Annotated in this window: 47 protein-coding genes and 3 pseudogenes (1 of these 50 running past the window's edge); 29 read left to right on the top strand and 21 right to left on the bottom strand. The window is 67.4% G+C overall.

The features are described 5' to 3' along the window. From RE027_RS00255 to RE027_RS00215, 9 genes are all read left to right on the top strand, one after another. Positions 1-54, top strand: the final stretch of a protein-coding gene (locus tag RE027_RS00255; RefSeq protein WP_368806237.1) for a TnsB C-terminal domain-containing protein. 1,515 nt of this gene lie to the left of the window's left edge; the window shows 54 of its 1,569 coding nt (coding positions 1,516-1,569); its start codon lies beyond the left edge, outside the window; the stop codon is at positions 52-54. Further along, on the top strand, positions 54-1,160 hold the full coding sequence (locus RE027_RS00250; protein ID WP_368806236.1) for a TniB family NTP-binding protein: 1,107 nt from the start codon (positions 54-56) through the stop codon (positions 1,158-1,160). The genes RE027_RS00255 and RE027_RS00250 overlap by 1 nt, the downstream gene beginning before the upstream one ends. Beyond that, positions 1,069-3,117 (top strand): zinc-ribbon domain-containing protein, encoded by a 2,049-nt coding sequence (locus RE027_RS00245; RefSeq protein ID WP_368806235.1) that lies wholly within the window; start codon positions 1,069-1,071, stop codon positions 3,115-3,117. Before RE027_RS00250 ends, RE027_RS00245 begins: the two co-directional genes overlap by 92 nt. 322 nt (positions 3,118-3,439) lie before the next feature. Then, entirely contained in the window at positions 3,440-3,898 is a 459-nt protein-coding gene (locus tag RE027_RS00240) for a hypothetical protein (protein ID WP_368806234.1), read from the top strand. Positions 3,899-3,914: 16 nt separating this feature from the next. Further along, positions 3,915-4,487, top strand: a complete 573-nt coding sequence (locus RE027_RS00235; protein ID WP_368806233.1) for a hypothetical protein — start codon at positions 3,915-3,917, stop codon at positions 4,485-4,487. A gap of 94 nt (positions 4,488-4,581) precedes the next feature. Beyond that, positions 4,582-5,157, top strand: a complete 576-nt coding sequence (locus RE027_RS00230; protein ID WP_368806232.1) for a hypothetical protein — start codon at positions 4,582-4,584, stop codon at positions 5,155-5,157. 119 nt (positions 5,158-5,276) lie between these two features. Then, positions 5,277-5,471, top strand: coding sequence for a hypothetical protein (locus RE027_RS00225; protein WP_368806231.1), 195 nt, complete (start codon positions 5,277-5,279; stop codon positions 5,469-5,471). Continuing rightward, on the top strand, positions 5,464-5,871 hold the full coding sequence (locus RE027_RS00220) for a hypothetical protein (RefSeq protein WP_368806230.1): 408 nt from the start codon (positions 5,464-5,466) through the stop codon (positions 5,869-5,871). The genes RE027_RS00225 and RE027_RS00220 overlap by 8 nt, the downstream gene beginning before the upstream one ends. Beyond that, positions 5,868-5,999: a hypothetical protein gene (locus RE027_RS00215; RefSeq protein WP_368806229.1), complete on the top strand. Its 132-nt coding sequence runs from the start codon at positions 5,868-5,870 to the stop codon at positions 5,997-5,999. The genes RE027_RS00220 and RE027_RS00215 overlap by 4 nt, the downstream gene beginning before the upstream one ends. Positions 6,000-6,013: 14 nt before the next feature. Here the strand turns inward: RE027_RS00215 and RE027_RS00210 are convergent, their stop codons facing one another. Continuing rightward, on the bottom strand, positions 6,014-6,190 hold the full coding sequence (locus RE027_RS00210; RefSeq protein WP_368806228.1) for a hypothetical protein: 177 nt from the start codon (positions 6,188-6,190) through the stop codon (positions 6,014-6,016). 658 nt (positions 6,191-6,848) lie between these two features. Between RE027_RS00210 and RE027_RS00205 the strand changes: the two genes are divergently transcribed. The 4 genes from RE027_RS00205 (at position 6,849) to RE027_RS00190 (ending at position 15,748) form a co-directional block, all read left to right on the top strand. Further along, positions 6,849-9,392, top strand: a complete 2,544-nt coding sequence (locus RE027_RS00205; RefSeq protein ID WP_368806227.1) for a hypothetical protein — start codon at positions 6,849-6,851, stop codon at positions 9,390-9,392. A 220-nt stretch (positions 9,393-9,612) separates the two neighbouring features. Then, positions 9,613-10,131, top strand: coding sequence for a hypothetical protein (locus tag RE027_RS00200; RefSeq protein ID WP_368806226.1), 519 nt, complete (start codon positions 9,613-9,615; stop codon positions 10,129-10,131). Between the two features lie 504 nt (positions 10,132-10,635). Further along, the gene (locus tag RE027_RS00195; protein WP_368806225.1) at positions 10,636-14,376 is read left to right on the top strand and encodes an AAA family ATPase; all 3,741 of its coding nucleotides are present in this window, start codon (positions 10,636-10,638) and stop codon (positions 14,374-14,376) included. A gap of 610 nt (positions 14,377-14,986) precedes the next feature. Next, on the top strand, positions 14,987-15,748 hold the full coding sequence (locus RE027_RS00190; RefSeq protein ID WP_368806224.1) for a DUF2971 domain-containing protein: 762 nt from the start codon (positions 14,987-14,989) through the stop codon (positions 15,746-15,748). 1,009 nt (positions 15,749-16,757) lie between these two features. Here the strand turns inward: RE027_RS00190 and RE027_RS00185 are convergent. Then, complete coding sequence (locus RE027_RS00185; protein ID WP_368806223.1) at positions 16,758-17,519, bottom strand: DUF6994 family protein; 762 nt, start codon at positions 17,517-17,519, stop codon at positions 16,758-16,760. Between the two features lie 257 nt (positions 17,520-17,776). Here RE027_RS00185 and RE027_RS00180 point away from each other — a divergent pair, with 257 nt between their 5' ends. Then, on the top strand, positions 17,777-18,109 hold the full coding sequence (locus tag RE027_RS00180; RefSeq protein WP_368806222.1) for a histone-like nucleoid-structuring protein Lsr2: 333 nt from the start codon (positions 17,777-17,779) through the stop codon (positions 18,107-18,109). A gap of 247 nt (positions 18,110-18,356) precedes the next feature. Here RE027_RS00180 and RE027_RS00175 read toward each other — a convergent pair whose 3' ends face one another. Together RE027_RS00175 and RE027_RS00170 are read right to left on the bottom strand one after the other, a co-directional pair. Then, positions 18,357-18,659: a hypothetical protein gene (locus RE027_RS00175; RefSeq protein ID WP_368806221.1), complete on the bottom strand. Its 303-nt coding sequence runs from the start codon at positions 18,657-18,659 to the stop codon at positions 18,357-18,359. 333 nt (positions 18,660-18,992) lie between these two features. Next, complete coding sequence (locus RE027_RS00170) at positions 18,993-19,304, bottom strand: 4a-hydroxytetrahydrobiopterin dehydratase (RefSeq protein WP_368806220.1); 312 nt, start codon at positions 19,302-19,304, stop codon at positions 18,993-18,995. A 208-nt stretch (positions 19,305-19,512) separates the two neighbouring features. Here RE027_RS00170 and RE027_RS00165 point away from each other — a divergent pair. After that, positions 19,513-19,859, top strand: a pseudogene (locus RE027_RS00165) (transposase); the annotation flags it as partial. 85 nt (positions 19,860-19,944) lie between these two features. Then, positions 19,945-20,865 carry a GIY-YIG nuclease family protein gene (locus RE027_RS00160; RefSeq protein WP_438612403.1) on the top strand — a complete coding sequence of 307 codons (921 nt, stop codon included), beginning with the start codon at positions 19,945-19,947 and terminating at the stop codon, positions 20,863-20,865. A gap of 921 nt (positions 20,866-21,786) precedes the next feature. On the opposite strand, the pseudogene RE027_RS00155 reads toward RE027_RS00160, so the two are convergent. Continuing rightward, positions 21,787-22,134, bottom strand: a pseudogene (locus tag RE027_RS00155) (DDE-type integrase/transposase/recombinase); the annotation flags it as partial. 54 nt (positions 22,135-22,188) lie between these two features. Between RE027_RS00155 and RE027_RS00150 the strand changes: the two are divergent. From RE027_RS00150 to RE027_RS00135, 4 genes are all read left to right on the top strand, one after another. Continuing rightward, positions 22,189-22,506 carry an IS3 family transposase gene (locus tag RE027_RS00150; RefSeq protein WP_368806218.1) on the top strand — a complete coding sequence of 106 codons (318 nt, stop codon included), beginning with the start codon at positions 22,189-22,191 and terminating at the stop codon, positions 22,504-22,506. 160 nt (positions 22,507-22,666) lie between these two features. Then, positions 22,667-24,067: an L-lactate permease gene (locus RE027_RS00145; RefSeq protein WP_368806217.1), complete on the top strand. Its 1,401-nt coding sequence runs from the start codon at positions 22,667-22,669 to the stop codon at positions 24,065-24,067. Positions 24,068-24,531: 464 nt separating this feature from the next. Continuing rightward, complete coding sequence (locus tag RE027_RS00140; protein ID WP_368806216.1) at positions 24,532-25,581, top strand: homocysteine S-methyltransferase family protein; 1,050 nt, start codon at positions 24,532-24,534, stop codon at positions 25,579-25,581. Positions 25,582-25,815: 234 nt separating this feature from the next. Further along, positions 25,816-26,436: a class I SAM-dependent methyltransferase gene (locus RE027_RS00135; protein WP_387918843.1), complete on the top strand. Its 621-nt coding sequence runs from the start codon at positions 25,816-25,818 to the stop codon at positions 26,434-26,436. Positions 26,437-26,589: 153 nt separating this feature from the next. On the opposite strand, the gene RE027_RS00130 is transcribed toward RE027_RS00135, so the two are convergent. Continuing rightward, positions 26,590-27,354 carry a class I SAM-dependent methyltransferase gene (locus RE027_RS00130; RefSeq protein WP_368806215.1) on the bottom strand — a complete coding sequence of 255 codons (765 nt, stop codon included), beginning with the start codon at positions 27,352-27,354 and terminating at the stop codon, positions 26,590-26,592. Then, on the bottom strand, positions 27,329-27,535 hold the full coding sequence (locus RE027_RS00125) for a hypothetical protein (protein WP_368806214.1): 207 nt from the start codon (positions 27,533-27,535) through the stop codon (positions 27,329-27,331). Before RE027_RS00125 ends, RE027_RS00130 begins: the two co-directional genes overlap by 26 nt. 259 nt (positions 27,536-27,794) lie before the next feature. Here RE027_RS00125 and RE027_RS00120 point away from each other — a divergent pair, with 259 nt between their 5' ends. The 3 genes from RE027_RS00120 to RE027_RS00110 are packed head-to-tail and all read left to right on the top strand — an operon-like array spanning position 27,795 to position 30,072. Continuing rightward, positions 27,795-28,958: an LLM class flavin-dependent oxidoreductase gene (locus tag RE027_RS00120; RefSeq protein ID WP_368806213.1), complete on the top strand. Its 1,164-nt coding sequence runs from the start codon at positions 27,795-27,797 to the stop codon at positions 28,956-28,958. After that, a complete protein-coding gene (locus RE027_RS00115; protein WP_368806212.1) occupies positions 28,955-29,629 on the top strand; it encodes a CE1759 family FMN reductase in 675 nt (224 codons plus the stop codon). Before RE027_RS00120 ends, RE027_RS00115 begins: the two co-directional genes overlap by 4 nt. Further along, positions 29,626-30,072 (top strand): MarR family winged helix-turn-helix transcriptional regulator, encoded by a 447-nt coding sequence (locus RE027_RS00110; protein WP_368806211.1) that lies wholly within the window; start codon positions 29,626-29,628, stop codon positions 30,070-30,072. The genes RE027_RS00115 and RE027_RS00110 overlap by 4 nt, the downstream gene beginning before the upstream one ends. A 61-nt stretch (positions 30,073-30,133) precedes the next feature. Here the strand turns inward: RE027_RS00110 and RE027_RS00105 are convergent, their stop codons facing one another. The 6 genes from RE027_RS00105 to RE027_RS00080 all read right to left on the bottom strand — a co-directional run bounded on the left by RE027_RS00105 (position 30,134) and on the right by RE027_RS00080 (position 36,743). Then, positions 30,134-30,955 (bottom strand): HpcH/HpaI aldolase family protein, encoded by an 822-nt coding sequence (locus RE027_RS00105; protein ID WP_368806210.1) that lies wholly within the window; start codon positions 30,953-30,955, stop codon positions 30,134-30,136. Next, positions 30,940-31,725, bottom strand: a complete 786-nt coding sequence (gene hpaH, locus RE027_RS00100) for a 2-oxo-hept-4-ene-1,7-dioate hydratase (RefSeq protein WP_368806209.1) — start codon at positions 31,723-31,725, stop codon at positions 30,940-30,942. The genes RE027_RS00105 and hpaH overlap by 16 nt, the downstream gene beginning before the upstream one ends. Positions 31,726-31,767: 42 nt before the next feature. Beyond that, on the bottom strand, positions 31,768-32,892 hold the full coding sequence (gene hpaD / locus RE027_RS00095; protein WP_368806600.1) for a 3,4-dihydroxyphenylacetate 2,3-dioxygenase: 1,125 nt from the start codon (positions 32,890-32,892) through the stop codon (positions 31,768-31,770). Between the two features lie 73 nt (positions 32,893-32,965). Beyond that, positions 32,966-34,534 (bottom strand): 5-carboxymethyl-2-hydroxymuconate semialdehyde dehydrogenase, encoded by a 1,569-nt coding sequence (hpaE, locus tag RE027_RS00090; RefSeq protein WP_368806208.1) that lies wholly within the window; start codon positions 34,532-34,534, stop codon positions 32,966-32,968. Beyond that, entirely contained in the window at positions 34,531-35,241 is a 711-nt protein-coding gene (locus tag RE027_RS00085) for a GntR family transcriptional regulator (RefSeq protein ID WP_368806599.1), read from the bottom strand. Before RE027_RS00085 ends, hpaE begins: the two co-directional genes overlap by 4 nt. Beyond that, the gene (locus RE027_RS00080) at positions 35,241-36,743 is read right to left on the bottom strand and encodes a fumarylacetoacetate hydrolase family protein (RefSeq protein WP_368806207.1); all 1,503 of its coding nucleotides are present in this window, start codon (positions 36,741-36,743) and stop codon (positions 35,241-35,243) included. The genes RE027_RS00085 and RE027_RS00080 overlap by 1 nt, the downstream gene beginning before the upstream one ends. Before the next feature lie 311 nt (positions 36,744-37,054). Between RE027_RS00080 and RE027_RS00075 the strand changes: the two genes are divergently transcribed. Then, the gene (locus tag RE027_RS00075) at positions 37,055-38,962 is read left to right on the top strand and encodes an FAD-binding monooxygenase (RefSeq protein WP_368806206.1); all 1,908 of its coding nucleotides are present in this window, start codon (positions 37,055-37,057) and stop codon (positions 38,960-38,962) included. A 307-nt stretch (positions 38,963-39,269) separates the two neighbouring features. On the opposite strand, the gene RE027_RS00070 is transcribed toward RE027_RS00075, so the two are convergent. Continuing rightward, positions 39,270-40,952 (bottom strand): amidohydrolase, encoded by a 1,683-nt coding sequence (locus RE027_RS00070; RefSeq protein ID WP_368806205.1) that lies wholly within the window; start codon positions 40,950-40,952, stop codon positions 39,270-39,272. A gap of 329 nt (positions 40,953-41,281) precedes the next feature. Between RE027_RS00070 and RE027_RS00065 the strand changes: the two genes are divergently transcribed. The 4 genes from RE027_RS00065 (at position 41,282) to RE027_RS00050 (ending at position 46,443) form a co-directional block, all read left to right on the top strand. Then, positions 41,282-43,345 carry a primary-amine oxidase gene (locus RE027_RS00065; RefSeq protein WP_368806204.1) on the top strand — a complete coding sequence of 688 codons (2,064 nt, stop codon included), beginning with the start codon at positions 41,282-41,284 and terminating at the stop codon, positions 43,343-43,345. A 3-nt stretch (positions 43,346-43,348) separates the two neighbouring features. After that, the gene (locus tag RE027_RS00060; RefSeq protein ID WP_368806203.1) at positions 43,349-44,917 is read left to right on the top strand and encodes an APC family permease; all 1,569 of its coding nucleotides are present in this window, start codon (positions 43,349-43,351) and stop codon (positions 44,915-44,917) included. Next, positions 44,904-45,416, top strand: a complete 513-nt coding sequence (locus tag RE027_RS00055; protein ID WP_368806202.1) for a hypothetical protein — start codon at positions 44,904-44,906, stop codon at positions 45,414-45,416. Before RE027_RS00060 ends, RE027_RS00055 begins: the two co-directional genes overlap by 14 nt. A 67-nt stretch (positions 45,417-45,483) precedes the next feature. After that, positions 45,484-46,443: an AraC-like ligand-binding domain-containing protein gene (locus tag RE027_RS00050; protein ID WP_368806201.1), complete on the top strand. Its 960-nt coding sequence runs from the start codon at positions 45,484-45,486 to the stop codon at positions 46,441-46,443. A gap of 231 nt (positions 46,444-46,674) precedes the next feature. Here the strand turns inward: RE027_RS00050 and RE027_RS00040 are convergent, their stop codons facing one another. From RE027_RS00040 to RE027_RS00010, 7 genes are all read right to left on the bottom strand, one after another. Beyond that, the gene (locus tag RE027_RS00040; RefSeq protein WP_368806200.1) at positions 46,675-47,529 is read right to left on the bottom strand and encodes a hypothetical protein; all 855 of its coding nucleotides are present in this window, start codon (positions 47,527-47,529) and stop codon (positions 46,675-46,677) included. A gap of 214 nt (positions 47,530-47,743) precedes the next feature. Further along, positions 47,744-48,622, bottom strand: coding sequence for a cytochrome P450 (locus tag RE027_RS00035; protein ID WP_368806199.1), 879 nt, complete (start codon positions 48,620-48,622; stop codon positions 47,744-47,746). Between the two features lie 245 nt (positions 48,623-48,867). Beyond that, positions 48,868-50,112 (bottom strand): MFS transporter, encoded by a 1,245-nt coding sequence (locus RE027_RS00030; RefSeq protein WP_368806198.1) that lies wholly within the window; start codon positions 50,110-50,112, stop codon positions 48,868-48,870. A gap of 31 nt (positions 50,113-50,143) precedes the next feature. Beyond that, positions 50,144-51,010: a respiratory nitrate reductase subunit gamma gene (gene narI, locus RE027_RS00025; protein WP_368806197.1), complete on the bottom strand. Its 867-nt coding sequence runs from the start codon at positions 51,008-51,010 to the stop codon at positions 50,144-50,146. Further along, positions 51,007-51,705: a nitrate reductase molybdenum cofactor assembly chaperone gene (narJ, locus tag RE027_RS00020; protein ID WP_368806196.1), complete on the bottom strand. Its 699-nt coding sequence runs from the start codon at positions 51,703-51,705 to the stop codon at positions 51,007-51,009. The genes narI and narJ overlap by 4 nt, the downstream gene beginning before the upstream one ends. After that, positions 51,705-53,375 carry a nitrate reductase subunit beta gene (gene narH, locus RE027_RS00015; RefSeq protein WP_368806195.1) on the bottom strand — a complete coding sequence of 557 codons (1,671 nt, stop codon included), beginning with the start codon at positions 53,373-53,375 and terminating at the stop codon, positions 51,705-51,707. The genes narJ and narH overlap by 1 nt, the downstream gene beginning before the upstream one ends. Next, positions 53,375-57,100 (bottom strand): nitrate reductase subunit alpha, encoded by a 3,726-nt coding sequence (locus RE027_RS00010; RefSeq protein WP_368806194.1) that lies wholly within the window; start codon positions 57,098-57,100, stop codon positions 53,375-53,377. The genes narH and RE027_RS00010 overlap by 1 nt, the downstream gene beginning before the upstream one ends. A 421-nt stretch (positions 57,101-57,521) precedes the next feature. Here RE027_RS00010 and RE027_RS00005 point away from each other — a divergent pair. Beyond that, positions 57,522-57,671: pseudogene (locus tag RE027_RS00005) on the top strand (GTP 3',8-cyclase MoaA); the annotation flags it as partial.

The following is a 57,671-nucleotide window of genomic DNA, read 5'->3' as shown; positions in this document are numbered from 1 at the left end:
TGGGGCGACGTCGAGTGGGAGGCCGATGATGCCATCGGCTTCGAGGAGGACTGATGAGCCGCTACAGGCGCCGTGATCGCAGCGGACGAGACCGCCACCATTACTCCGGCTACCTCGCTTGGCTTCGAGACCACCACGAGGCCTTCAAGCCCCTTCCCCTGGACCAAGTGACGGCCATGGGCAGCCAGGAGCGCTTGAACTACGACGAGCAACGCCACGCATACCTGAGCCGCGGCATCACCGTCAGGAGCCGCACCGTCAGAAACCTCGATGACACCGTTGATCAGCTCATGGACCAAAATCACGCCCGTCGCGGCGGAGGGTGCGGTGCCTTCCTTTCAGCGCCATCCGGCTACGGGAAAACCACGGCCATACATACCGTGCTGGGCAGCGTCTTGGGCGTGATCCTCCAAGAGGAGCCGACGTGCATGCAGAGCGGGCAAATACCCGTCGCCTACATCGCTATCCCAGCCAGCGGTACCCAAAAAAGCATCTACCAGGCCATAGCCGACTACCTCGGCATCCCCTACACCGCTGGGACCTACGAACCAGAACTGGCGACTATGGTGCGCAACGGCATCAACAGATCCCAGATCGATCTGCTTGCCATCGATGAGGTCCAGAACTTGGACAACGCGGACCGGGCCGAATCGGCTGCCGATGCCTTACGGCGCCTCGGCGATGAAGTAGACGCGACACTGATCCTCGCCGGCATCGACCTCGAACACTCCACGATCACACTGGGATCTCGTGGAGCTCAGATCGCGAATCGCTATACGCGTGCCGCGGTCTTCGACTACTCGGACGAAGAAGTCACTGACTATCAAAGCGCCTGGATGTCGTTGGTGGGGGGAATGATCGAAGCCCTGCCGCTCTACGCCACCGGCTCGAAGGACGTCCAAGTTCTGGCTCCGTACCTGAGGAAGATGACAGGCGGCAGCGTCGGCATGCTGAACTCCGCTCTCACCCAAGTTGCCCGAACTCTGATCAAGAACGGGAACTTGCCGGCCGAAAGAATCACCGTCGAGCATCTACGTGGAGTCTCGCGCACCCTGCAGGCCGAGAGACATGAGCTGTCCCAACGCGACGTGGTTAACGACACAACGAGCGACAAAGGCCGCGGTCACCGCCAGAAGACCACGGGAGGAAAGGATGACTAATCCACGTCTGCCACTGGCTCCTCGGTTGGTGCCGCCTGCTGTCACTGGCGAAACCGTCGTCAGCTATGCCGCACGGATCGAGGAACTGCTGGAGGCTCCCGCGGGGTTGCTGACCAATAAAGCTCGCTGCGAGCTTCGCGCACGCGGTCAAAAGTCTTTCACCGTCGAAATTCTCCTCGCGCACCTGGCTGACCTTCTTGAAGAGCTGTGCCGACTGCCGGAGGGCACTTTCCAGTGCGCCGCCTGGGACATGGCTATGGCTTGGCACTCCTGCCCGGGGTGCGGGCCCCTCGGCGAGATCATTCCCTCAGCTGGCCGGTATGTCTGCCAAACCCACCTATTTTGGACTGGACCCGTCCGACCACTAGAACACATTCGGTGGATTCCTCGACGAGCCGGCAAAGCTCACGGAACGCTGGTCGACGCCTCAGTGGCCGCCGCCGCCTGCACCATCGAGGATGCGACAACAGTGCATCCCCGTCTGATGGAGGTCTGCATCAATCGCGGGATATCGGCCGCTTCTCGCGGTCAGAGCGACACGTGTGGGCCAGAGGAACTAGTGATCGCCGCATGCATCGCGCACACAGTTCTGTCACCGGTTGTGCTGAACTCCGTAGCCAGGGCCACAAAGTCCGATATCGCTTATCAGGTTGTACATGCATCAATCCAGAGGGCTATGCGCAACTACTCAAGGGACTGGGAAAAAATCCTGTTCGAAGCTGTGGTGGACCAGGCGTGGCTCCTGTTGCGCGCAACGGCGATCGCGGCACGCATTTCGAATGGAAGAACACCGCCCGTAGATGACTTCATACCCTTCGTAGATGTGCCGGCTCATCTGAATAATGGAGCATGGGGCGGTGAACCAGGGGAGTGGCTGGCCCTGTTGCGGACGCAGGACCGTGGAGATGATGAATGGTGGACCGACAGATTCGCCTTGGACAGCCCAGGACATCGGACACTGTTGTGCCCAGACGGACACCCAGTCCGGCACGTCCCCGCCCATGCCCGCCGCTACGCAGGCAAGGACTTCCACTGCGTTATCTGCGTCGGTTCTCGTCCCGTACCCGGACTGACCACCCTGGCGGACACAGACCCACACATCGCCGCCGAATGGCATCCAACTAGGAATGGTAGCGCCACACCCGACCAGTGCTCCCGCGGATGTAACGACAAAGTCTGGTGGTTGTGTCCCCTTGGGCACCCATACGACGCCTACATCACCAATCGCACTCTTCAAAAAACCGGGTGCCCTCGCTGTTCCGGCAACAGAGTGTGGCCTGGAGAAAACGACCTGGCCACTACCCACCCTCACTTGGCAGCTCTCTGGGATCCCGAGGCGGACAATCCGCCCGCCTCGACGGTCTCCGCCGGAAACAGCTACACATACATTGTCCTTCTCTGTCCCCAAGGGCATCACTTCACTCGGCTCCCCAGCAACATGGTCACTGCCAAAAACTTGTGCCCCAAGTGCTTTGGGCCGACGCCGACTCCAGGAGTGAACGACCTGGCAACGACCCACCCTGAAGTAGCGGCCTGGTGGCACCCCGACCGCAATGGAAAACTGATGCCGACTGATGTGAAAGCCAATTTGTCCCGGAAAGTTTGGTGGCAATGCCCAAACGGCCACCCATTTAATATTTCCGTTGCCTCCCGAGTCCGTCAACCAATACCTACATGCCCGGTCGAAAATGGCCGACACCTGCTCATTGGCACGAACGATATTGCCACAAAATACCCGAATCTCGCGAGGGACTGGGACCGAGAAAAAAACGGCATTGGACCTGAAGACACGGTCCCTGGTAGCAAGAAATGGTTGTGGACTTGCTCAGCCGGTCATACTCAACAGAAAACTACGCAGGACCGGCAACGAGCGGGAGGTTGCACCCTCTGCGCCCCAGAAGACCGGGTGGCTCAACTGAACTGGCCGTCCACACCTGCTCACCGGAAAAATAGATAGGCATACGCGGGGATTCGTCAATTATTGCTGGCTCGCAGACGGAACTCGAAAAACTACCGGAGGACCATTGGATGGCTATGTCGAAGAACCCACTGCGGTGGATTAACGGCCCCGTGACAGACCTGGTTGCGGGCTTCCTTCCACGGAATTACCTAGGTCATGGCAATGCGGAGCGCGGCCCCAAGAGGGCGACCATGCGTTGGAGTGATGTACTTCCGGCGATGTCCGCACACATAAGCACGAATTACGACTATTGATTCTCATTGCCTGTACCTGTAGACGGCTACCACAAACGCCCTTCGACCCATTGGAGCACCCACCGATGACTACATCCGGCAAGACGCACTCGCTCCTCGCCAACAAGGGGTTGCTTGTGCCACTCGGGCTGGTCGTGCTCCTGATCATGTTGTACGTGGCCGGCGTACCCTGGGTGATCGTCGCCCTGGACGGGTTCTGGGAAGGGGTGGACCGCTTGGCTGAACACCCGCGGATTTGGTCCTTCCTCACCGCCCTGTCTTGGGCCGTCGCCGCCTTCTTCGTCTACCGCTTCTACCGGCTGTACCTCTGGGATAAGCGCGTGTCGTCCGCGATGGAGGCGGTCGTGGCCCCGTCGTCGGCCAGACAGGAACTGGGCTGGCGTTCGCTGAGCCATCTCGCCACGGCCGATGGACTGCCGAAGAATGAGCGGGCCTGGCTGTCGGCCGTGCTCGACGATTTCCAGGAGCGGGGAGCACATCCGCCCTCGACGTCCCCGGTCTGTGAACGTTGCGGGAGGGGATGACTGAATGAACGCTCGGATGGAGGCTCCCGTCATTGAGTTGCCGTGGTGGTTGGACTACGTCAATGCACTGGCGTGGGCTGGGACATGCCTCGCCCTGTTAGTCGCCGCCTATTTCTTCTGGCGCACTCACATGTTGAGGAGGCGCAGCGAGATGCGCTCAGAGCAGTGGGAGTCACTGGCCAGAGCGATCGACCAGGCCCTCGATGCCCGGGAATGCCACCAGTTGAATATCAGGATGCTCATCCTCGTGCATCTGACGAGGCTGCACGAGTTCCGGTTCGGTGACGACCAGCTGCTCGCCGACGTCAATGCCGTGCTCGCCCGGCGCATCGTTGCAGGGAAACTGTGCTCCGCCGATGCATCGGGCCCTGAGGTCGTCGCTGGTCCTATGGCTTTCGAGGGGGAGGGAGGCGCGCGACCGGTCCCCGGAGTACAGGAGAAACGGCGGGGACAGGAGGGCCACGGTGCGCTCGGGGTGATTCACGTTGACGCGCTTCAACGGGAGGTGCGGTACAGATCCCAGGAGGAGCGCGTGCTGCTGGAGCTGTCCAACGAACTACAGCACATCCTCAGCCGCCCCCAGCACTGATTCTCGGATCGCCTCGGTGTGCCACTGCAAAAGATGGTCCTCCTGGCTGGTTAGGCTGAAACCTGACGCCTCGCACGCATAGGAGGAACCGGGCATGGGCGGCACTTCGTCGACGTATCGCTTTCCGCGTGGTGATACCCCGCACCAGTGGAAACTGGGTGCCTGGGCCGAGGCGACGGTGCCGAAACTCGAGGACGTCGCCTCTCGCTACGGCGACTACATCACCTACGGGGAGCTCGCGGAGTACTTATTCGAGCGCACCAACGTTCGCACTGATCAGCGGCTGGACTACTGGATCAGGCACGTCCTAGGCATGGTCTTGGACTACTGCGCCACCATGGGACTGCCAGCCTTGCCGGCGTTGGTGGTGCAGAAGAAAACCGGGATGGTCGGCCCCGGCTTCAGCGCCTGGCTCCCCAAGATCGGCCTTACCGCCACACAAGAGCCCAAAGTCCTGGAATGGGTCGCAGCCCAGGAACGGCTCAAGTGCTACCAGCACTTCGGCGCCAACGTCCCGCCGGAGGCGCGACCGACACCCACACGGGAGTACGCCGCATTGCTGAACCGAGATGAGCGCACCGCGTCGAAGCGGACACCGAAACCCGAGGCGACGTGTCCGGGGTGCGGGACGGTGCTGCCCATGTCCGGGCAGTGCGACACCTGCTCCTGACCGCTACCGCTTCACCGTGGCACGCGTCCCACTGACGCGGTTTGGCGCCCTACGCCCCGTTCTTGCCGGGAGGGGGGAATACCGTAGCGCCCGCAGGGGCCACCGGTCACACTGGTTCCATGGACGCCGAGGCCGCCAAGCAGGAGCGGGTGCAGATGGTGCTGGCACGCGCCCGTGAGGTATGGCCGAATGAGGCGGTGGAGGAGTGGGTGCACGGGTCCAACGACGTCCTGGAGGGTGCCCGGCCTGTCGACCTGGTCCGGCGCGGCCGCACCGACGAAGTGCTGGCAGCGTTAGAGGTGGAACGTGCCTGAGACCGAAGTTGCTGGCTCCGAGGGAATGAGCCCCCAGTACGCAAGGTCCCTGCAAGCGGAGCGCTACTGGTGGCGTCGAATCGAGTCCGAGCACACCTTCGCCGACGCCACGGAAACGGAGGTCGAACTCATCCGCGCGGGCCGTCTCCTCGGCCATCACTACGGTGGCACCTACCGTCGCCCCGCTTTTCAATTCGATGCGGACACCGGTGAGGTCCTGCAAGTGATCACCGCACTGCTGGAAGTTGCACGGAGCTACCAGGTGCCGGTACACGACGTCATTATGTGGTTGTGCACCCGTTCGACCCTTTTCGCGGAGCAGGACGAACCCATGAATCACCTGCGTGATTCGCAGGTCTTGCTGGCCGCGGCACGGGACGAGTTCGGAGCCGTGTGGTGAGCGCCGAAAACCCTTCTAATAATGACCGGGAGCAGCAACAGGACGCGGGTGAAGCCCGCGTGCAGCTGCTCATCACCAAGACCCTCGAGCGATACGAGCGCCGGCGACGACGACAGGCCGAGGAGTAGATTTCACCTCACCGTCAAGATCGACGTATCGAGTTCAACGCTGCCGGCCGCTCGGCTTCGGTGAGGATGCCGGCGATAGGGGAGACCTTTCGCATCTCGATCCCGTTCACCTCGAGCGAGACGAGCGCAGCGCAGATTCCCTCGACGTCCCCCGGCTCGACCAGGCGCCGCCACCGGACGAGGTTCTGCACGTGCGGGCGCCCCTGTACCCCGGTCTCCAGCCAGTTTTGGTTCGCCAGGATCCACTGCGTCTACAAAGCCTGGGCAATTTCGTCCAATCGCTCGGCCAGCCCCCGGTGCAGTGCTAGGGACGGCCTCACGGAGATGCCTTTCACGCTCATGTTCCACTCGCCCGCCCCGGAACCGTGCCCTAACTATCGCGAATTCCGAGCGTACCCACTGATGCGTGCCCCAGACCAGACCTAACCTGAAGACGCCCGTCACCATGAGCGCGACCATGGGCCTGGTAGCGGGGAAAGTGGCAAATATGTCACTGAGGAGGTTCACCACGTGCAGAGTCCAAGCGGACGCCGTCTAACAGACAAGCGTGATCAAACGAATGGGCAATGACGACACATGTCGTCGGTGGTGCCGAACTTATGCCTGGGCGCAGGGACGACCGTGCAAGATAGGCGTGTGCACTTGTGAAGATAGCTGGTGGCAGGGGCGCTAATCAGGCTGGCAGCAGTCACGGATAAGCAGGTCATCGTTGACCGAGGAGAGGCCTATGGCTTACATCGATTTGCCTCCCGTCATCGTCGCTGTACGCGGGCATTACTGCAACAGGCTCGGCAAGGCAGCCGCCGTAAGAGCGCGGTCGTTGCGCGCTACGACCGGGGGTACAAACCGATGACAAGCCGTCCGCCGACCAGCAGCGCGCGCCGGGCGTCGAGCCAGCAGATTGCTGCCGCCGCCGGGAACCTCCGCAACCTTGAGTCACAGCTCCGGCGACTGAGGGCTCCGGACCCGAGCCTGGCCGAGGTAACTACAAGAATTGGCAAAGAGCTGGGATTCAGCAATCAGCATGTGGGCCGACTGCTGCAGCGTGCAGGCATCACTTCGCCGTTGCGGCGCACGCTCACGGCCGAGGCCATCGACCGGTTCATCGCCGAAGCGCGCGAGGCCCGAGCCACCTATCCGGACCCTCGCACCCGGGCGAAGGGGGCGAAGTCCGCGGCCGTGAAGGTCACGGCCCCAAAGAATGCCGTTTTGAAGTCGTCGGTGACTGCCTGGCGGGCGTCGTCGGAGCAATTATCGGCCGCTGGTCGCACGCTGACCAGCTACCAGCGATGGTCCCGAGATCGCTCCCAGCAGCCGCCAACAATGGCGGAGCTGACTCGCGAACTGGCGCTGGACTTGAGCTTTCACGAGTCCCACGTCAGGCGGTTGCTCCGCGAAGCGCACATCGCCGACCCCCTCAGCGCGACGATGGGCCATTCCAACATCGGACGATTCCTGCGCGCCACCGAGGTCTCAACCGTCACCTATCCCGGGCCTTACCCCCAACGCTCGGCAGTGGAGATGGCGGCCGCCCCGAGCGGCACGAAGCGCGAGCAAAAGATGGCCCGGGTGCGGGCCGCATTCCGAGCCCACCGGGCGGTGCTGGACGACCCTGGACTTACCGACTCGCCCCTGGAGGAACTCGTCGCTGCCGTGTCGAATGCCTCCGGAATCCCGGCTGACCGGATCGCAGAGGCCATGCAGATTGCCGGTGTTGTGGAGCCGCAACGGCTGACCGTCACAGCTGAAGCGGTGGAGAGCGTGATCGCCGAGGCATTTAACTGCGCGCCGGCCGATGCAGAAAGCTGGCCCAGTCACACACCGGTCCCGCGTACAGCACCGGGGCGCTACCCGGTGCACGCCCGGTTCGCCGGCCCCGACCAATTGGCAGCCGTGCGCCTGGTGCTGCGCTCGGCCCGCGAGGAGATCGAGGCGGCCGGGCAGACGAACTCGCTGCACCTGGCGGAGCTGGCCCGGCGAGTGGCCAACACCTTGACGTTCTCGCTCGAGCACGCCGCCGCTCTGCTGAGCGAGGCCGATATTAGAGAACCCCTGCACCGGACCCTGAAGCAACGGCGAATCGACCGGTTTATTAGAGTCGCTTACACCTCAGCGGCTCGCTATCCGGTGCCCGCCCCGATCACCAAGCCAAGTGCGGCTACGGCTCACAAAGCCCCCGAGGCCCCTGATGATGCTGGGCCACCCCTCCGGGAAGCTGCTTCGCTCCAATTCGTGAATCCCACCGGGCCCATCCCGCAACTGGGGGCGGAGCTGATGGACGAGCAGGCCTTGGCGGCCTATGTCCAGCGCATGTCCAACCGGAGCACCACCCCGGGGGCGGACCCGTCCACCGCCCCGGATCCCGCCGCCGTTCGTGCTGTGGCGGCGTACATCGACCGGAAAAGCGAGCATCCTGTATCCGGAGAAAACCCGGCAGATGCCCCGGACCAGCGAGCACAGCCGCAGCTCCAGCAACAGTTGCAGACGACACAGCCGAAGGCTCTGCCCAAGCATCGAAGCCCGCAGTACCCCGCCTGCCAGCGGCTGGCTGAACACTGGGCCACCTCCACCCCGGCTAACCGGATGGCCGACCTCTATCTGGCACTCATCGAGCTCACCACCTACCGCTCCACACCCCAGGCACAAGCCCTGGCCGAGATCGCCGCCGACCGCTTCGGCATCCACACCGACGCCACCACCGGGGCCCGACTCAACGACCGCGCCACCCTGCTCTGGCGAGCCGGTGAGGGCGGAGCGCAGCTGGATCACCTGTCCCGGCTGGAGCGGCGGATGCGCGGAGTCTTCTACGACGGCCACCGCGACCGGATCACCGCCTGGGACTCCTCCACGAAGACTATGCTGCTCTACACCTGCACCGGCGCCGAACTACGCACCGCAGCCCAGGCCGCCCACGACTATGGTGACCTGATTATCCCTGCCATGCGCCACCAGTCCGTAGGACCAACCTCCCAACCCACCGGAGCCGAGGACCCAGCACTCCTACTGGCGGTGGCAGCCGACCAGCTGGGCCGCCAAGCCGCCCGCAGATTGCACCCTTCCACACCCATACCTCGTCACGAACGCCTAGAGCAGCCCGCGGCTACCAAGCCCGCCACGCGCTCCGTCTCAGCCGCCACCTGGGTCCAACCCGTCTCCGGAGACTGGGGCCAACTCGTCATCGGGCACCTGGACCGCTCCTACGCCCGGCACACCCCGGGTCCACGCTCACGAGCGGCGACCACTGTTCGAGAGTTCATGCGTCGCGCCCCAGGGACGGCGAAGAACGCCGAGAAGACCGTGAAGGTGCAGTCCCACCACCGCAAGGGCACCGGCCCGGGGGACCCCACCCCGACGGTGACGCGGGTCAGTGGACGCCAGCGCCTGTGGCGGTAAGGGGACAGCGGAGGAGGACTGCGGCATGTGGCCCTTAGCTTGCGCTTGAGCCGTAGAAGGCACAGAAGAAATGGATCGAAGACGTGCCCTACCGGCCATACCCGACGGCTACGGGCGAGCGAACACCACCGAGATAACTGCAACTACGCCTGCTGTGCAGAAACATTCTGTGTCACATGTCAAGGAACTTCCTCCGTGATGGCTACGATCCAGTAAGTTTGTGATCGCATACATTGGTAGGGCTGAGCAGGGGGAACTGAGCGTGTACCAAGAGCCGAGAAAGATGGGTCGTTCCAAGCTTCCGCACCAGCAGAAGCTACATATCTGGGCAGAGGCAGCTATTCCCATTTTACAGGAAGTCGCCACTGGGGATGACGGATACATCACTTATGGCGATCTTGCCCGGCTAGTGGTTGAGAGAACCGGCCGGTCCACAACGATGGAGACACGACTGTGGATCGGCAAGGTTCTGGGGATGGTATTGCAGCGCTGTCGTAAGAGGGGGTTGCCTGTGCTGCCTTCACTCGTTGTCCAAGCCGACACAGGGATGGTCGGGATGGGGTTCAACTACTGGCTAGAACTCACCGAACAAGAACCGCAACAGGACCAACATGCGCTGGATTTCATCGCGGCCATAGAAAGAACGAAATGCTTCAATACATACGGGCATCCAAGCCGGGGAGCCGCGGGGCCTACCCGCACTCCTTTGTACAAGAAAAAGCAGTGCAGGAGCGGCTAGCACATTGGTAGCTTGAAACTGCGACCCGCAGTGATTCAAGAATACAAATGATTCCGGGCGGTCCTCTGACCAAGGCAAGGTTTGCTGGCGGCATAGGTCCAAATCACAGGTTCAAGCTATGGAATTATCCGCCCATGAAGTCCGTCACGGGGCAGCTCCCTGCCGTAGGTCGTTCGCCGGCTGGCGGCTGTTCCTAACTCCGGTTTCCTGTGTCGTTTGCGGCGGTTGCCCTGCCCGTATGACCCCCGTCATGGTGCTTGTACGAGGAGCTACCTTTCGGGCATCAAGCCCCTTCGCTTTGACTGCCGCTGACGCGCGATGGGCTCCGCGACATCCCGTCGCGTCTTAGCGACTGTTATGGTCGAATGGTCCACTGACGACGCGCCAAGTGACATCTTTCACACTATCCACGGCTTCATCGGTCGGCTTGTTGTACCGACCGTGACGCACCCGGTTGCAGTAACGGAGTTTAAGCATATGCACCTGTCAATGAGAGTTCCTTGGATGGACCGACCGTGGGACGGGGCGGTCTGCAATGATCCAAAGGGAAATTCCTCCTGCGTGCTGCTCAAAAACATTGGGCCGAAGCGTGACGATAATTTTGAGCAGTTGCACGCTGGTATTCCGATAGCTCAGCTGGATGCAAAGCAGTTGCCTCCGTGCCTGATTGAGCGGTCGACGTTCATGTCAGCTTCTGGTTACCGCGTTGTTAAGACCCATCCGTATGCCCACAATAAAGCGATTTCGGTGGTGCCCTCTCCGGTATCCGTTCCTGCGTACGCCTTCGAATCAGTTCCCTTCCGTTGGATGAGCCGGAAAAGCCTGGCTGATGAGATTGGCTATGACCGGGTCCCGGGATTCAGGCCCGAAGCTGAGGATGCCGCCGACGTGGCGCTCAAATGGGACGCCTCGCAGTGGGTCATGGACGGAGCCAACCAAAAGGCGATCCTAAAGGCCTTTTTTGAGTCGGTTACCCCCCAAAACTCTTTGGTCTTCATGTACTTGAAGCACTCGCCGTTGCAGGAGCAGAGGACCAACCGCCTGCTTGTGGGCGCGGCACACGTGACCGACGTGCAACTGCCACCCATGTGGAACAGTGACGGCCCTTCGGCATTCACGTCCTCCATGTGGGAAACCATCGTTTCGCACAGCCTTCGGGAGGATCAACAGGCGGGCATGCTTTTGCCCTATCAGGATCTCGCTACGCTTCAAGAGAGCGGCATCGATGTCTCTGAGGCCTTGGCGTGGGCCCCGGAGGGGCGTGACGTGGAGTTTTCTTACGTTACCGAGCACCTGTCTGATGACGCAGCCCTCCAAGCATTGGCATCCTTGCAGGCAGCCGCCAAAGCTATGCCTTCATTGGGACTCGAGGTGCCGGTCTCTGCTATGGAATGGCTAGATACGCAGATAGCCCGGCTGTGGAATCTGCGGGGTCCAACGCCAGGCCTGGCAGCCGTGCTGTCTCATTTGCGTATCGAGCGTCCACATACGGCCGCACGGGAATTGTTGGCGGCGGCCGGAGGCGGAGACGTCTGGCAGTTCCTTGAAACCGGCTTCGCGGACCCCTCAACTTTCCCGCCTCTGGTGCAGCCCCTCATAGGCAAGACCGCAGCACGGGTCTGGTCTAAGCGCACGAAGACGGCGAAGGACGTGCTCCGCGTGCTGTCCGGCATGGACATCAGCGCGGCGCAGGTCGAACTACTACTAGACGGCCCCCTCGAAGTGCCGGTTACGGCCGAAGAAATTGTGGACAATCCATACCGAGTGTCGGTGTGTACTTACGGACAGGCTGATCATGTGCCGTTCAGCACCGTGGACCGAGCATGCTACCCCGGCGAGGGCGCCCTCTGGAAACCGCTAGTGCCGCAAATCGCCGACTTCAACGATCACCAGGATGAGCGCCGCGTCGAGGCGTTGCTCGTTGAGGTGCTGGAAGCAGCAGGTGAGAGAGGGGACACCCTGCTGACTCAAGAAGAGGCACTGCAGGCCGCCTCGGATTACGCTTTGGAGCGGCCGCCGCAGCTGACAGCGGAAACACTCGAAGCACTCGAACTCGACAGCGCATCATTGCGAAGCGACGACGCATGGCCAATCGTCGGAGTAGAGGTCGAAGGTGGTGAACCAGCGCTTAAACTGTTCAGGTTTGACTTCATATCGGAAACTATCCGCTTTAAGATCGCTGAACTGCGGAACCGGCCTCGGTTCAAACCTGTGAGCGACTTGAAAGGTCGAATCGACGCTGTACTACCCGAATATCGGGGTGGAGATGAAGCAGAAGACCGCGCACGAGAAGAGAAGACCGCCGGTCTGGCCGAGCTCCACGCTTCTCCGTTGTCAGTCCTAATCGGTCCTGCCGGTACTGGCAAAACAACCTTGCTCAAAGCACTTGTCGGACTCGTCGGCCCAGACCGTTGCGTCCTGCTCGCGCCCACAGGCAAAGCACGAGTACAGCTGGCGACGAAGGTTGGCGGGCGCGTAAGAACCGCGACACTCGCGTCCTTCTTGTCCCGGGTAGACCGCTTCGACGGTGAGCGCTACCGCGTTCTGGATGACCACGGGCCCCGCATCGATGCCGACCTAGTAGTGATCGACGAGGCATCGATGCTAACCGAAGAGATGCTGGCAGCCGCGCTAGACGCATTCCGCAGCATCAATCGATTGGTCCTAGTCGGGGATCCACGACAACTTCCCCCTATAGGCGCAGGCCGCCCATTCGTGGACCTGGTTAACGTACTGCACCCCCACACCTTCGAGGCGAAACCACGCGTCGGTCCCTCCTACGTGGAGCTGCGCGTGCCCCGTAGACAACAGGACTCCGACGAGCAAATCACCGTCGCCGACCGCCGCGCAGACCTCGAACTCGCGGCGTGGTTCGGCGACGGTGATTTGGGGCTAGAAGCAGACCAGATATGGCATAACTTGGCGACTAACCCGGACCAGGAAACGATCCGATACGTACCGTGGGGCAATCGTCCCATAGAACAAGTACTTACAGACGAACTCACCGCAGAACTCGACTTGGCCGATGTCGAAGGGGTGAGAGGAGTCAAGTCGCGGGAAGCCGCGTTTGCATTAACCTACGGAGGCACCCTTAATGATGGGTGGTTGAACTGGGACCTCGGCGCCGGCAAAAACTCGGAAAACTGGCAAATATTGTCGCCGACCCGTTCCCGTATGTCTGGCACCACCGAAATCAATCGCCACATCAAGCGCACCTATCGTGGTTCTGAGCTCGAGCTTGCCCAACGCAACAATTGGAAAGGAACGAACATTCCTGCTCCAATCGGGCCCGAACAAATCGTTCGCGGGGACAAAGTCATGGCAACCCAGAACGACTCCCGGGCGAAAAGTTGGCCCAGCGGATCTGGGTTGAACTACGTCGCCAACGGGGAAATTGGCGTCGGCATTGGTCGCAGGCGGACGGGCAAGAAAAAGAGCCTTCAGCTCAACGTAGAGTACTCATCGCAGCCTGAGGCGCAGTACTCATACTGGGCCACAGACGGCGAGGACGCGAAGCTTGAACTTGCGTGGGCAGTAACAGTCCATAAGTCGCAAGGCTCCGAGTTCGCTAAGACGTTTCTTGTCTTGCCCACTCGAGCCAACGTTTCCCGGGAACTCATGTACACCGCCCTTACGCGGCAGCGTCAACGAGTGGTGATCTTGCATGAAGGGACTCTAGCCGACCTTCGAGAGCTTACTTATCCATGGCGTTCGGAGACTGCCAGGCGCCTGACTGATTTGTTTGCGGCACCGAAGCCAGTGTCCGGTGACTGGGGTGAGCAGGGACGACCGCGGCGATTCGACGGCCGAGTTATGCACGTGACCGCCGGTGGCGAGGTCGTCAAGAGCAAAAACGAAGTGATCGTGGCCAACGTTCTGGATGAAGTAGCACCCGGGCGATGGGCGTACGAAGCCCCGCTCAAAGGAATAGATGGTCGCACGATTCACCCCGATTTTACGATTCAACGGCCGGACGGCAGTTTCGTCCTTTGGGAGCACCTGGGTCTTATGGATGATGTGGACTATGCGCGTAAGTGGGGTCTCAAAAAGGAGTGGTATGCGGCGAACGGGTTTCTTCCGCACCCACAACGGGGCGAGCATGGCACCCTGATGTGGACTAACGACATGGGCGGCGTTGACGTGCCAGCCTGGCGTCAACTGGCTCTGGATGTCATTGGAACACCAATTTCTCGTCCAAGCAGGCGCGGACCAGCAGCCGGACGCCGGCGTCCTCGTGCAACCTAACGCGTAAGGGTATGAACGTGATTAATTAATGGGCAAACCCTGGCCATCGCGGGAATGCTAGCGACGAGCAAAGGTGCAAGGACTGTTAAAAATTGATCGGGGAAATGCCCCAACCTTTTGATTTTGGTACACAGCTTGACTAGGGGTGTCAGGACAGATTCAGGTTCGCGGACCATGGTTGATTTCCGTCTGCAGGAAATCACTGCGTCAAAACTCAGCCAAGTATTGTCATTGTTGTTTCATAATAACAGCCGTGATTACTCTTGTTGTCGATACAGGGCACCCCTGATTTCATATAATCACACATCGGTCAAGCAGTTTTTCTTAACCGGCTTGCTTCTCATCGAAATCCCGTAGGCATAAATACATATAAACGAAAGGCGGCAGGGCAATTTTTGACAAGTACTATGAAATTACTTCGGATGGCTGGCAACGAATAGCGGATTTACTGGACCGCATTCATCCAGCGGAATTAGTTGACTACCGCGATGGGCCTTTCTGGTTTGAACTTCCACCTCTGCCCAAATATTTGTGGCATTATACGACAGTCCAAGGATTGAATTCTATCCTTTCAGGGGGCGTCACGCTTTGGGCGTCTAGTTCCTTATATATGAACGATCCGCTTGAATATAAGTGGTCACAGGACTCTTTGCGCAAGTTGGATAAGGACACAGGCGGATTCGATAAGTATACCAAGAGAATAATTGGAAACCTTAATAAGAATACCGCTCCTTTCATAGTTTCCTTATCGGGTGCCGAGGACGATTTGCCGCAGTGGAAAACATATGGTGGCAATGGTTACGGGTATGCCATTCGATTCAAGGTAGATGCTCTGCTGAGCGAAGCGGCAGCTACTGTGAAAAGTGCGAAAGATAAGTATTATTTGGCCGATGGCGCGCCTCGAGTATTGGGTGATGCTGGCGATGTAGTCGGTCTTAATCAGGTCTACTACGTTTCGGAGGACGAACAAGCGCAAATTGTTCGGAATATTTTTGAACTTACTAAGACCCGTCTTCACTCTGACTTGGAAATCCAAATTGCAAACACTTTGGCAGTCTCCAAAGTTTCGCCCTGGATTAAGCGCCAAGGATATGCCAGTGAACACGAATTTCGGTTAGTCCTTCAGGATCTCCAACCTGCTCCCATGTCAAGCAAGGTTGCCAATTATCTTCCTGTCGGCACTCACATTAAGGGGAATATTTTCGTCCCCCATGTGGAGCTGCATATTCCTTCTTCCGTCGATAAAGTCATGATTGGGCCTTCGCTGAGAGGGTATAAGGAACTCGCAAAAATTGGGCTTCGTGAGCTTCTCGATCAATCAATCTGTGGCAAAGTTGTACTTAATTCGTCAGTGCATCAGTACCAGGGATAGGCAACAGATTGAGGTTCACAAATCCCAATTCATGTTAATTTAGCTTTCCATTATCTGGTTGATGTGGATGTTGATGATTGCAAATTTTAAGGCGCAATAGTCTTAGCAATATAGCAAAAAGAGAAATTTATGTAGGCCACATATCGCGTCTGTCGGTAAGGATATTGGTAACGCTGTATTGACGTGGGAAGAGCTTCGGAGCGAGGTATGGCTCGTCGGAGGCCTATATTGACCGCGGAGAATTTCCTCACGTTGAGTCGTGCCCGATTTACTAACCAGCTGGCTGGGTTGGTCTGGATGTATCCCTACATGTGAGTGCGTGCAATCTGGTCAGCAAGCCGCAGAGACCTGTTGGAAAGAAACAAGCTCGAGGGATTGTGGGTGCCGGGTTTTGGCCAACTAGGGCGTAGTGCAGATTTTATGCCATGGTCACGGCACCACCGGATTTCTAAGTGCAAAGTCCGACCAACTCGGCCAGCTAGGTTGGCTTCTCACATCCCGTGTGAGACCCCGACCTATCTGAGCAATGTGGCCCTTTGTGGGCAGAGCGGCCGTCCGATCTGAGCACTGCTCAGTTGGCGCGATAGCTCGGATAGGCTGACCCCTCAGTCTTACCCGATCCCAGCGATTTGATGACCCGATCGCCCGGATCGGGTAGTTGACGGGTTGAACCCTGGTGTCGGTGGAATCCAGACTATTCTTAGAAGTGTACTATTTTGAGCGCAATGCACGAATAGTTCTTTCTGTGCAATGGCTTAGATGATGTGAGATCCAGACCCATCTGAGCAATGGGGCCCTATGTGAGCAGACTGGTCGCCCCTGCCGGCCCCGCGGCAGGTGTGGGAGCTGTTCAAGCTGGACCTGCTCTCCCGGGTGTTGCACTGGCCCCTCCGGCGCGCACCGTAGGGCAAAGGGACGCTCGCCCGGGTCTTTCCGATCCGCCACGGGGAATGCCGTCCCCCTGCGATACCGGGACCGGGACGGCGGGGGAGATGCTTTTGACCGGGCGCTACTCGAGCACCTGAATATCGGGGTGGTTCTTTCTGACCGACTGGGCCATCCGACGCCGCCGTTTTCCGATGAACTCCAGGACGGCTTCTCGGTACTCCACGTATTCCTCCGGTGTGACCGGTGTTCCGGAACGCTCGAAGTTGTTGAACGGCAGATGGAACCGGACTTCGGCATAGTCGGGCGTCACGAGGTCTTGGAAGTGGAAGAAGTCCACGAACTCAGGGAACCCGTCGAAGAGCGCGAAGAAATCCGCATAAGCGGTGATGACATCGGCTAGGGGGCTCTGAGGCTCTCCGGCGTAGTGACGCCGGATGCACTCGAGAGTGAGATCCATCCGGTCGGCAATCCGCAGACGAGTCCCTCGCGCCTGGTTCATGGTGGGCCGGTCCTTCTTCCTGACCGGCCAGATCATCGCGCTGCCGATGGTGTACGGCGGGTCGAGGTAGCGGGAGCGCTGACCCTCGTCCAGCGAGGCGACGGCGGCGGCCAGGGCCTTGGGACGCATCCACCGGGTGTAGGAGTTGGTGATGGCGTCGCTGCCGTACCAATGCCTGTCCCCGGAGGCGTCAGTGAAGATGAGGTAGCCGTCTCGGCGACCCGGTGGCACGGTCGGGGCGAAAAGGACGCCGGATTTCAGTTCCTTGGTCCACAGCAGCTCATGGTCGGCCCTCAGCCTCGGGCTGAGACTGTCCGGGTCGGAACTTCTCCTCCCATAAGGAATGTCGGTCTTGTAGTCGAATGAAGCGTCGAAAATGCGCATGGTTGCAGTGTATGCACTCGTGAACACCATCGGCCTCGAACTCGTCGACCCTCAGCAGGTAATCGAGCCGACAAAGCCATGGCCGTGCTTCGCTCACGGCTCGTCACCAGCGGTGGGGCCTGGGGCGGAGGCTTTTCGTGTAATGCTTTCTCCGAAACGTCAACTCTCGCACCGAAAAGCGTTGGAGAACACCTTGGGCGCGAATCCTGAACAGGTTCTCACTCAAACGATGTTGAGATCAACGGAAAGGTGAAGCAGTGGCGCAGAGCGTGATGGTGATTCTTGAGGACGACCTCGACGGAGGTCTCGCTGACGAGTCCGTTCAGTTCAGCCTGGACGGGAAGCAGTACGAGATTGACCTCAACCGCGCGAACGCGAAGAAGCTCCGGGAAACGCTGCACCCCGTCATCTCCTCCGGGCAGCGGGAGCAGGGCAAGCAGGCCCGCGCCGCCGGGGCGCGGACCACGGCGGCCGACAACCCGGAGGCCGCGATGATCCGGGCCTGGGCGCAGGAGAACGGCCGGAAGGTCTCCGACCGCGGCCGGATCGCCCAAGAGATTCGCCAGGCCTACTACGCCGCTACCACGTAGACCCCTCCTGACTGCCGGAACGCACCCCGCGTCACCGCACCCGATGAACGGCCCGCCGGACCCCCTCTCTGGGTGGGCCACGGCCGAGTTGCGGACTGTGAGACTACTGCAAGTGATTAGCTAACGCACATATTGCATTCCACCCAATCGCGAGGACGCCATGGGCCACCGCAGATCCGCCATGTTCATCGACTTCGACAACTTCTTCAGCGGGTTGCTCAGTAGCGACCCGAAAGCAGCCCTCGAACTAGCCCGGTGCCTTACATCCCGTGTGTAAGTTCTCTCGCACGTCCTTCGGGAGGTCCTGGCCGAAGATCTCGTTGAGCCGGTTGACGATTTCCTCCAGCACCATGAGTTTGGGGTCCCGGTTCGTCCCGGAGCTGGCGGCGCCGAGCGAGTTCAGCTCGCGGGCCTCCCCGGAGGCCAGCTGGATATCGGCTGCGGGGCCGCGGGGGCGGCTGACGACGTCGAGCAGGTCCACGGTGGACAGGTCGGGGGTCTCTGAGCGCTCGTCCTGCTTGGTGACCTCCCACAGCACCCGGTAGAACATGGCGCGTTTGGCGACGTCGGTGTCCTCGAAGTCCAGCAGCTGGGAGAGGAAGTCATAGAGGTTGGTAAAGGTCCGCAGGTCCTTGCGGAACAGGTCCCCAACGTGAGCGTCTCGCCGTCTGCCGGCGTGTAGACCAGCTCGGAGAAGCCGCCTTCCTCTGCCGTCCGGCACACATCGGCGCGCCGGCCAGCGCGATCGTCATCCCGGAGGACGGGTCGCCGGTCCTCCACGCAGCCTGACGGAGGCCCGATCACGGGGCGCTTCCCTGATCGCCTATTGGCGTATCCGCTCGGCGCCTCGACGGTCCGTTCGCCCCTGCCCGACGGCGCGGACTCACTCCGCGGCGGCGACCCCGAGGTCCGCGGCGTGGCCGCTGACGGTGCGGGCCAGGTCGATGTCGCGGCTGGTGATCCCGCCGACATCGTGGCTGGAGAGCGTGACGCCGACCTCGGGGTAGGTGAGGGTGAGGTCGGGGTGGTGGTTGGCCTCCTCGGCGGAGGCGCCGATGCGGTTCACGAGCTCCAGCCCGGTGGAGAACTTCCGGGTCCTGAAAGTGGCGGCGAGGGTCTCGCCGGCCTGGCGCCAGCCGGTGAGCCCGGCCTCGGCGACCTCGGCAGCGGACAGCTTCCGTTGGGCATCAGTCATGGTGCCATCATGGCCCCGGCGGGCCGCCGCGGGCCACCCCTAAAGGCACCACGCCTCCAGGGTGATGGCGGGTGTCCCTGCGTGTCAGGGTGAGTTGAGTCCAGTGGTTCACAGCAAGTCCGCCTAACGCAGGGCGAGTTCAGGATCGACCACCATGAGCAGTTCCACGTTTCCGTCAGCGTTGTCCGCGGTCACCGATGATGGAGGAATGAGCAGTCCCTCTCCCCGGTCCGGTGGCCCGTCCCGGCGCCGATCGTTCACCCCGGAACAGAAGCTGGCGCACCTGGCCGCCTACGAGCAGGCCGGCACCGAGCATCAGGGTGGGGCGTACCTGCGCCGGGAGGGGCTGTACTCCTCGCTGATTTCGGAGTGGCGCCGGTTGCGCGATGCCGGGGTGCTCGAGGGCAAGGCGCCGGGGAGGCGGTGGGCCGCCCGACTGCGGAGCAGGCCGAGATCGCCCGGTTGCACCGCCAGCTGGCCGCCTCCCAACAGCGGCTGGCCACGACCGAGACCGCCTTGGACATCATGGGAAAAGCACACGCGCTCTTGGAGCAGATCTCCGAGAGCGCGGAGAATGGAGGGATCGGATGCTGCGGGAACGCACCGAGTTGACCGGCGATAGGCTGTCCCCGTGGACGAAATGCTTACTGTTCCCGTCGATGCGCAGACCACCGCTCCCGCCGCTGGAGGTGCCTCACTCACGCTGGTGCACGTGCTCTCGGGGATGGGCGGAAGCTATGACCCGCCGATCCGGCTGGAGGACATCCACATCATCCGGCACTCGTTCCGCCCAGGCGATCCCGAGGGCCTCCAGGGGCCGGAGGACCTTACTGAGGAGCGAGTCCTCGCCTACACGAGAGAGCAGGACCTCTCACCTCGGCGGTTCCCCGAGACGCCGTCTCGATACTGGGTGATTCTCATCGCGGACGGTGCGCGGCGCTCCCGCCTCTGGGGCACCTTCGAAAACCATGGGGAAGTCGAAGCCGAGCGCACCATGCATCGGTTGTTCGACCTTCGCCCGAGCAGTTTCCTCGCCCCGCTCTTCGGGCGGCTCGTGGTGGAGTGGGACAACCCGCGCAGCTGGCATCGCAGTGCCAGCGCCACCAGCGTCGCGAAACTGCCCGTGCTGGAGATCGTTGACCGGGATAAAGTGCCGTTTCCCGGATTCGACCGCGTGCTGTTGAAGCACCACGAGCTACGGGACATGGTGGAAAGTCCTCGGTATGCGGACTGGCGCGTGGCGCTGGCAGAGGTGCAGGGCATCTACCTGATCACGGATTCGACGAATGGGAAACAGTACGTCGGGAAGGCCGACGGTGCCGAACGAATCCTCGGTCGCTGGAGGGCGTACGCGAACGACGGCCACGGCGGCAATGTTGCCCTGCGCGAGTTGATCGAAGACAGCAAAGGCAACGCAACGGAGGGTGACTACGTGCGGCACTTCGTCTACAGCATCTTGCGGGTATTCGGCCCGAGCACCTCCTCTTCCGAGGTGGACGTGGCAGAGTCCCACTACAAGCGGGCTCTGCTGACGCGGGGGTTCGGCCTCAATCGGAACTGAGCGGTTCCCGCAGCGGACATCACCCTGGAGTAGCGCCGGCCTCATCGTGTCCGAGCCGAGCCGAGGCGGGGCAAGTGAGTCGGCTCGACAGCGGGACGTACTTCGGAACAACTCCCTTGCCCAGGCAGCAGCGGCGTCTACCTGCGTCTCTTGCAGGTCTCCCTCGGACTGCCCAGCATCTTTTCGTAGTGACGCCAGCGGGCGCTGAAGGTGGAAGAACCTGTATAAGTTTCCGCACGGTCACCGGTGGGCGTCGCAATTGAACTTCGATGCGCCGATGGCTTGGGCGCCTCTAGTGCCGCAGTAGTTCCTGCCGTCCCTGGAGTGCTTCTCGGCTGCAGCGGCTACCTCTGCCTACCCAACAGCATCCTGGCGGCGGCGCACGAGGAACGCCTTATCGTCCCACCGGCCTCCGCAGGTGCGGGGGTGGCCCGCGCTGATTCGATACGCGACCCGGGGACGAGCAACAGCGCGCCAGCGGCGATCGGCGTCGTTTGCTTTGGCACATATGGTGGAGCGGGCGATAGTCGGGAGCCGGGAACGGCCAACTACGTTGGGTTGGCGCACTTGTGCTTCATGTTGCGCAAAGGTATAGGTTGTGGGGATCTGGGGCTGGCCACATTGGCCAGCTAGCTCAGCGCCTCACATCCCGTGTGAATTGACAAGGTCATTGGGTCTTCACGCGATGTCATGGTGAGATATCGATCCAGTTGTCAGTTTCACAGGACAGATGACCGTGCCTCGTCGGAGCTTTCCGTAGTCAATGGACCTGTCAGTGACTGACGAGCAGCACACACTGGCGCTGTACACACGGCAAGGCCCCCGGAAGGACATCTTCTGGGGGCCTTGCCGTGCCGTTCCCTGTAGGTTCTTCCGGTGATCTGCGGTCACGACCGGGGGCGCCTCGACTTCCCGGAACTCTCGGGGTCGATGTCCCACGCGGCCGTGATGAGTGAAGTCGTGGACGAATCTCCGAGCACGAGATCCGCTGCCCCTGTCGGAGTGAACCAGGCATCCGGTCACCGTGCTGCGGCGGGCCACCGCGCGGCACAGTGCCGCGACCGCCAGGGACGCCTTGCTGCGGCTGCCGATGGAGCACCCGACGATGCGGTGGGAGTAGAAGTCCTCGATCGCGCACAGGAACAGCTGGCCCTCCTCGGTGCGGTGTTCGGTCGGACCGGTCAGCCACAGCCGGTTGGGCGCGTTGGCGGTGAAGTCTCTTTCCACCAGATCATCGTGCACCGGTGGCCCAGGACGGGGCTGTGGACCCGGGCGCGGGCGGACCGGGACCCTACCGGGGTAGTCCATTCCAGTGACGAGGGAGTGCAGTACGTCGCCGTTCGCTGCACCCAGCCACTGGCCGGGGCGGTGGTCTTGGTGGCATTCACCGGCGATTCGTACGACATCGCCCTCGCTGAGGCCTTCACCTCCCTGCTCGAGGCCGAACTGATCCGCAACAAGGGCTCCTGGAGGTCGATCGACGATGTGGAGACAGCGGTGGCCGAGTACGCCGACTGGTTCAATCATCGGCGTCTGCACGGCGAGAGCGGCTCCGTGCCCCCGACCGAGTGCGAGGACACCTCCTTTCGTCACCACACCGCCCCGGCAACTGCCGGAGCGGCACTGCAGAGCCTCTGCTGAACCCGCCACGGAACATCTGCATCGGTTCGCCACCTCCGGAGGACGTCCAGTTCCCGGCGGGAGGTTTCGGCGTGCTGGCCGGTGAGCGTGGTGCAACTGACGGGGTCAGGAGGACACTGGGTGCGAGATGCCGTGCGCCCGCGCCCGAACAGGACCACATATGGACTACGCCCTCGCACTGCTGCCGGTGGCGGTCGTCATGTTCGCTCTGGTGCTCGCCCGGACTCCCGTGTGGGCCGCCGCCCTGCTCGGCTTCGCTGCCGCCCTGGTCCAGCTGATCCCGGATGAGAGCGGGATCTCCCAGGTCGAGTGGGACAAGGGAGCGTCCCTGCTGCTGATCGCCGCACTCGTCGTGGTGCCGGGCCTGGCGCTCAATGGAGTGCTCAAGCTGCGCGAAGTGCATGGGCAGCTCGCGGACTGGGTGCATGCCGTCCCTCTGTCCACGCCGTGGAAGACCTGCCTCATCGTCCTCGGCATCGGACCCGCGCTGGAGTCGCTCACCGGATTCGGTATTTCCCTCCTGGCCACCGTGCCCGTGCTCCTGGCGATGGCCCCTCCCGGCACGGCGGTACGCCAGGCGGTGCTGGGGATGGCGATCGTCCCGTGGGGCGCTCTGGCCCTGCCCACGAAGATCGGCGCCGGCCTGAGCGGGTTCTCGCCGAGCGAGCTGGGAGTGCGCACAGCCTTCGTCTACCTGCTGCTCATGCCGGTGGTCGGAGGGCTGGCGACCGCTCTGGGCGAGGGAGGACCGGGGGCTCTCCACCGCGGGGGACCAGGTGCGGTCTGCGGGCTGGCCCAAGCGCTCGTCCTGGTCGCAGCCAACGCATGGGAACACACAGTCATCATCGCCGGAGTGCTCGCCGGAGCGGTGGTGTCCGTCCTCGTCCTTCTGCCGGCCCTGGTGCGCCGCGCCGTCCCCCCATTGCCGGGACCAGTCCTCGTCCCGTACACCGCGATCCTTGCCACCGTGGTCCTCGCACGGGCGCTGCGGCTCGAGGTGTGTGTGCCCGTCGGCGGCGAGAGCATCCCGCTGCTCACATCACCGGGTCTGGGCCTGGTCGTCGCGCTGCTGACGTTGCTGCGACGCGGAACCGGCCGAACCGCGGCACGAGCCGCGTGGTCCAGCTGGCGCCCGTTGTGCGCGATCGGCGGGTTCGTGCTCATGGCGGAAGTGATGAGGTCCATGAATGCTTTTGAGGCGCTGACGGCGGGCCTGACCGGCGCGGTGGACCCCGTGCTCGCCGTGCTCTCACCGGTGATGGCGCTCGTCTCCGGGTTTCTCACCGGCTCCGCGACGAGCGCCAACGCCTTCATGATGAAACCGCAGGACTCGCTGGGGGACGCCGCCGGACTCGGCGCTCTGCCGGCCACGGTCCAGAACGCGGGTGCGGGCATCGCCATGCTCGCGTCGCTGCCCACGGCGAGCCTCGTGCTGAGCGTCGCGGGGCTGTCCGGGCGGAAGGCGGAACGGGAGCTCGTCGCTTTCGATCTGCGCCTGCTGGGCGTCTTCGCGGTCCTGCTGGTGGGCGTCTTCGCGGTGGCCGCCCTCACCGTGCGGTGAGGTGTCGCCGACGACGGGCTCAACGGGGCACCATCGGTGGCCGGCGTGCCCCGGGCGGGAGTGGGACTGCCCACGCGGCGGTAGGACATCTCGGTCCGGGTCAGGATCACCAGCCGCCGCTCCTCCCGGCTGCGCCAGGTGTGCGGTGCAGGCCCCGCTTCGCGGAGTGGGCACTGAGGAGCCGCTGGGCCGAGCACAGCCGCTGCACCCGGTCCTTGCCGGAGTGGCTGCCGCCACGAAGCAGGCACAGGAGTCCGCCACGGAGCGACCACATCCCCAAGTCCGGGGCTTTGCGGGGGTCCTGCGAGATGACAGCACATAACGAAGTGTGACGGCGGAAGGCGGCCGGCAGCACACATCCCGTGCGGGTGCGTATGTTCCCGTCTAACTGCACGACTCCGGGGCCGGTCGAGGCCGGGACGGGATCGTCCAGTCCCACCCGATCCGAGATCCGAGGAGGCCGCATGGCCACTGCACCCACCCTGAACGACCGTCTGGCAGCAGGTCCCGTCCTGTGCGCCGAGGGCTTCCTGTTCGAACTGGAGCGGAGGGGATACCTCAGTGCGGGCGAGTTCGTGCCCGAGGTCGCCCTGGAGTACCCGGAGGCCCTGCGCACGCTGCACGTGGACTTCCAGCGCGCCGGATCGGACATCGTCGAGGCGTTCACCTACAACGGGCACCGCGAGAAGATGCGGGTCATCGGCAAGGAGGACCTGCTCGAACCGCTCAACCGATCCGCACTGCGGATCGCCCGGGAGGTTGCCGACGCCCGTCCCGGCGACCTGATGGCGGGAAACATCTCGAACACCAACATCTGGGATCCGTCCGACGCGCAGAGCCAGGCCACGGTGCGGGGGATGTTCGAGGAGATGGTGGGGTGGGCGGTCGACGAGGGCGCCGACCTCATCGTGGGGGAGACCTTCTACTACGCCGGTGAAGCACTCGCCGCCCTCGACGTGGCACAGAAGTCCGGGCTGCCGGTCGTCATCACCCTCGCCCCGATGGCCTTCGAGGAGATGGCGGACGGGATCGGCGTGGTCGAGACCGCACAGCGCCTCGAGCAGGCCGGGGCCGACGTCGTGGGCATGAACTGCTTCCGGGGCCCGGAGACGATGATGCCGTGGGTCCGCCAGATCCGCGAGGCGGTCTCGTGCCACGTGGCCGCGCTCCCGGTGCCGTACCGGACGACGGACAGCGAGCCGACCTTCTTCAACCTCAGCGACCCGCAGGCACGCGTGGCCTCTCCGCACCACCGGGCGTTCCCGACGGCGCTGGACCCGCTCGCCACCAACCGGTACGAGATCAGGCGCTTCGCGGAAGAGGCCCTCGAGCTCGGTGTCCACTACCTGGGCGTGTGCTGCGGGGCCTCCCCGATGCACCTTCGTGAGGTCGCGGAAGCCGTGGGTCGGGTGACCGAGGCGAGCCGGTTCTCCGAGCGGATGGAGAACCACTTCATGTACGGCAGCAACGAGCGGCTCCCCGCGCACATCGTCGACCTGGGCGACCGCGCCTGAGATAGATCGGGCCGCAGGCCGGCGCCGAGGTGCGAGTCCAGATCCGGGGCACCCGCACCTCGGCGCCTCCGCCTGCACCAGCGGGTGGGGCCGCAGACACCGATACGGCAGCCGGTGCCCGACCGGTACTCCCCATCCCGGACACGCGTGTCCTCCCCACCTCCCGCTCCGGCAGCAGTTGTGGGGCTGAGGGCCGGGGCAGACCGGGGCCCGTCGCGGCGGTAGGCTGGCGACGTGGTCGAGCAGAGCATGTGGATGAAGAACGCAGAGGCCGATCCCGGGCACTCCTCCTGGTACATCGAGCGGTTCCGGACCCTGGCCGCCACCGGTGAGGACATCGTCGGGGAGGCGCGGCTGGTCGATGCGATGGCCGCCCGCCGCTCGCGCATCCTCGACGCCGGATGCGGGATCGGCCGCAACGGCGGCCACCTGCACCGGGCCGGACACACCGTCGTCGGCATCGACGTCGACCCGGCCCTGATCGCCGCGGCCCGCGAGGACCACCCCGGCCCGGAGTGGATCGTCGGGGACCTGGCCGAACTCGACCTGCCGCAGCACGGCACGCCCGAGCCGTTCGACATCATCCTGTGCGCCGGCAACGTCATGACGTTCCTGGCCCCGAGCACCCGCACCGAGGTGCTCCGGCGGTTCCGCCGACACCTGGCACCGGGCGGGCGGGCCGTCATCGGCTTCGGCGCCGGACGCGGCTACCCGTTCCCGCAGTTCCTCACCGACGCCGAACAGGCCGGGCTGGCCCCCGACCTGCTCCTGTCGACCTGGGACCTCCGGCCGTTCCGGGCGGACAGCGACTTCCTCGTGGCCGTCCTCAGCGCGGCCGCAGCGCCACAACCCTGATCGCATCCGCCAGGCCGTAGCTCAGGCGACCTGCGATCACCGACGGGCCCCAGCCCTGCCCGGCACCGCTCCCGGCGGACCGAGCGCCCCGGCCGCTCGTCGGTGCGGGCGCACCGTCGGCTGGGCGCTGTGCACGCCGTGCAGCAGTCCCCGTCAGGCTCGTGCGAGCACGATCGGCTGGTAGTAGCCGCTCACCTCGGGCATGAGCCATTCGACCGCGGTGAACCCGGCCGACTGCAGCAGGCTCTCGAGCGCCGCGCGTGTCAGGGCCCGGCAGCGCGTCGTGGCCGAGCGCGCCCGCCACGATCCCGCCGCGTCCTCCGTGAAGGTGAACAGCTCGACGTCCACGTACTCCGCGTCCGCCGACCACCGCCACGCCTGACCCGACCCGTGCCGCGCCCCGGCGTCCCCGTGGACCGAGATCGGCACCCCGTCGGGACGAGTCATTCTCAACGCGTCGTAGTCGCGGAGGGAGACGAGCAGCAGCCCGGCCGGTCGCAGGCACGCACGGACACTGCGCAGGGCACGTCGCAGGTGCTCGTCGGTGAGCAGGTGCGGCAGTGCGTTGTCGCAGGAGATGACCACGTCGAAGGTCCCGTCGACGTGGTCGCGGACGTCGCGGACGTCGCAGACCTGAGCATCGACGGCGATTCCTCGCGCGGCCGCCTCCACCCGGGCCCGGTCGACCGCCGCGTGGCTCACGTCGGTGGCGGTCACGCGGTATCCGAGCCTCGCCAGCGGCAGGGCCTGGGTGCCGATGCCGCACGTGCAGTCCAGCAGGCGCCCCCCGGTGATCCCCTGCTGCGCGAGGACGTCGGCGACGACCCGCCCGTGCCACTGGGCCGCAGACCACCAGTGACCGAAGAGCAGGTGGTACTCCGACGCGAGGGCGTCATAGAACGGTGCCGGGGTGCCCATGCCTGTGCGATCTTGCATTCCCGGCCGGGCCCACCCGGTTCCGCAGCGCCTCCGGGGTCGACCCGAGCTGCCGGGCGACCCGGGCTGGTGCCCCGGCCTCGGCCGGGTCGCGGGGGGCCTCCACCGCGATGCGGGTGGCGAGCTCACGCAACTCGTCCGGGTGCTTCTCCGGTGCTGCCATGACGCTCATTCTTCCGTGGAAGAAGGGCCTCTGCCAGACCCGTCACGGGACACCCAGGGGGGCGCCTGATCCCCGGACGGCCGGTCCCCGGGTGGGGCGCAGCAGCCGGCGGCGCTCGCCGGCTCGGGACGCCCGGCCCAGGACGCCCGGCCCGGTGCGGGAATAATCGCGCACCGGGCCCGCTTGTGCCTGGTGATTCAAATTTGAAGAAACTGCGCGTGACGTCCGACCGGGCGCCGCCGCGGACCAGGAGGACGACATGCAGTTCGGCATCTTCACCGTCGGGGACGTCACCGAGGACCCCACCACGGGGCGCTCCCCCACCGAGCACGAGCGGATCCGGGCGACCGTCGCCATCGCCCGGAAGGCGGAGGAGGTGGGCCTGGACGTCTTCGCCACGGGCCAGCACCACAACCCGCCCTTCGTGGCCCCGGGCAACCCGCCCACGCTGCTGGCCTACCTGGCCGCCGTCACGGAGAAGCTGGTCCTGTCCACCGCCACCACGCTGATCACCACCACCGACCCGGTGCGCATCGCCGAGGACTACGCCTACCTCCAGCACCTCGCGGACGGGCGGGTGGACCTGACCATGGGCCGCGGCAACACGGGCCCGGTCTACCCGTGGTTCGGCAAGGACATCCGCCAGGGCATCCCCCTGGCGATCGAGCACTACAACCTGCTCCACCGGCTGTGGCGGGAGGACGTGGTCGACTGGCAGGGGAAGTTCCGCTCGGCCCTGCAGGGCTTCACCTCCACCCCGCGCCCGCTCGACGACGTGGCGCCCTTCGTGTGGCACGGGTCGATCCGCTCCCCGGAGATCCCGGAGCAGGCCGCCTACTACGGTGACGGGTTCTTCCACAACCACATCTTCTGGCCCGCCCAGCACACCCAGCGGATGGTGGACTTCTACCGGCAGCGCTACGAGCACTACGGCCACGGCTCCTACGACCAGGCGATCGTGGGGCTGGGCGGCCAGGTCTTCATGCGCCGGAACTCCCAGGACGCCGTGCGGGAGTTCCGTCCCTACTTCGACAACGCCCCGGTCTACGGCCACGGACCCTCACTGGAGGACTTCACGTCCCAGACGCCGCTGACGGTGGGCTCCCCGCAGCAGGTCATCGAGAAGACCCTCGCGTTCCGCGACTACGCGGGCGACTACCAGCGCCAGCTGTTCCTGATGGACCACGCCGGCCTGCCGCTGAAGACGGTCCTGGAGCAGCTCGACCTGCTGGGCGAGGAGGTCGTGCCGGTGCTGCGCCGGGAGTTCGCCGCGCTCAAGCCCGCCCACGTGCCGGAGGCCCCGACCCACGCCTCGCTGGTGGCCCGCCACCGCGCGGGCCAGGACCCCGTGCCCGGCGGGGCCGAGGACTCGCCCGCGGGGCGGGTCCGCACCGCGCACACCGCCCAGGAGGCCCGCCGATGAGCACCGCTCCCACGACGACGCCGGGCGCCGCGCGCCCGCTCACCCTGGCCGTGGTCTCGGCGGGGATGTCCGACGCATCCTCCACCGGCATGCTGGCCGACCGGCTCGCCGAGGCGACCCGTGAGGCCCTGGGCGGGGGGCCGGTGCGGATCGAGCGCGTGGAGCTGCGCCCACTGGCCCACGCCGTCACCGACCACCTGCTCACCGGCTTCCCCGCGCCATCCCTGCGGACGGCCCTGGACACGGTCACCGGCGCGGACGCCCTGATCGCGGCCACGCCGACCTTCAAGGCCTCCTACTCCGGGCTGTTCAAGTCCTTCTTCGACCTCGTCGACGAGGGCGCGCTGGAGGACCTGCCGGTGCTGGTGGCCGCCACCGGGGGCAGCGCCCGGCACTCCCTGATGCTCGACGCCGCGATGCGCCCCCTGTTCGCCCACCTCAAGGCCCTCGTGCTGCCCCGGGGGGTCTACGCGGCCACGGAGGACTGGGCGGGGAGTTCGCTCGACGCGCGCGTCCAGCGGGCCGGCGCCCAGCTGGCGCACCTGCTCGCGCCGGGCGGGGATGGACGGGCCGCCGGTGAGGCTCCGGCCGCATCCGTCCGCCGCGAGCACCGGGACGAGTTCGCCGGCGTCCCCGACTTCGCGGACCTGCTGGCCCGGGCCGGCCAGTGAGCGGGGCGGCGGCGAGCGCGCGCCCGTGGGACGTGTGGCAGCTGTTCTTCGAGACCTCCGCCCGGCTGACCACCGAGATCGAGGCCCGGCTCAAGGAGCACGGCTGCTCGCTCATGGACTACCAGGTGCTCCTGCTGCTGCGCGAGGCGGACGGCCACCGGCTGCGGATGGGGGAGCTGGCCCAGCGCCTGGTCTTCTCCCCGAGCCGGCTCAGCTACCAGATCGGTGTGCTCGAGAAACGCGGCTGGGTGCGCCGCCGGCGCTGCCCCGAGGACGGGCGCGGGCTCGAGGCCGAGCTCACCGACGAGGGACTGCGCGCCTTCCGCCGCCTGCGGCCCGCCCACGCCCGCGACGTCGAGGAGCTGTTCCTCGACGCCCTCCAGGACGACGACGCCGAGCGGCTGCGCACCGTCATGGAGCGGCTGGCACGGAAGGTGGCCTGACCGGCAGGGCCCCGCCGGGTCCTGGAGCACCCCGCGGTGCTCCAGGACCCGGCGGCGGCCGTCAGTAGCTCGGCCGGTCGCCGTCGTCGACCGCCGGCACGAAGGCCGCCGCGAACGCCTCGGAGCCCCGTGCGAGCAGCGCCACGTCGGCGCCCACGAGCACGAAGGACGCGCCCGCCTCGAGGTAGGAACGGGCCAGTGCCGGGTCGAAGGCGTTGACCCCGACCGGCTTGCCCGCCGAGCCCACGGCCTCGAAGGCGCGGTGGACGGCGGCGACGACGTCCGGGTGGTCCTGCTGCCCGAGCAGTCCCATGGACGCGCTGAGGTCGGAGGGGCCGACGAACACCCCGTCGATCCCGTCCACGCCGGCGATCTCGGCGGCCGCGTCCACGCCCTGGACGGTCTCGATCTGCACGAACAGCGACACGTGCGCGTCGGCGTCCGCGAGGTACCCGTCGACCCGGTTCCACCGCGCGGAGCGGGCGAGCGCCGAGCCGACGCCGCGGCGTCCGCTCGGGGGATAGCGCACGGCCTCCACGGCCGCCCGTGCCTCCGCGGCGGAGGAGACCATCGGCACCAGCAGGTTCTGCGCGCCGAGGTCGAGCACCTGCTTGATGGTCACGCCGTCGTTGATCGGCACGCGCACCACCGGGGTCACCGGGTAGGGGGCGACGGCCTGGAGCTGCCCGAGCACGGACCCGAGGTCGTTGGGGGAGTGCTCCATGTCGATGAGCAGCCAGTCCAGGCCCGAGCCCGCGCAGATCTCGGCGACCAGCGCGCTGCCCGAGCACACCCACATCCCCGCGAGGGGCCGGGCGTCCCCGCCCGGCCCCCTCCGGGCGGCCAGCGCGTCGCGGAACGTGGGACTCAGACGAAGCGGCACGAGATCGTCCCCAGTTCCTTGAAGTCGGCGAGCACGGTGTCGCCCGGGTGCACCCACATGGGGCGGGTGAACGAGCCGGCGAGCACGATCTCCCCGGCCTCGAGCCGGTCGCCGTGCTGGGCGAGCTTGTTCGCCAGCCACGCCACGCCCATGGCCGGGTGGTTGAGCACGGCGGCGGCCACGCCCGACTCCTCGATCGTCTCCTGCCGGTACAGCAGCGCCGAGATCCACCGGAGGTCGACGTCGCCCGGTCTGATCGGGTTGCCGCCGTAGACCATCCCGCCCATGGCGGCGTTGTCGCTGATCGTGTCGACGATGGTGCGCCCCTCGAGCTCGATCCGGGAGGAGAGGATCTCCAGGGCCGGCACGACGTACTCCGTGGCCCGCAGGACGTCGAAGACCGTGGCGTGCGGGCCCTCGAGCGGCTCGGCGAGCAGGAACGCGAGCTCGACCTCGATGCGCACGTTGGAGAACTGCGCGTGCTCGATCACGGAGCCGTTCTCGAACACCATGTCGGCGAAGATCGCCCCGTAGTCGGGCTCGTCGATGCCGGTCGCGGCCTGCATCACCTTCGAGGTCAGCCCGATCTTGCGGCCGACGGGCCGCCGGCCGGCCTCGACGGCCCGCCGGCGCCACTCGTTCTGCACGGCGTAGGAGTCCTCGACGACCATGTCGGGGTACCGGGCGGTCAGGAGCGGCATCGTCGTGCGGTCGCGCTCGGCGGCGGCGAGCTCGTCCGCGATCGCCGCGATGGTCTCAGGCGTCAGCATGGATTCCTCCTGGCGGGTTCGTCGTCCGGGCGGCGGGGGCGCTCACAGCTGGTGGCCCAGCTTGTACTCGCCCTGCTTCCAGCTGGGCAGCTGCTCGGGCTCGTCCCCCTTGCGGGTGTAGGAGAACCCGTCCGCGCCGATCGTCACCGCCATCTCGCTGGAGTCGCTGCGCTCGACGACCGGCTGCGGGTTGCCGTCGAGGTCGAGCACGAGCGAGGCCTCGGTGTACCAGGAGGGCACGACGGGGGTGCCCCACCAGTCGCGGCGCTGGTTGTCGTGCACGTCCCACGTGACGACCGGGTTGTCCGGGTCGCCCGTGTAGTAGTCCTGCGTGTAGATCTCCACGCGGTGGCCGTCGGGGTCGCGCAGGTACAGGTAGAACGCGTTCGAGACCCCGTGCCGGCCGGGGCCGCGCTCGATGCGGTCCGACATGCGGAGCGCGCCGAGCTTGTCGCAGATCGCGATGATGTTGTGCTTCTCGTGGGTGGCGAAGGCGACGTGGTGCATGCGCGGCCCGTCACCGCCCGTCATCGCGGTGTCGTGCACGGTGGACTTGCGGCGCATCCACGCGGCGTAGGTGGTGCCCTCCTCGTCCTGGATGTCCTCGGTCACCCGGAACCCGAGGTCCTCCATGTAGGCCACGGCCCGGGGCACGTCGGGGGTGACCTGGTTGAAGTGGTCCAGGCGCACGAGGGCCCCGGGGGTGTAGAGGTCGTAGCGCCATGCGAGGCGCTCGACGTGCTCGACGTCGTGGAAGAACTCGTACGGGAAGCCCAGCGGGTCCTCCACGCGCACCGAGTCGCCGATGCCCCGGGTGAAGCCCTCCGCGCGCCGCTCGACCCGGCAGCCGAGCTCCTCGTAGAACGCGACCGCCTTGTCCAGGTCCTCCGGCGTGCGCACGCGGTAGGAGAACGCCGCGACCGCCGCGACCGGGCCCTTGCGGAGCACGAGGTTGTGGTGGATGAACTCCTCGAAGCTGCGCAGGTGGACGCTGTCCTCGTCCTCCTCGGTCACGACGAGGTCGAGCACGTCGACGTAGAAGCTGCGGGAGGCCTGGAGGTCGGTGACGACGAGCTCCATGTAGGCGCAGCGCAGCACGTCCGGCGGAGGGGAGGAGGGGGTCGGGACGGCATTGCCGGGGCGGAGGACGGGGTCCTCCGCGGTCACGACGGGCTCGGGGGCGTGCGGGGTGATGGGTGTGGTCACGTCAGCGTCCTTGCTAATCGGGTGGAAGGGGTGCTCAGCGCAGTTCCGGGTCGTCCAGGTCCGCCCCGGCGTCGTGCTCGGCCTTGCCGAAGGTGGGGTTGTGCACCTCGCCGAGGGTGATGTGCACGGCCTGCTGGTCGGTGTAGAAGTCGATCGAGCGGTAGCCGCCCTCGTGGCCGAGGCCGGAGGCCTTGACGCCGCCGAAGGGGGTGCGCAGGTCGCGCACGTTGTTGCTGTTGAGCCACACCATGCCCGCCTCGATGTCCTGCGCGAAGTTGTGCGCACGCTTGAGGTCGTTCGTCCACACGTAGGCGGCCAGGCCGTACCGCACGCCGTTGGCCAGCTGGAGCGCTTCCTCGTCGGTGTCGAACGGGGTGATCGCGACGACCGGCCCGAAGATCTCCTCCTGGAAGATGCGGGCGCCGGGGGCGACGTCGGCGAAGACGGTCGGGGCGACGTAGTTGCCGGTCGGGAAGCCCTCGGGGCGTCCTCCGCCGGCGACCAGGCGCGCCTCGCCCTTGCCGATCCCGATGTAGCCCATGACCTTGTCGTAGTGTTCCGGGTGCACGAGCGCGCCGACCTCGGTCCTCGGGTCGTGCGGGGGGCCGACGACGACGCGCTCGGCCTGCGCGGCGTAGCGCTCGACGAACTCGTCGTACACCTCGCGCTGGACGAGGATCCGGCTGCCGGCCGTGCAGCGCTCGCCGTTGAGGGAGAAGACGCCGAAGATCGTCGCGTCGATCGCGGCGTCGAGGTCGGCGTCGGCGAACACGACGGCGGGGGACTTGCCGCCGAGCTCCATCGACAGGCCCTTGAGGTGCGGCGCCGCGTTGGCGAAGATGAGCTGGCCGGTGCTGCTCTCACCGGTGAAGGAGATCAGCGGCACGTCCGGGTGCTTGACCAGTGCGTCGCCGGCGTCCTCGCCCAGACCGTTGACGAGGTTGAACACGCCCCGGGGCAGACCGGCCTCCTCGAAGATGCCCGCCCACAGGGACGCCGACAGCGGCGTGAACTCGGCGGGCTTGAGCACGACCGTGTTGCCCGTGGCCAGGGCGGGCCCGAGCTTCCAGGACTCGAGCATGAAGGGCGTGTTCCACGGCGTGATGAGCCCGGCGACGCCGATCGGCTTGCGGTTGACGTAGTTGATCTGGCGACCCGGCACCTTGTAGGTGTCGTCGGCCTGGGCCACGACGAGGTCCGCGAAGAACCGGAAGTTCTCGGCCGCGCGGCGCGCCTGGCCGAGCGCCTGGGTGATCGGCAGGCCGGAGTCGAAGCTCTCGAGCTCGGCGAGCCGGGCGTCGCGCGACTCGACGAGGTCGGCGATCCGGTGCAGGACCCGGGAGCGCTCGCGCGGCAGCATCCGGGGCCATGGCCCCTCCTCGAAGGCGCGCCGGGCAGCTGCCACGGCGCGGTCGATGTCGGCCTTCTTGCCGGCCGCGGCGCGCAGGTAGGTCTCGTTCGAGACCGGGTCGAGCACCTCGAAGGTGTCGCCGTCGGCGGAGTCGACGAACTCGCCGTCGATGTAGTGCTGGATCCGCTCGGGCAGGTCGGCAGGCCGGTGACGCTCGGCCGCCGTCGTCGGGTGGGTGGTGGTGTCGGTCATGGGGTGCCTCCGGTCGGGGTGCGGGTCGGTCCCGCGTCGTCTGCGTGCTTGTGGGTCAGGTAGGCGTTGAGGGTGGCCAGACGGTGCTGCCGGCTGGCCTTCTCGATCTGCGCCGGCGGAGCCCCGGTCTCGATGAGTCGCAGGATGTTCTCGTGCTCGCGCACGGACTCCTGGGCACGGTGGGGCACGAAGCTGAAGGTCGAGTCGCGCAGATTGCCCAGGCGCGCCCACTCGGCGTCGACGAGTTCGGTCATGCGCGGGTTCGGGCACGGCGCGAACAGGATCGAGTGGAACTGCCGGTTGAGCGCCGTCAGGGCGCGGGGGTCGAAGCTGTCGAGGCTCTCGACGATGCGCGTGTTGGTCTCGCGCGCGCGGCGCAGGTCGTCGGCGGTCAGGTGCCCCGCCGCCAGCGCGGTGGTCGCGCCCTCGAGGATGGCCAGGGCCTGCATGCTGTGGCGGTAGTGCGAGTCGTCGATCATCGACACGTGCGCGCCCACGTTGCGCTCGAAGGTCACCAGGCCCTCGGCCTCGAGCTGACGGATCGCCTCGCGCACCGGGACCACGCTCATGCCCAGCTCCGCCGCGATCGTCGCCAGCACGAGCCGGTAGCCCGGGGCGAACTCCTGGGTCAGGATCTGCTCCCGGAGCCACTGGTAGGCCTGCTGGGACTTGCTCAGGGAGGGCGGCGTCGGGCTCACGGCATCCATCACCTGCCCGCGCGCCACGCGTCGTACCTCGCTCTCCACTCGGCGTTCATCGGGAACAGGCCGTCGACCGGATGTCCTGCGACGACCTGCTCGGCGATCCACGCGTCCTCCGCCTCCTGGGCGAGGGCCGCGTCGACGACCTCCTCGACGATCCCCGGCGGGATGACGATGACGCCGTCCCGGTCGCCGACGACGACGTCGCCGGGCTGCACGGTCGTCCCGCCGCACGCGATCGCCACGTCGGCGTCCCACGGCACGTGCCGGCGGCCGAGGACGGCCGGGTGCGCACCCCTGGTGTACACGGGGATGCCGACGGCGGCCACGGCGTCGTAGTCGCGGACGCCGCCGTCGGTGACGATGCCGGCGGCCCGGCGGGCGTGGGCGCGCAGCGCGAGGATGTCGCCGAGGGTGCCCGACCCGTCCTCGCCGCGCGCCTCGATGACGACGACCTCGCCCTCGCCGACGGCGTCGAACACGCGCTTCTGCGCGTTGTAGCCCCCGCCGTGGCTGGCGAACAGGTCCTCGCGGTTGGGCACGAAGCGCAGCGTGCGGGCCGTGCCGACGACCTTGGCCCCGGGGTGCATCGGCCGCACACCGTCGACGGTGACGTTGTTCAGGCCGCGCTTGCGCAGCTGCCCGCTGAGCCCGGCCACCGGGGCCTCGAGGAGCTTGTCCCGGAGGGCGGGCGTGAGGCGGAAGGGCTCCGGCTCGGGCTGCAGCCCCGCAGCGGCACGGGAGCCCCACGCCTCGGCGCGCTGGCGGTCGTCGACCGCCGGCAGGGACCCGAGGGCGTCGTCGAAGCCGTGCTCGCCCTGGGTGACGGTCGTGACCAGCCGGCCCGAGCTCGGCGACCCGGGGGCGCCGGGCGCGTCCACCTCGACCTCGACGACGTCGCCGGGGACGACGACGGAGGACCCGGCGGGGGTGCCGGTGAGGACGACGTCCCCCGGTTCGAGCGTGAAGTGCTGGGAGAGGTCGGCGACGAGCTGGGCGAGCGGGAAGATCAGCCCGGCCGTCGTGTCGTCCTGGCAGAGCTCACCGTTGACCCACGTGCGCAGCCGCAGAGCGGCCGGGTCGACCGCGCGGGCGTCGATGAGGTCCCGGCCGAGGGGGGTGAATCCGTCACCGCCCTTGGAGCGGACGTTGGAGCCCTTGTCGTTCGCCCGCAGATCGTACAGGCCGAAGTCGTTCGCCGCCGTCACCCAGCCGACGTGGTCCCACGCCTCGGCGAGCGGGACCCGGCGGGTCGAGGTGCCGATGACGAGTGCCACCTCGCCCTCGAAGGCCAGCAGCTCGGTCCCCGCGGGGCGTTCGATCGTCCCGCCGGACGGTGCGACCGAGCTCGTCGGCTTGAAGAAGTACGACGGGTGTGCGGGACGGCGGCCGCGCTGGTCGGCGCGCGACGCGTAACTGAGGTGGATGGCGACGATCTTGCCCGGTCGGCCGGGAAGGGCCGAGAACCGGGGGTCTGCGCCGTCGGCAACCGTGATGTGGTCGGTCATGTGCTCCTCGCTCCTACGTTGTACTCGGAACGTATACGATCCTGCATCCGAGAACAAGGGTGTCCGTTCCGCCGCTCACCGAGCCGGGGGTGCGGTGCTGCCAGCCAGGCGCCACGGTCGGGCAGTATCGGTACGACAGGCGACGTTCTGGAGGTTCCGGTCCTGCCGGCCCATGCCCGGGGGTCCTTGTGTGTGACGTAGGTCAACATATACGATCCGAGCCACAAGGGGAACGGCGTGCTCACGATGAGCCCGAGCACGCTGTTCGCATCGACAAGGGCGTCGGCATCGATGTCCGAGGAGGATATGGAATGCAGTTCCACCATCACGGCTACGTCTCCGGCGACCCGCGCGTCGAGCCCGCTGCCGGCGTCGGTCTGGACCGGCCGGACGAGCTGCCCGAGGAGGTCGACGTCCTGATCGTCGGCACGGGGCCCGCAGGGATGACGGCGGCGGCGCAGCTGTCGCAGTTCCCCGGCGTCAGCACCCGGATCGTCGAGCGCCGCGGCGAGCGACTGGCGATCGGTCAGGCCGACGGCATCCAGGCGCGCAGCGTCGAGACCTTCCAGGCGTTCGGCTTCGCCGGGCGGATCACCGAGGAGGCGTACCGGATCACGGAGATGTGCTTCTGGCGGCCGGACCCCGAGGACCCGTCGCGGATCGTCCGCGGGGAGCGCCCGCACGACGACCCGTCCGGCATCAGCGAGTTCCCGCACCTCATCGTGAACCAGGCGCGCGTGCTGGACTACTTCGCCGAGTTCATGGCCAACTCGCCGGCCCGGATGAAGCCGGACTACGGGTACGAGTTCCGCGGCCTCGAGCACACCGGCGACGCCGGGCACCCTGTGACCGTGACGCTCGCCCGCACCACCGGGGACCGGGCGGGGCAGGAGAAGACCGTGCGGGCCAAGTACGTCGTCGGTGCCGACGGGGCCCGCAGCGGCGTCCGAGAGGCGATCGGGGCCAGGATGCAGGGCGATCAGGCGTTCCACGCGTGGGGCGTCATGGACGTCCTCGCCGTCACGGACTTCCCCGACATCCGCCTCAAGTGCGCGATCCAGTCCGGGTCGGGGGGCAACATCCTGCTCATCCCCCGCGAGGGCGGCTACCTGTTCCGCATGTACGTCGATCTCGGGGTCGTTGCCCCCGACGACCGCGGCGCCGTGCGGAGGACGACGATCGAGCAGATCATCGCCCACGCCAACGAGATCCTGCACCCCTACACGCTCGACGTCCGCGACGTCGCCTGGCACAGCGTGTACGAGGTCGGTCACCGGGTCACCGACCGGTTCGACGACGTGCCCCTGGAGGAGATCGGTGCGCGCACCCCGCGCGTCTTCATCGCCGGCGACGCCTGCCACACCCACAGCGCCAAGGCCGGCCAGGGCATGAACGTGTCCATGCAGGACGGCTTCAACCTCGGCTGGAAGCTCGGCTACGTCCTGTCCGGGCGCAGCCCCGAGGCCCTGCTGAGCACCTACTCCGCGGAGCGCCAGGTCATCGCGCAGGACCTCATCGACTTCGACAAGGAGTGGTCGACGCTCATGGCGAAGAGGCCGGAGGAGTTCGCGAACCCCGCCGAGCTCGCCGACTTCTACGTCCGCACCGCCGAGTTCCCCGCCGGCTTCATGACGCAGTACCCGCCCTCGATGCTCGTCGCGGAACCCGCCCACCAGGACCTGGCCGCGGGCTTCCCCGTCGGCAAGCGCTTCCGGTCGGCCCCGGTGGTCCGGGTCGCGGACGCGAACCCGGTGCACCTGGGGCACCTGCACCGGGCGGACGGCAGGTGGCGCGTGTACGCGTTCGCCGACGCCGCGCCCGGGGCGTCCTCCGGGCTGGGGGACTGGGCGGAGTGGATGGCCGGGGCGCCGGACTCCCCGGTCGCGGCCCACACCCCGGAGGGCGCCGGCATCGACAGCGTCCTGGACGTCAAGGTCGTCTACCAGCAGAAGCACGTCGACGTCGACATCACCGAGGTGCCCGAGCTGTTCCTGCCCCGCAGCGGACCGTTCCAGCTCGTCGACTACGAGAAGGTCTTCGCCGCCCACCCGGACGAGGACATCTTCGACCTGCGCGGCGTGGACCGCACCGCCGGGTGCGTCGTCGTGGTGCGGCCCGACCAGTACGTCGCCGCGGTCCTCCCGCTCGACGACACGAACGCGCTCGCCGCCTTCTTCCGTCAGCACCTGCTGGAGGTGAACCACCAGCCGGTGGTGTAGCTGCCCGGCCAGGGGGTGCCGAGGGCCGTCCGGGCCGCGGATGGGCGGACGGCGGGGGTGGTGACGTTCTTCCTCCCGGGGCCCGCTCCCGTGATCCATCCGGACAGCGGTGGTGCCCGCCGGCGGGACAGCCGGCGGGCACCGTCGTCGGTGGCCCTGCGGATCTCACGCTCCCCGGAGCGGAGGCCGGAAGGACGGACGACCGAGGAGAAACTGCTGTCCTGGACATCGTCGATGCGCACCACCACCGGTGGCGCCGGCACCGGGGACGGGCCGGTAGCAGCTCGTGCCGGGCACGACCTGCTGGTCAGGCGGACGCGTGCGCCGGTGCGGCCGGTGTCCGCGCGGCGTCGTAGACCTTGGTCCCGGCGAACCAGGTCTGGCGGGCGGTGATGGACCGGACGCGGTCGATGTCGATCTCGTAGGGGTTGTCGCTGAGGACGACGAAGTCCGCGGACCTGCCGGTGGCCAGGGAGCCGGTGACGTCGTGCAGGCCCGTGGCCTCGGCGCAGGCGGTGGTGTAGACGCGGACGGCTTCCTCCAGGGTGATGGCCTGCTCCGGCCACAGGGTGCCGGGGAACCGGCCGGTCGGGTCCTGCCGGGTGACCAGGCCGTAGATCCCCTCCCAGGCGTTCGGCGAGACGCTGACCGGCCAGTCCGAGCCCCCGGCGATCCGGGCTCCCGTGTCCAGCAGCGCCCGGTTGGGCTGCATCCTCGAGGCCCGCTCGGCGGGCAGCACGGTGGCGATGGCCTCGGAGATCACCCCCGGGAACCACAGTGTCGGGGAGATGTCGGCGGTGACGTCCAGCGCAGCGAACCGGGCGATGTCGTCGGGGTGGACGAACTGGCCGTGGGCGATGTGGTACTTCGGCTCGGTGTGCCCGGCCGCGCGGACCTTCTCCACGGTGTCGAGGACCAGGCGCACGGAGGCGTCGCCGGTGCAGTGGATCTTCGCGGAGATCCCGCGCTCGGCAGTGCGCGTCAACCACTCCTGCAGCTCGGCGGGGTCCATGGTGGTGCCCCCGCAGTGGCACTCGGGGAACCCTGCCTCGGGCAGGTACGGCTCGAGGAAGGCGCCGGTGCCGGCGGGAGGCACGCCGTCGAGGAAGATCTTGACGAAGTCGGGGCGGTGGTGCTCGCTGCGGGTCTCGTCGCGGTGGGCGATGATCTCCTCGCCCAGCGGGGCGGTGCCGAAGATGGCGTCGTTGGCCGGCATGGAGGTGACGACCCAGGCGTGCAGGCGCCCGTCGTCGTCGAGGGTCTTCAGGGCCCGCATCAGCTGCAGGGAGGTGGCCGCGTCCTGGAACCCGGTGACGCCGTAGGAGTGCAGGACCTCGATGCCCCGGGCGGCCGCGCGGGCCACGTCCTCGGTGGACGTCGGCCGCAGGCGGGCCAGGGTCTTCTCCACCAGGCCCCCGCCGGCCTCCAGCAGCACACCGGTGGCCTGCCCGGCGGCGTCGCGCAGGATCCCGCCGCCCGCGGGGTCGGCGGTGGCACCGTCGATTCCCGCCAGTTCCAGGGCGCGGCTGTTCGCCCAGCGGTTGTGCTTGCTGTCGTCCTTGAGCAGCGCCGGCCGTCCCCCGGTGGCGGCGTCCAGCCGGGCGCGCGCCTCGACGCTGCTGATCTCGCCCAGCAGCCCCGAGCCCCAGCTGCCGCCGACCACCCACTCGTCGGGGCCCAGCCCCGCGGCGTGGGCGGCGACGGCCTCCAGCAGCTCGTCCAGGCCCAGGGTCGGGGCAGTGCTGAGCTCGAACAGGTCCATCTGCCCGGCCAGCATGTGGTGGTTGTGCACGTCCAGCAGACCGGGCATCACGTACGCCCCCTGCAGGTCCACCACGGCGGTTCCCTCGCCCCGCAGCCGGAGGGCGCCGTCGCCGAGCCCGGCGACCTTCCCGTCCCGGACGGCCAGGGAGGAGACCCGTGGCTCCTGGGCCGTCAGGGTGTCGATGGTGCCGTTGAGCAGCAACAGGTCTGCCGGGCTCTCGTTCATGCTGTTCCGTCCTCTCCGTGGTGATGGCCTTCACGCTAGGGCTCCTGCCCCTGACCTGCTTGCGGATGCGCGCACGCCTGTTGGCTTTCCGGGAACAGGGGGGGCAGCGCATTCCCGGCCCGTTCCGGGCATGTACCAGCCGTGGGCACCGTTCGAGGGCGGGGCGGCAGCTGCCGTGGCCCTCTCTTGACTCTGCGCGCAGACCGATCGCCATCCAGGGAACGAAGTGCTCCGGACCGGAGACAGCAGGTGTCGTCCACGTCACTATGGACAGCAATCCTTGTCGCGGCCGGTCCTCCGGCCTCCTTCGTCACATCTGGAGTGCGTCCATGAGCGAAACCACCCACACCGTCCGCCCCTCCGCGCTGGGGGTCCACCACCCCCTGGACCTCCTGACGCCGGCGGAGATCTCGGCCGCCCGCCGCATCCTGGAGGAGGCCGGCCACGTGGGCCCCACCACCCGCTTCCCGCGCGTCCTGCCCGTGGAGCCGGCCAAGTCCGTCGTCCTGTCCCACGTCGACGGGGACGACGGCTTCGACCGGTCCGTGGACGTCACCCTGCTGGACACCGCCACCGGCGAGACCCTGCGGGCACTGGTCTCGGTGACCCGGGGCGCCGTGCTGGCCGTCGAGCGGATGAACACGGGTGAGCACCCCTACGGGCAGGCCCAGTACCTCTTCGAGGAGTACGACCGGGCCGCGGCGATCGTCAAGGCGGACCCGCGTTGGCAGGCCGCCATGGCCCGCCGCGGGATCGAGGACACGACCCACACGTTCGTCTCCCCGCTCGCGCCCGGCTTCTTCCCGCGGGAGGACGAGACCGGCAAACGTGTGATCCGCTCGCTGACCTTCCACCGCCGCTTCGAGGGGGACAACCCCTGGGGCCACCCGGTCGAGGGCCTGGTCGCGCACGTCGACCTGACGGCGGGGGAGGTCGTCCGTCTCGAGGACGAGGGCGACGTGCCGGTCCCCATGGAGGACGCCAACTACACCCCCGAGCACGTCGGTCCCGCCCGCACCACGCTCAAGCCCCTGGACATCGTCCAGCCGGAGGGTCCCTCCTTCCGGGTGGACGGCACGCACGTGACCTGGGAGAACTGGAAGCTGCGGATCGGCTTCAACGCCCAGGAGGGACTGGTCATCAACCAGGTCACCTTCCGCGACGACTCCCGCGAGGAGCCCGAGGACCGCTCGGTGCTCTACCGCGGCTCCGTGCCCGAGATGGTCGTGCCCTACGGCGACACCACGAGCACCCGGTTCTGGATCAGCTACTTCGACGCCGGCGAGTACCTGCTCGGCAAGAACGCCAACTCGCTGAAGCTCGGCTGCGACTGCCTGGGCGTGATCCGGTACTTCGACGCGTTCGTGGCCGACGACGAGGGCCACCCCATGGAGATCCCGCACGCGGTGTGCATGCACGAGGAGGACTACGGCGTCCTCTGGAAGCACACCGAACCGGGGGAGACCCCGCAGGTGCGCCGCTCCCGGCGCCTCGTGATCTCCTACTTCGCCACCATCGGCAACTACGAGTACGGGTTCTTCTGGTACTTCTACCTCGACGGCTCCATCCAGGTGGAGGCCAAGGCCACCGGCATCGTCTTCGCCGGCGCCTGCCCGCCCGGGCGGCCCAACCGGCACTCGGCCGAGATCGCCCCGGGCATCCAGGCCCCGGTGCACCAGCACATCTTCTGCGCCCGCCTCGACGTCGCCGTCGACGGCACGGAGAACTCCGTGCAGGAGGAGAACCTCGTGGCCCTGCCCATGGGCGACGACAACCCGTACGGCAACGCCTTCACGTGGTCGCGCACCGACGTCACCCGGGAGTCCGAGGGCGTCCGGGACGCCAATACCGAGACCGGTCGCAAGTGGTTCGTCACGAACCCCCACCGCCTCAACCACGTCGGCGAGCCCACCGCCTACCACCTGATCCCCATGCCGGGGCCGCGGCTGCTGGCTGCCGAGGGCTCCTCGGCGCGCAAGCGGGCCGAGTTCGCCACCCACCACCTGTGGGTCACCGCCTTCGACCAGGAGGAGAGGTTCCCGGCCGGTGACTTCCCCAACCAGCACGCGGGCGGGGGCATCGGCGAGTGGGTGCAGCAGGACCGCGGCCTGACCGACACGGACGTGGTGCTGTGGCACACCTTCGGTCCCACCCACATCCCGCGCACCGAGGACTGGCCCGTCATGCCGGTGGACTACTACGGGTTCTGGTTCAAGCCCTACGGCTTCCTGGACCGCAACCCGGCCCTGGACCTGCCGGACTGGTCCACCGCCGGCGGACGCTGCTGCGGCTCCGAGGTCGGCCACGCCGATCCGGCCCCCGCGGTCGGGACCGCCCACGCCGTCACCGGCACCGGCGGGCACCCCACCCACGACTGCCACTGCGAGGGCTGAGCCATGAGCACCAGCACCACACCTCCCGGCGACGCGACCGTGCCCGTCGGCACCGCGGCCATCGGCCGCCCCGGCGCGAGCGGGGGCTTGGACCGCCGGACGCTGACCGTCCCGTCCTTGGTCTTCCTCATCATCGCGGCCTCGGCACCGCTGACCGTGCTCGCCGGCGGGGTGACCTCCACCTACGCCGTCACCGGGCTGCTGGGGGTGCCCCTGGCCTACGTCCTGCTCGGGGCGCTGCTGGCGCTGTTCGCCGTCGGGTACGGGGCGATGTCCGCGCGGATCACCAACGCGGGCGCCTTCTACGCCTACGTGGCCGACGGCCTGGGGGCGCGGCAGGGCATCGGCGCCTCCTGGCTGGCACTGATCAGCTACAACGCCATGCAGATCGGGCTCTACGGGATCTTCGGCTTCGCCCTGTCCTCCTTCCTGGAGGCACGTCTGGGCCTGGCGGTCCCCTGGTGGGCCGCGGCCCTGGCCGGTCTCGCGCTGGTCGGTGTGCTCGGCGTCAGCCGGGTGGACCTCTCCGCCAAGGTCATCGCCGTCCTGGTCGCCCTGGAGTTCCTCGTGGTGATCGTCGTCGACGTCCTGTCCCTGGCGGTGGCCCCCGAGGGCATCAGCACGCAGCCGCTGATGCCCTCCGAGTTCTTCACCCACGGCATCGGCGCGGTGCTCGCCTTCGGGATCGCGGCGTTCATGGGCTTCGAGTCCGGTGCCATCTACAGCGAGGAGGTCAAGGATCCCGCCCGTTCCGTCCCGCGCGCCACGTACACCGCGGTGGCGATCATCTCGGTGTTCTACGCCGTGTCGGCGTGGGCCCTGGCCGTCGGGGTGGGCCCCGGCCGGATCGTCGCGGCCTCCCGGGAGAACGGGCCCGATCTCGTGTTCGTCTTCCTCGCCCAGCACGGCGGGACGCTCCTGACCGACATCGCCCAGGTCCTGTTCGTCACCAGCCTGCTGGCCGCGCTCATCGCCTTCCACAACGCCGTGGCCCGCTACTTCTTCTCCCTGGGCCGCGAGTCCGTGCTGCCGCGGTGGCTGGGGGCGGTGGGGCGGCGCAACCACGCCCCGGTGGCGGGGTCGCTGACCCAGAGCGGTTTGGCGGTGCTGCTCGTGACCGGCTTCGCGGTCGCCGGCCGGAACTCGGAGCTCGGTCCGCTGTTCCCGGTCCTGACCCTGTTCACCTGGCTCACCAACGCCGGGGCCTTCGGGCTGATCTTCCTGCTGGCCGTCACCTCCGCCGCCGTCATCGGGCACTTCCGGCGGGATCCGGGCGGGCACTCCGCCTGGGTGCGCTGGATCGCCCCGGCGGTCTCGGCGGCCGGTCTCGGCGCGGTGTTCGTGCTGATCCTGGTGAACTTCGACGTCCTCATCGGCGCCGAGGGCCCCAGCCCGCTGGCCGTGGTCATGCCCGCGATCATCCTGGCCACCGGGGTGGTCGGCCTGGTGTGGGGCGAGCACCTGCGTCGTCGTCGCCCCCACGTGTTCGCCCGGATCGGCACGGGGGGCAACGTCGAGGACGTTGCTGCCGCGGCCTCCTCCGTCGCAGGAGCCGGCGATGTCCGCCGCTGAGGCCGTCCGGCCCGCCGCGGCCCCACGCCTTCCCGCCGGCGCGTCCGCCGCCCGCACCTCGGGCGCACCGGTGCACGTCCTCCTCACCGGTTGCGTCGCCGCCTCCGTCGCGGCCCACGGGTGGACGGCGGTCGGCGGCGGCCACGGCGCCGGCTGGTCGCTCGTCATGGCCGCCATGGCCGTGGCGTGCTCGTTCTGCCTGGCCGACCTGGTGCGTCGGCCGGAGGCTGCGGAACCGGTGCGGATGGCGCTGAGCACGGCGGTCGCCATGGCCGTGGTCCACGTCCTCGTGCTCCCGCTCATGGGAGACCACACGAGCGGAGGCCACCCGGCACACCCTGGGGGAGCCGCCACCGGGCCGAGTGCTGCAGAGTCCTTGACCGGCGGTGCCGAGCACAGCGCCATGCTGGCGCTGATCGTGCTCGAGCTGACCGCGGCAGGCCTGGCGACGGGACTGCTGCGCCGACGGGCCCGGAGCGGAGCAGGACTCCTGCGCTAGGATCTCCGTGTGGTTGTGGCGTGCGCCACAGCCCGAGTGCTCCCGCAACCGGACGGAAGGACCAGCCATGGCCCCGACGCGGCCTGATTCCCCGGGCGGTCCCGCGATCCCGGTTCTCGCGGAGACGATCCGCGACTGGTCCGTGCTCACCTCGCAGTCCTTCGGCCCGCTGAAGTGCTCGACGCGCGCCCCCCGCACCTTCCGCGCCGGACTCGTGGCGCGGACGACGGGGAGCATGAGCATCGCCCACCTGCGGGTCGGCCCTCACGTCGTGGAGCGTGAGGTCAGGGGGCCCGACCAGGAGGGCGGGCGGTTCAAGGTCAGTCTGCAGCTGGAGGGACGAGGCGTCGTCGAGCAGGGGGAGCACTCCGCCGTGCTGGAACCGGGCGACATGGCGCTCTACGACACCTCGGCGTCGTACCGGCTCGAGTTCCCCGACGACTCCCGTCTGCTGGTCATGATGTTCGACCACAGTGCCCTCGACCTGCCGCCGAACGCCGCGGCCCAGCTCAGGGCCCAGCGTGTCCGCGCGGAGGAGCCGGTCCACGCGATGGTGTCCTCCTTCCTGGCCTCGGTGGCCGAGCGCATGGAGGCACTGAACGGCATGACCGGGCAGCGCATCGGCAACTCCGCCCTGGACCTGCTGACCGTCTCCTTCAACCACGAGCTCGACGGCCAGGTGGCCGGCTCCGCCCACGAGCAGGACCGGCTGCGCGCGAGCGTGCACGACTTCATCGAGGCCCACCTCCCCGACCCCGGACTCGATCCCGCGATGATCGCCCGGGCGCACTTCATGTCGACCCGGCGCCTGCACCAGATCTTCCACGACGAGGGCACCACCGTGTCGGCCTGGATCCGCAGGCGGCGCCTGGAACGCTGCCGCAGGGCCCTGGAGGACCCCGCCAACGCACGGGTGTCCGTGGCACGCATCGCCGAGCGGTGGGGATTCACCGACGCCGCCCACTTCTCACGGGTGTTCAAGGCCGCCTACGAGGTGCCCCCGTCGCACGTCCGGGCCCGGGTCTGACCATCGGCGCCCCCTCGGTGATCGGGGCGGGCAGCGTCGTCACGGGCGACGTCCCACCGGACGTGTTGGCTGCGGGCAACCCGTGCCGGGTCCTGCCTCCGATCGCCCCCGAGAACCGCGCGGCGTACCTCGACGCCTACGGGACGGCCGGAGCCTGAGCCCGGCTCCGGCGCACCGTCCTGGACCTGTCGGACCGGTCGGCCGTTCTTCTGCGCTGCCATCCGCTGCTGGTCAGCCCGGACCTCCGGGGTGAGCACGCTGCGGATCCTGGTCGGTGGTGACGCGGTCGGCCAGGTACTGCAGGACACGTCGGGTCTTGGTCTCCTGCTCTTCCGGAAAGTGCAGACCGGCGGCGCGCACTGCGGCCTCGAAGCCGGTCTGTGCGGCTCGTGCATCGCCGCCGGCGTCGACCCGGACGGACAGCTCGAGGAAGTCCAGTTCACCGACCGTCCATCGTTCGGCCACCACCTCCTTCCCTGTGCCACGGGGCAGGTGCAGGCTGATGTTCTTCCAGCGACGGGCCTGGACGGGCCCGAGACAGGTCAAACCACCCAGGGCCACGGGTAGACGGGTACAGGTGCGCAGGAAGTCGTGCTGAGCCGAGGAGAAGGCGGCTTCTGGGGACCATCTGCCGCCGTCGTCCCCGGAGTCACCAGTGGCCTGCTCGTACGGCACAGGAACGTGCTCAGGTGGCACGTCGGCCACGCAGGAGGCGGCCAGCACCCGTTTGCGGCCGGCCCAGTCGGCTTCGATCCGGTATTTCCCGTCGTCGTCCTGGTGCGGGCCGTGCCAGGGAGGCAACAGCTGAGAGCGGCGCGCCGGACGCAGCTTGATCGCGGAGTCGGCTTCGTCGGGCGCGTTGTTCCTCGGGTTCAGGCGTAGCCGGACGATGACGCCTGCAGAGAGCAGAGGCAGCGCGGTCACCCCGGGTGTCAGGTCCTCCAGGAACCACACCCAGCGCCGATCCCCGTCATCCAGACCCAGGGTGCGCAGGGCGTTGTCCACCTCGCCGGTGGAGCCGGTGTCCACAGCTCCGCCGATGGTGATCTTGATCTCGGTCGGTTGAGCAGCGCTCATGCCCTGCACCCCCTGCTGTTCTGGTCCGTCCTGGTGGAGTCGGGTGCTGTGACCCGCAGCACCCCAGCATGCAAGAGCCGGTGTTACCCCAGCATTACCGCTCCCATGGGCCTGGTGGTCCACGGGCGGGCCCGTGGACCTGTCGATGACGGCATGCCCTCTGCCCCGCGCTGCTCGACCCGTGGCGGGGTCTGCAGGGGCTTCCGACACCGGCCCGCGCGGGTCAGCGCAACCAGAGCGGGGCGGTGGCGAAGCCGCCGGCCGGTGGCAGTTCGCGTTCTCGCGTGCGGCCGGGATCGGCCTCGATCATGGTCGTCGCGTCCAGGACGGCGCGGGTCAGTGCCCGCAGCTCGAGGGTCGCGAGCGCGCGTCCCGGGCAGACGTGCTTGCGGATCCCGTACACCAGGTTGTACGGGGCGTTGCCGACCGGGTCGAAGGCGTCCGGGTCTCCGAACATCCGCGGGTCCCGGTTGGCGGTGGTCCAGTTCAGGAGGCCCTGCTCGCCGGCGGCGAACCGGCGGCCGCCGACGGTGACGGGTTCTGTGGTGATGCGCCGGTTCGCGACGAAGGGGTCGTCGATCCGGAGGATCTCGTTGAGGATGGCCTCGAACTCCCGGTCGGACACGCCGGAGCGCATCCGGGCCTGCAGGTCGGGGTGGTCGGCCAGGTAGGTGAGGACCACCCCGGCGCACAGCGCCATCGAGCCCAGGTCACCGCCTGTCCAGTTGCGCAGGATCGAGACGATCTCCTCGTCCGCGAGTTCCCGGCCCTCGAGGCGGCCGTGGACGAGGTCGGTGGTGACGTCATCGGGTGCGTCCCCACCGGCTGCGCGGCGGACGTCGATCAGGGACCGGATGATGGTGTCGAACTGCTGGGCGACCGCTGCGGTGCGGGAACGGTCTCGGGACCGGGCGGCGGCACGGTGGTGGTGCATCCATTCCAGCAGCACGTCCTCGAGCTCCGCGGGCCACCCCAACCAGGACGTCTGCGCCCGGACGGCGAAGCGGGAGCCGACCGCCACGGCGTCGATCGGGCCGGGGACCGCGAGCTGTGCTGTCAGGTCGGCGGCGACCTGGTGGATCGCGGGTTCCAGGGCGGTCATGCGCTCCGTGGTGAAGCAGCGCTCCACGAGGGCACGGAAGGTCGTGTGCAGGGGGCCGTCGAGGCCGTTGGGGATCTGGAGGTGGCGGGAGACCGCGTTGGAGAAGGTCTCGGGGTCGAGCGCGGCAGCGGTGACGTGGGCGTGCGAGAACAGCGTCCAGGCACCGTGGGCGTCGCGGGCGGGCTCCGGCAGGGAGCCGAGAGGGCCCCGTCCGAGCCGGCGGTGGGTCCTGTCGGTGACGGCCCTCAGGGCCGGGTCCGTTCGTCGATCTTCCCGCCGTTGCGCACGGTGAGGGAGAGCAGCAGGGACAGGACCGCGAAGCCCGCCAGCAGGGTCAGGCCCACGAAGTAGCTGTTGTTCTCGGCGTTGTAGGTGGCGCCCATGACGAGTGGCGGGAAGTACCCGCCCAGTCCGCCGGCGGCGGCGATGATGCCGCCGATGGTGCCCACGTCCTTGGCCGGGGCCGCCCGGCCGACCCAGCCGAAGACCCCGCCGGTGCCCAGACCGAGGAAGAGGGCCATGAGCAGGAAGGTCGGTCCGTAGACGCGTTCCTGACCGGGCTGGAAGGCCACGACCACGGCGAGCACGGCGGTGCCGGCGAGGGAGGCCAGGGTGACGGTCTTCGGTCCGATCCGGTCGGCCAGGATCCCGCCGACGGGGCGGGCGATGACGGCGGCCAGGGCGAAGCCCGCGGTGCGGGTGCCGGCGGCGGTGGCGTCGAAGCCGTACACGTTGTCGAGGTAGGTCGGCAGGTAGTTGGAGAAGGCCACGAACGCGCCGAAGACCACCCCGTAGAGGAAGCACAGCTGCCAGGTCACCGGGAGGGTGAAAGCGTGGGTGATCTTCGGCAGGACCGGCTCGGGGGTCTTGGCCGCGTGCACCGGCGAGTCCCGCAGCAGCAGCCAGCAGGCCACGGCCGTGAGGGCGACGAGCACGGCGATGGTGATGTGCGCGCCCAGGTATCCGATGCCGGACACGAGGCGGGGGGTGAAGAACGCCGAGACGGCGGTGCCGACCATGCCGGCGCCGAAGACGCCGGTGGCGAAGCCCTTGCGGTGGGACTCGTACCAGGCCGAGCAGAACGGGATGCCGACGGCGAAGACGGTGCCGGCGATGCCGAGGAAGAACGCCACGGCAACGAGCAGCCCGAAGCTGCCCAGCTGCCCGACGAGCCCGGTGGCCAGCACCAGCGGGGCGGTGACGCCCAGGACGACCGTGAACATCACCCGCCCCCCGTAGCGGTCGGTCAGGGCGCCGACGGGCACCCGGCAGACGGCGCCGACGAGGATCGGCATGGCCACCAGCACGGCGGTCCGGGTGGCGTCGAGCTCCATCTGCTGGGCGTAGCGCTTGGAGAGCGGACCGACGATCGTCCAGGCCCAGAAACCGACCGTGGACGCGAGCGTGGCCAGGAGCAGGTTGCGCAGCTGCCCGGCCCGGAGCTCCGGGGCCGTGGTGCCGGAGGAGGTCGCGGGGGAGGTGGATGACATGGCTGTCCTCGTGCGTTCGGTGGGCGGGACGTCAGCGGCGGCCGGCGCGGGTGCTGCCGCTGTGCGTGCTGTCGCTGTGGGGACGGGTGCGGCGGCCGGGGCCGCGGGTGGCGCCGCGGACTCCTCGGTCCTGGGTGCCCACGGGCTCCCAGCCACGGCGCACGGGTGCGAGGTGGGACGAGGAGCCGCGGGAGCGGTACACGATGTAGGGGCGGAAGAGGTAGTGCACCGGTGCGGTGAACGCGTGCACCAGCCGGGTGAAGGGCCAGATCGCGAACAGCGCCATCGCCCACAGGGCGTGGACGTGGAAGCCCACGCCGGCGGCGGTCATGGCGGCGACGTCGGGCTGGAGGATCCAGATGGAGCGGAACCACGGGGAGACGGTCTGGCGGTAGTCGACCACCGTTGTGTCGAACACGGAGAGGATGGTGGCGCCCAGGCCCGTGAGCAGAGCGGCGAGCAGCATCAGGTACATGAACTTGTCGTTCCTGGTGGTGGCCATGAACACGGGGCCGGTGGTGCGCCGGCGCCAGATGAGCATCACGATCCCCAGCAGGGTGCCGATGCCGGCGACCGTGCCGATCCCGAGCGCCACGATGTGGTACATGTGCTCGGTGATCCCGGCGGCATCGGTCCAGGTGCGGGGGATGACCAGTCCGACGACGTGCCCGGCCAGCACGGCGAGGATCCCGAAGTGGAACAGCGGGGAGGCGATGCGCAGGATGCGGGACTCGTAGAGCTGGGAGGAGCGGGTGGTCCAGCCGAACTGGTCGTACTTGTAGCGCCAGACGGTGCCGCCGATGACGATCGCGAGCACCACGTACGGGAGCACGCCCCACAGCAGGATGTCCCCCATACCGATCTCGACGGTTTCGGGCGGCGGTGCGAGGGGGATCATGCCTGGTTCCTTTCACTGATCGGCAGCAGCCGGGGGTCGTACGGGTCGAGGCCGACGGACTCGGTGGGCGGGCCGTAGCCGGCCATCCGCATCACGGCGTCGCGGTCCTCCGGGGAGACCCCGGGCAGCGTGGAGCACACGAGGGCGACGGCGCCGCGGTGCGGCAGCCCGTCGTCGCGCAGGGCCAGCCGGAGCAGCTCGAGCGAGGGCCGGTAGCGCTGCAGCAGCTCGTAGCCGTCCTCGGGGGAGACCTTCGCGGTGAACTCCAGCACCAGCGGCAGGTAGTCCGGCAGCTCGGACTCGTCCAGCTCGGCCCCGTGGGAGCGGTAGACCTCTTTGAAGGCCGCCAGCGCCTCCCCGCGGCGCCGGGTGTCCCCGTCGGTCCAGTAGGTCAGGTGCAGGCTGTGCCGCCGCGAGAGGTCGAACTCCTGGACGTAGTCGGCCTGCACCTGCTCCAGGGGCCGGGCCGTGAACCAGGCGAACAGCTCCTCGGTCTCCTCCACCGGGGCGCCCACCTCCTCGAGGGCCGAGCGCAGGGTCGGCAGCATCTGCAGCAGCGCCTGGTCCGGGTAGCCCAGCAGCACGGCGGCGGCCTGGCGGACCACGGCACTGCGCCGGGGGTGGGCGTCGGTCCAGGCGCCGGGGTCGAGGGTGCCCGGTCCGGCCTTGCCGAGCAGCTTCTCCAGCAGGCCCATCAGCTCGCCCCGTTCCCGTCGTGGGGCGGGAACAACCCCTGGGGTCTGCCGCGGCCGTCCCAGTTGAGCAGGTTGACCCGGCCGCCCAGCTCCTCGTGGCCGGTGGGGTCATCGCCGCGCTGGCGTGCCTGCAGCGCGTTGAAGTTCTCGACCGCCATGGGCATCGGCCGGCCCGAGGCCTCTCCGAACACCCCGGTCTGGCCCATCCCGGGCCCGCCGTCGACGTCGAGGGAGCAGCCGATCTCCTCGAGGTTGTGCGCGTCCTCCAGGTGGGCGGAGGGAATGACGTAGCGCTCCTCGTACTTGGCGATGGCCATGAGCCGGTACATCCTCTGGATCTCGGCCCCGGTCATCCCGACCGCCTCGGCGATGGACTCGTCCGCCTCCTGGCCCAGGGCGATGTCGCGCATGTAGGAGCGCATGGCTGCCAGCTTGTTGAGCACCTCCCGGATCTTCTCGGTGTCCCCGGCGGTGAACAGCTCGGCGAGGTACTCCACCGGGATGCGCAGGGAGTCGATCGCCCCGAACAGGTTGCCGGCGTCCTCGCCGTCGTGGCCCTGGTCCTGGAGCAGGTCCACGACCGGCGACAGCGGCGGGACGTACCAGACCATGGGCATGGTGCGGTACTCCTGGTGCAGGGGCAGGGCCACGCGCAGCTCCTTGGCCAGCGTGTAGACCGGGGACCTCCGGGCCGCGTCCAACCAGTCCTCGGGGATGCCCTCGGCCCGGGCCGCGGCGACCACCGCCGGGTCGCGCGGATCGAGCATCAGGTCCAGCTGCGCCTCGTAGAGATCCCGCTCGTCCGGGGTCGCGGCGGCCTCGGTGACCCGGTCGGCGTCGTAGAGGAAGATGCCGATGTAGCGCAGCCGGCCCACACAGGTCTCGGCGCACACCGTGGGGATCCCCACCTCGATGCGGGGGTAGCAGAAGGTGCACTTCTCGGCCTTGCCCGACCTGTGGTTGTAGTACATCTTCTTGTACGGGCAGCCGGTGACGCACTGGCGCCAGCCGCGGCACCGGTCCTGGTCGACGAGCACGATGCCGTCCTCGACCCGCTTGTAGATCGCCCCCGAGGGGCAGGAGGCCATGCAGGAGGGGTTCAGGCAGTGCTCGCAGATCCGGGGGAGGTAGAAGGCGAAGGTCTGCTCGAACTCGAACTTGATCTTCTCCTCCGACTCCCGCCGGACCTTCTCCACCACCGGGTCCAGGTGGCCCAGCTCGGCGGTGCCGCCGAGGTTGTCGTCCCAGTTGGCCGACCACTCGATCTTCATGTCGTCGCCCGTGATCAGGGACTTGGGCCGGGCCACCGGGAAGTCGGTGCCGGCCGGGGCGTTGATCAGGTTCTCGTAGTCGTAGGTCCACGGCTCGTAGTAGTCGTTGAGCTCGGGCTGGACGGGACTGGCGAACAGGCCGGCGAGCTTCGCCCAGCGCCCGCCGGACCTGAGCTTGAGGTTGCCGCGGCGGTTGAGCTCCCAGCCGCCCTTCCACTTCTCCTGGTCCTCGTACCGGCGGGGATAGCCCTGGCCGGGCCGGGTCTCCACGTTGTTGAACCACACGTACTCCGTGCCGGCGCGGTTGGTCCACGCCTGCTTGCACGTCACCGAACAGGTGTGGCACCCGATGCACTTGTCGAGCGCCATCACCATGGCGACCTGGGCCATGACTCGCATCAGTACTGGACCTCCTGGGAGCGCTTGCGGACCACGGAGACGATGTCGCGCTGGTTGCCGGTGGGCCCGAGGTAGTTGAAGGCCCAGGACAGCTGCGCGTAGCCGCCGATCATGTGGGTGGGTTTGACGAGGATGCGGGTCACCGAGTTGTGGATCCCGCCCCGGCGGCCGGTGGCCTCGGACTTCGGCACGTCGATCACGCGCTCCTGGGCGTGGTGGACGTAGACCACCCCGGCCGGCATGCGGTGGGAGACGATGGCCCGGCCGATGTACACGCCGTTGGTGTTGAGGCACTCGACCCAGTCGTTGTCGGAGACCTCGATGAGCGCGGCGTCCTGCGGGCTCATCCACACCGTGGTGCCCCCGCGGGAGAGGGAGAGCATGAACAGGTTGTCCTGGTACTCCGAGTGGATCGACCACTTGTTGTGCGGGGTCAGGTACCGCACGGCGATCGACAGGTCCCCGCGCTGCCCGAGCTTGGGCTCCCCGAACAGGCGGTGCATGTCCAGTGGCGGTCGGTAGATGGGCAGGGACTCGCCCATGTCCTTGAGCCAGTCGTGGTCCAGGAAGAAGTGCATCCGCCCGGTGAGGGTGTGGAAGGGCTTGAGCCGTTCGATGTTGATGGTGAACGGGGCGTAGCGCCGTCCTCCGGTCTCCGAGCCGGACCACTCCGGGGAGGTGATCACCGGCACGGGCGCGGCCTGGGTGTCGGCGAAGGTGATGCGCTTCTCCTCCGAACCGCGGGCCAGGTCGGCCAGCTGGACCCCGGTGCGCTTCTCGAGGGTCTCGAAGCCCTGCACGGCCAGCTCCCCGTTGGTCGTGCCGGAGAACAGCAGGATCGCCTCGGCCATCCGCGCGTCGGTGTCCACGGCCGGCCGTCCCGCCGCGGCCCCGGAGTCGAAGACCCCGTGCTGGCGCGCGAGCCGGCCGACCTCATGGGAGACGTCGTAGGTGATGTACTTCGTGGTGAACCCCTGCTTCTCGGCCAGCGGCCCGACCGCGAGGAACTTCTGCCCGACCGCGCCGTAGTCCCGTTCCACGACCTTCAGATCGGGCAGGTTCCTGCCCGGCACCGCCGGGACGTCGGTGCCCTTCCAGTCCGGGGCGTGGCCGCCGGGCTGGGCGAGCTCGCCCGGGGTGTCGTGGGTGAGCGCGGTGGCGACCAGGTCCTTGCGCACGCCCAGGTGGGTGCGCGCCTGCCGGGAGAACTCCTCGGCCAGCAGCCGGAACAGGTCGTAGTCCGTCCTGGCCTCCCACGGCGGGTTGATCGCCGGGGTGAAGGCGTGCACGTAGGGGTGCATGTCGGTCGAGGACAGGTCGTGCTTCTCGTACCAGGTCGCGGCGGGAAACACGACGTCGGACAGCAGCGTGGAGCTGGTCATCCGGAAGTCGGCCGAGACGAGCAGGTCGAGCTTGCCCTCGGGCGCCTGCTCGTGCCAGGTCACGTCCTTCGGCCGGGACCGGGAGTGGTCCTCGCCCATGACGTTGTGGTGGGTGCCCAGCAGGTGCCTGAGGAAGTACTCCTCGCCCTTGGCCGAGGAGCCCAGCAGGTTTGAGCGCCACAGCACCAGGGTGCGCGGCCAGTTCTGCGGGGCGTCGACGTCCTCGACGGCGAAGCGCATGTCCTCGGCCTTGAGCCGGTCCGCGACCCAGGCCGCCTCGTCGGGAGCCTCTCCGCGGGCCACGCCCTCGGCGGCGGCGTCGGCGACGTCCAGGGAGTTCTGGTCGAACTGGGGGAAGAACGGCATCCACCCCAGGCGGGTGGACTTGGCGACCACGTCGGCGGTGTGCATGCCCTTCAGATGGCCCTCGGCCAGCGGGGACTGCAGTGAGTCGGAGGAGTAGCCGTCGGAGCGGAACTGGTCGGTGTGCATGTACCAGAACGCGGTGCCGATCATGAACCGCGGTGGACGGGTCCAGTCGGTGGCCGCGGCCATCGCCGCCCAGCCGGTGATCGGGCGGGCCTTCTCCTGACCCACGTAGTGGGCCCAGCCCCCGCCGTTGCGGCCCTGACACCCGCACAGCATCAGCATCGCCAGGATCGCCCGGTAGGTGACGTCCCCGTGGTACCACTGGCAGATGCCGGCGCCGAGGATGATCATGGACCGGCCCTCGGACTTCTCCGCGTTGGTGGCGAACTCCCGGGCGATGCGGGTCACGGCCTGGGCCGGCACCGAGGTGATCTCCTCCTGCCAGGCCGGGGTGTAGGGGGTCGCGGCGTCGTCGAACCCGTCGGCCCACTGTCCGGGCAGCCCGGCCCGGCCCACCCCGTACTGGGCGAGCATGAGGTCGAAGACCGTGGTGACCGTCCGCCCGGCCACCTCGGTGACGGGCACCCCGCGGTGGACCACCGAGCCCTCGCCGGTGGCGTCGGTGAACGCGGGCAGGTCCACTCCGCTCGTGGCCCCGGTGTAGGAGGCCGCGTCCGTGATCGACAGCGCCGGGCGCACCCCCTGCAGGTCCAGGTTCCACTTCCCCTCGTCCTGCTCGTTGTAGCGGAAGCCCATCGACCCGTTGGGCACCACCGGGGTGCCGGCGTCGCGGTCGATCAGCACCGTCTTGAACGCCGCGTCGGAAGCCCTCGCCTCGCCCCCGCCGAGATCGGCGGCGTGGAGGAACTTGCCCGGCACCACGGTGCCGTCAGGACGCCGCTCGAGAGTGACCAGCATGGGCAGGTCGGTGTACTGCACCACGTAGTCCTCGAAGAACGGGACCCGCCGGTCCACGAAGTTGTCCTTCAGGATCACGTGGCCCATGGCCATGGCCAGGGCGGCGTCCGTGCCGGCCTGGGCCGGCAGCCACTCGTCGGCGAACTTGGTGTTGTCCGCGTAGTCGGGGCTGACCGAGACCACCTTCGTGCCGCGGTAGCGGGCCTCGACCATCCAGTGGGCGTCCGGGGTGCGGGTGACCGGGATGTTGGAGCCCCACATCATCAGATACGTCGCGTCCCACCAGTCGCCCGACTCGGGCACGTCCGTCTGGTCCCCGAACACCTGCGGGCTGGCCACCGGCAGGTCCGCGTACCAGTCGTAGAAGCTGTTCATCACCCCGCCGATGAGGTTGATGAACCGGGCACCGGCCGCGTGGGAGACCATCGACATCGCCGGGATGGGGGAGAACCCGGTGCACCGGTCGGGGCCGTAGGTCTTGATCGTGTGCACGTGGGCGGCGGCCGTCATCTCGAGCGCCTCCTGCCAGCTCGAGCGCACCAGCCCGCCCTTGCCGCGGGCCTGCTGGAACGCCCGGCGCTTCTCCGGGTCGCCGACCACGGCCTGCCACGCGAGCACGGGGTCCCCGCCGACCGCCTGCTTGGCGGCCCGGTACATCTCCAGCAGCACTCCGCGCACGTACGGGTAGCGCACGCGGGTGGGGGAGTAGGTGTACCAGGAGAAGGCCGCACCGCGCGGGCACCCCCGGGGCTCGTACTCGGGGCGGTCCGGACCCACCGAGGGGTAGTCGGTCTCCTGGGCCTCCCAGGTGATGATCCCGTCTTTGACGTACACCTTCCACGAGCAGGAGCCCGTGCAGTTCACCCCGTGCGTGGAGCGGACCACCTTGTCGTGGCTCCACCGGTTCCGGTAGAACGCGTCCCCCGCACGGCCGCCCTCGCGGAACACCGCGCGCCGGTCCGGGCTCTCCTCCCACCTCGTGAAGAACTGCCCGAGCTTGAGCAGGGCGTCGGAAGCAGGACCATCGATGCGCGGCGGAACGGAGTCGGTCGTCATGGAAAAAAACCTAGTAATGCGGCGGGCGCTATGCCATTTTTCGCGGTGTCGGATTTCGGTTCTCGAAATGTTTCTGTCGCAATCAATTCTCTCGGAAATGCTGATGCGTCATTTGTTTCGGAGGGAGAACTCTGTTTCACCATGCGATCCAACAGCGCCCGCGGAGGCGGAAATACGGCGATCCAGCGGCGTGGAATCCGATGGTCGACGAATCCACCGGTCGGCCGAGTTCCGCGTCGTGAAGGCCGTCGGCGCGGCCTGTGGTCGATATGTCCCTATTGTCAGGGACGCGCATTCTGGAGGAAATCCCACGCGGGGGCTCCGCATTGTTGGAGGCCGGCTGTTCGAACTCGTAGGGTGAATGGAATAACGACAACTGGATTTGCGCTATTGCGCTGATCGACATGTCTGAGGCGGTGACATGAGTGTTTCCCTGGGTCTGCCGCGGGTGCGCGGTGCCGGACCGGGCCCCTCCGGGGCCCCGGCCGGGACCGGGTTGGTGGACCGGCACGGGCGCCGGGCCACGGATCTGCGGCTGTCGGTGATCGACAAGTGCAATCTGCGCTGCACC

It is taken from the genome of Kocuria sabuli (assembly GCF_040981185.1).
Taxonomy (GTDB): domain Bacteria; phylum Actinomycetota; class Actinomycetes; order Actinomycetales; family Micrococcaceae; genus Kocuria; species Kocuria sabuli.
Note: the sequence above shows the minus strand (reverse complement) of the source record. Positions and strands in the feature narration are given on the sequence as shown.

Excerpts from the sequence above, each read along its gene's own strand:
- RE027_RS00250 (WP_368806236.1), top strand. The coding sequence starts at position 54 with ATGAGCCGCTACAGGCGCCGTGATCGCAGCGGACGAGACCGCCACCAT.
- RE027_RS00245 (WP_368806235.1), top strand. The coding sequence starts at position 1,069 with ATGAGCTGTCCCAACGCGACGTGGTTAACGACACAACGAGCGACAAAG.
- RE027_RS00240 (WP_368806234.1), top strand. The coding sequence starts at position 3,440 with ATGACTACATCCGGCAAGACGCACTCGCTCCTCGCCAACAAGGGGTTG.
- RE027_RS00235 (WP_368806233.1), top strand. The coding sequence starts at position 3,915 with ATGGAGGCTCCCGTCATTGAGTTGCCGTGGTGGTTGGACTACGTCAAT.
- RE027_RS00230 (WP_368806232.1), top strand. The coding sequence starts at position 4,582 with ATGGGCGGCACTTCGTCGACGTATCGCTTTCCGCGTGGTGATACCCCG.
- RE027_RS00225 (WP_368806231.1), top strand. The coding sequence starts at position 5,277 with ATGGACGCCGAGGCCGCCAAGCAGGAGCGGGTGCAGATGGTGCTGGCA.
- RE027_RS00205 (WP_368806227.1), top strand. The coding sequence starts at position 6,849 with ATGACAAGCCGTCCGCCGACCAGCAGCGCGCGCCGGGCGTCGAGCCAG.
- RE027_RS00195 (WP_368806225.1), top strand. The coding sequence starts at position 10,636 with ATGGACCGACCGTGGGACGGGGCGGTCTGCAATGATCCAAAGGGAAAT.
- RE027_RS00190 (WP_368806224.1), top strand. The coding sequence starts at position 14,987 with ATGAACGATCCGCTTGAATATAAGTGGTCACAGGACTCTTTGCGCAAG.
- RE027_RS00185 (WP_368806223.1), bottom strand. The coding sequence starts at position 17,519 with ATGCGCATTTTCGACGCTTCATTCGACTACAAGACCGACATTCCTTAT.
- RE027_RS00175 (WP_368806221.1), bottom strand. The coding sequence starts at position 18,659 with ATGTTCTACCGGGTGCTGTGGGAGGTCACCAAGCAGGACGAGCGCTCA.
- RE027_RS00170 (WP_368806220.1), bottom strand. The coding sequence starts at position 19,304 with ATGACTGATGCCCAACGGAAGCTGTCCGCTGCCGAGGTCGCCGAGGCC.
- RE027_RS00160 (WP_438612403.1), top strand. The coding sequence starts at position 19,945 with ATGCTTACTGTTCCCGTCGATGCGCAGACCACCGCTCCCGCCGCTGGA.
- RE027_RS00145 (WP_368806217.1), top strand. The coding sequence starts at position 22,667 with ATGGACTACGCCCTCGCACTGCTGCCGGTGGCGGTCGTCATGTTCGCT.
- RE027_RS00140 (WP_368806216.1), top strand. The coding sequence starts at position 24,532 with ATGGCCACTGCACCCACCCTGAACGACCGTCTGGCAGCAGGTCCCGTC.
- RE027_RS00130 (WP_368806215.1), bottom strand. The coding sequence starts at position 27,354 with ATGGGCACCCCGGCACCGTTCTATGACGCCCTCGCGTCGGAGTACCAC.
- RE027_RS00125 (WP_368806214.1), bottom strand. The coding sequence starts at position 27,535 with ATGGCAGCACCGGAGAAGCACCCGGACGAGTTGCGTGAGCTCGCCACC.
- RE027_RS00120 (WP_368806213.1), top strand. The coding sequence starts at position 27,795 with ATGCAGTTCGGCATCTTCACCGTCGGGGACGTCACCGAGGACCCCACC.
- RE027_RS00115 (WP_368806212.1), top strand. The coding sequence starts at position 28,955 with ATGAGCACCGCTCCCACGACGACGCCGGGCGCCGCGCGCCCGCTCACC.
- hpaH (WP_368806209.1), bottom strand. The coding sequence starts at position 31,725 with ATGCTGACGCCTGAGACCATCGCGGCGATCGCGGACGAGCTCGCCGCC.
- hpaE (WP_368806208.1), bottom strand. The coding sequence starts at position 34,534 with ATGACCGACACCACCACCCACCCGACGACGGCGGCCGAGCGTCACCGG.
- RE027_RS00085 (WP_368806599.1), bottom strand. The coding sequence starts at position 35,241 with ATGGATGCCGTGAGCCCGACGCCGCCCTCCCTGAGCAAGTCCCAGCAG.
- RE027_RS00080 (WP_368806207.1), bottom strand. The coding sequence starts at position 36,743 with ATGACCGACCACATCACGGTTGCCGACGGCGCAGACCCCCGGTTCTCG.
- RE027_RS00075 (WP_368806206.1), top strand. The coding sequence starts at position 37,055 with ATGCAGTTCCACCATCACGGCTACGTCTCCGGCGACCCGCGCGTCGAG.
- RE027_RS00070 (WP_368806205.1), bottom strand. The coding sequence starts at position 40,952 with ATGAACGAGAGCCCGGCAGACCTGTTGCTGCTCAACGGCACCATCGAC.
- RE027_RS00065 (WP_368806204.1), top strand. The coding sequence starts at position 41,282 with ATGAGCGAAACCACCCACACCGTCCGCCCCTCCGCGCTGGGGGTCCAC.
- RE027_RS00060 (WP_368806203.1), top strand. The coding sequence starts at position 43,349 with ATGAGCACCAGCACCACACCTCCCGGCGACGCGACCGTGCCCGTCGGC.
- RE027_RS00055 (WP_368806202.1), top strand. The coding sequence starts at position 44,904 with ATGTCCGCCGCTGAGGCCGTCCGGCCCGCCGCGGCCCCACGCCTTCCC.
- RE027_RS00050 (WP_368806201.1), top strand. The coding sequence starts at position 45,484 with ATGGCCCCGACGCGGCCTGATTCCCCGGGCGGTCCCGCGATCCCGGTT.
- RE027_RS00035 (WP_368806199.1), bottom strand. The coding sequence starts at position 48,622 with ATGACCGCCCTGGAACCCGCGATCCACCAGGTCGCCGCCGACCTGACA.
- RE027_RS00030 (WP_368806198.1), bottom strand. The coding sequence starts at position 50,112 with ATGTCATCCACCTCCCCCGCGACCTCCTCCGGCACCACGGCCCCGGAG.
- narI (WP_368806197.1), bottom strand. The coding sequence starts at position 51,010 with ATGATCCCCCTCGCACCGCCGCCCGAAACCGTCGAGATCGGTATGGGG.
- narJ (WP_368806196.1), bottom strand. The coding sequence starts at position 51,705 with ATGGGCCTGCTGGAGAAGCTGCTCGGCAAGGCCGGACCGGGCACCCTC.
- narH (WP_368806195.1), bottom strand. The coding sequence starts at position 53,375 with ATGCGAGTCATGGCCCAGGTCGCCATGGTGATGGCGCTCGACAAGTGC.
- RE027_RS00010 (WP_368806194.1), bottom strand. The coding sequence starts at position 57,100 with ATGACGACCGACTCCGTTCCGCCGCGCATCGATGGTCCTGCTTCCGAC.